The organism is Streptomyces sp. NBC_01334 (genome assembly GCF_035983595.1).
GTDB classification, from domain to species: Bacteria; Actinomycetota; Actinomycetes; order Streptomycetales; family Streptomycetaceae; genus Streptomyces; species Streptomyces coriariae.
On the sequence record NZ_CP130718.1, the window covers coordinates 570903 to 628573 of the forward strand.

General features: G+C 72.0%; 48 protein-coding genes and 1 pseudogene (2 of these 49 cut by a window edge). 22 read left to right on the forward strand and 27 right to left on the reverse strand.

Features of this window, described 5'->3' with window-relative positions; translation table 11 throughout:
- Both OG736_RS02630 and OG736_RS02635 read right to left on the reverse strand, forming a co-directional pair.
- Window positions 1-3219, reverse strand: partial view of a CHAT domain-containing protein gene (locus OG736_RS02630; protein WP_327180931.1) — the 5' portion only. 912 nt of this gene lie to the left of the window's left edge; the window shows 3219 of its 4131 coding nt (coding positions 1-3219); it begins with the start codon at window positions 3217-3219; the stop codon falls past the left edge of the window.
- A gap of 51 nt (window positions 3220-3270) precedes the next feature.
- Entirely contained in the window at window positions 3271-4086 is an 816-nt protein-coding gene (locus OG736_RS02635; protein WP_327180932.1) for a hypothetical protein, read from the reverse strand.
- A gap of 294 nt (window positions 4087-4380) precedes the next feature.
- Here OG736_RS02635 and OG736_RS02640 point away from each other — a divergent pair, with 294 nt between their 5' ends.
- On the forward strand, window positions 4381-5205 hold the full coding sequence (locus tag OG736_RS02640) for a class I SAM-dependent methyltransferase (RefSeq protein ID WP_327180933.1): 825 nt from the start codon (window positions 4381-4383) through the stop codon (window positions 5203-5205).
- An 84-nt stretch (window positions 5206-5289) separates the two neighbouring features.
- Here OG736_RS02640 and OG736_RS02645 read toward each other — a convergent pair whose 3' ends face one another.
- From OG736_RS02645 to OG736_RS02695, 11 genes are all read right to left on the reverse strand, one after another.
- On the reverse strand, window positions 5290-5520 hold the full coding sequence (locus OG736_RS02645; protein ID WP_327180934.1) for a hypothetical protein: 231 nt from the start codon (window positions 5518-5520) through the stop codon (window positions 5290-5292).
- Between the two features lie 125 nt (window positions 5521-5645).
- Window positions 5646-6335 carry a M24 family metallopeptidase gene (locus OG736_RS02650; RefSeq protein WP_327180935.1) on the reverse strand — a complete coding sequence of 230 codons (690 nt, stop codon included), beginning with the start codon at window positions 6333-6335 and terminating at the stop codon, window positions 5646-5648.
- A gap of 200 nt (window positions 6336-6535) precedes the next feature.
- On the reverse strand, window positions 6536-9373 hold the full coding sequence (locus tag OG736_RS02655; RefSeq protein ID WP_327180936.1) for a trypsin-like peptidase domain-containing protein: 2838 nt from the start codon (window positions 9371-9373) through the stop codon (window positions 6536-6538).
- Between the two features lie 15 nt (window positions 9374-9388).
- Window positions 9389-9715, reverse strand: a complete 327-nt coding sequence (locus OG736_RS02660; protein WP_171394933.1) for a trypco2 family protein — start codon at window positions 9713-9715, stop codon at window positions 9389-9391.
- Window positions 9716-10186: 471 nt separating this feature from the next.
- Complete coding sequence (locus OG736_RS02665; protein ID WP_327180937.1) at window positions 10187-10540, reverse strand: VOC family protein; 354 nt, start codon at window positions 10538-10540, stop codon at window positions 10187-10189.
- A 58-nt stretch (window positions 10541-10598) separates the two neighbouring features.
- The gene (locus tag OG736_RS02670) at window positions 10599-11234 is read right to left on the reverse strand and encodes a hypothetical protein (RefSeq protein ID WP_327180938.1); all 636 of its coding nucleotides are present in this window, start codon (window positions 11232-11234) and stop codon (window positions 10599-10601) included.
- Between the two features lie 113 nt (window positions 11235-11347).
- Window positions 11348-12586, reverse strand: coding sequence for an MFS transporter (locus OG736_RS02675; RefSeq protein WP_327180939.1), 1239 nt, complete (start codon window positions 12584-12586; stop codon window positions 11348-11350).
- A 128-nt stretch (window positions 12587-12714) separates the two neighbouring features.
- Window positions 12715-13920: an acyltransferase family protein gene (locus OG736_RS02680; protein ID WP_327180940.1), complete on the reverse strand. Its 1206-nt coding sequence runs from the start codon at window positions 13918-13920 to the stop codon at window positions 12715-12717.
- Window positions 13921-14019: 99 nt separating this feature from the next.
- Window positions 14020-15684 (reverse strand): FAD-binding oxidoreductase, encoded by a 1665-nt coding sequence (locus OG736_RS02685; RefSeq protein WP_327180941.1) that lies wholly within the window; start codon window positions 15682-15684, stop codon window positions 14020-14022.
- A gap of 92 nt (window positions 15685-15776) precedes the next feature.
- Window positions 15777-16535 (reverse strand): beta/alpha barrel domain-containing protein, encoded by a 759-nt coding sequence (locus OG736_RS02690; protein ID WP_327180942.1) that lies wholly within the window; start codon window positions 16533-16535, stop codon window positions 15777-15779.
- Between the two features lie 112 nt (window positions 16536-16647).
- Window positions 16648-17724, reverse strand: coding sequence for a VOC family protein (locus OG736_RS02695; protein ID WP_327180943.1), 1077 nt, complete (start codon window positions 17722-17724; stop codon window positions 16648-16650).
- A 423-nt stretch (window positions 17725-18147) separates the two neighbouring features.
- On the opposite strand from OG736_RS02695, the gene OG736_RS02700 reads away from it, so the two are divergent.
- From OG736_RS02700 to OG736_RS02725, 6 genes are all read left to right on the forward strand, one after another.
- Window positions 18148-18591 (forward strand): MarR family winged helix-turn-helix transcriptional regulator, encoded by a 444-nt coding sequence (locus tag OG736_RS02700; RefSeq protein ID WP_054245282.1) that lies wholly within the window; start codon window positions 18148-18150, stop codon window positions 18589-18591.
- A gap of 417 nt (window positions 18592-19008) precedes the next feature.
- Window positions 19009-20262 (forward strand): sedoheptulose 7-phosphate cyclase, encoded by a 1254-nt coding sequence (locus OG736_RS02705; protein WP_327180944.1) that lies wholly within the window; start codon window positions 19009-19011, stop codon window positions 20260-20262.
- On the forward strand, window positions 20259-21062 hold the full coding sequence (locus OG736_RS02710; RefSeq protein WP_327180945.1) for a cupin domain-containing protein: 804 nt from the start codon (window positions 20259-20261) through the stop codon (window positions 21060-21062). The genes OG736_RS02705 and OG736_RS02710 overlap by 4 nt, the downstream gene beginning before the upstream one ends.
- The gene (locus OG736_RS02715) at window positions 21059-21445 is read left to right on the forward strand and encodes a cupin domain-containing protein (protein ID WP_327180946.1); all 387 of its coding nucleotides are present in this window, start codon (window positions 21059-21061) and stop codon (window positions 21443-21445) included. Before OG736_RS02710 ends, OG736_RS02715 begins: the two co-directional genes overlap by 4 nt.
- Window positions 21446-21590: 145 nt before the next feature.
- Entirely contained in the window at window positions 21591-22508 is a 918-nt protein-coding gene (locus OG736_RS02720; protein ID WP_327180947.1) for an NADP-dependent oxidoreductase, read from the forward strand.
- 69 nt (window positions 22509-22577) lie between these two features.
- On the forward strand, window positions 22578-23075 hold the full coding sequence (locus OG736_RS02725) for a MarR family transcriptional regulator (protein WP_327180948.1): 498 nt from the start codon (window positions 22578-22580) through the stop codon (window positions 23073-23075).
- A gap of 39 nt (window positions 23076-23114) precedes the next feature.
- Here the strand turns inward: OG736_RS02725 and OG736_RS02730 are convergent, their stop codons facing one another.
- Complete coding sequence (locus OG736_RS02730; protein ID WP_327180949.1) at window positions 23115-23723, reverse strand: TetR/AcrR family transcriptional regulator; 609 nt, start codon at window positions 23721-23723, stop codon at window positions 23115-23117.
- A gap of 87 nt (window positions 23724-23810) precedes the next feature.
- Between OG736_RS02730 and OG736_RS02735 the strand changes: the two genes are divergently transcribed.
- The 3 genes from OG736_RS02735 (at window position 23811) to OG736_RS02745 (ending at window position 26046) form a co-directional block, all read left to right on the forward strand.
- Window positions 23811-24578 (forward strand): SDR family oxidoreductase, encoded by a 768-nt coding sequence (locus OG736_RS02735; RefSeq protein ID WP_327180950.1) that lies wholly within the window; start codon window positions 23811-23813, stop codon window positions 24576-24578.
- 101 nt (window positions 24579-24679) lie between these two features.
- Window positions 24680-25033 (forward strand): hypothetical protein, encoded by a 354-nt coding sequence (locus OG736_RS02740; RefSeq protein ID WP_327180951.1) that lies wholly within the window; start codon window positions 24680-24682, stop codon window positions 25031-25033.
- Between the two features lie 197 nt (window positions 25034-25230).
- Window positions 25231-26046 carry an aminoglycoside phosphotransferase family protein gene (locus OG736_RS02745; RefSeq protein ID WP_327180952.1) on the forward strand — a complete coding sequence of 272 codons (816 nt, stop codon included), beginning with the start codon at window positions 25231-25233 and terminating at the stop codon, window positions 26044-26046.
- A 112-nt stretch (window positions 26047-26158) separates the two neighbouring features.
- On the opposite strand, the gene OG736_RS02750 is transcribed toward OG736_RS02745, so the two are convergent.
- On the reverse strand, window positions 26159-26824 hold the full coding sequence (locus tag OG736_RS02750; RefSeq protein ID WP_327180953.1) for a DUF4097 family beta strand repeat-containing protein: 666 nt from the start codon (window positions 26822-26824) through the stop codon (window positions 26159-26161).
- A gap of 223 nt (window positions 26825-27047) precedes the next feature.
- Here OG736_RS02750 and OG736_RS02755 point away from each other — a divergent pair, with 223 nt between their 5' ends.
- Both OG736_RS02755 and OG736_RS02760 read left to right on the forward strand, forming a co-directional pair.
- On the forward strand, window positions 27048-27800 hold the full coding sequence (locus OG736_RS02755; RefSeq protein WP_327180954.1) for a helix-turn-helix domain-containing protein: 753 nt from the start codon (window positions 27048-27050) through the stop codon (window positions 27798-27800).
- A gap of 80 nt (window positions 27801-27880) precedes the next feature.
- Window positions 27881-28017 (forward strand): annotated as a pseudogene (locus tag OG736_RS02760) (IS630 family transposase); the annotation flags it as partial.
- Between the two features lie 54 nt (window positions 28018-28071).
- Here OG736_RS02760 and OG736_RS02765 read toward each other — a convergent pair.
- The 4 genes from OG736_RS02765 to OG736_RS02780 form a co-directional block, all read right to left on the reverse strand.
- Window positions 28072-28551 (reverse strand): hypothetical protein, encoded by a 480-nt coding sequence (locus OG736_RS02765; protein ID WP_327180955.1) that lies wholly within the window; start codon window positions 28549-28551, stop codon window positions 28072-28074.
- A 255-nt stretch (window positions 28552-28806) separates the two neighbouring features.
- The gene (locus OG736_RS02770) at window positions 28807-30996 is read right to left on the reverse strand and encodes a S9 family peptidase (RefSeq protein WP_327180956.1); all 2190 of its coding nucleotides are present in this window, start codon (window positions 30994-30996) and stop codon (window positions 28807-28809) included.
- Complete coding sequence (locus OG736_RS02775) at window positions 30969-32753, reverse strand: N-acetylglutaminylglutamine amidotransferase (protein ID WP_327180957.1); 1785 nt, start codon at window positions 32751-32753, stop codon at window positions 30969-30971. Before OG736_RS02775 ends, OG736_RS02770 begins: the two co-directional genes overlap by 28 nt.
- A 98-nt stretch (window positions 32754-32851) precedes the next feature.
- A complete protein-coding gene (locus OG736_RS02780; RefSeq protein WP_327180958.1) occupies window positions 32852-34039 on the reverse strand; it encodes a carboxylate-amine ligase in 1188 nt (395 codons plus the stop codon).
- 279 nt (window positions 34040-34318) lie between these two features.
- Here OG736_RS02780 and OG736_RS02785 point away from each other — a divergent pair, with 279 nt between their 5' ends.
- The 4 genes from OG736_RS02785 (at window position 34319) to OG736_RS02800 (ending at window position 40541) form a co-directional block, all read left to right on the forward strand.
- A complete protein-coding gene (locus tag OG736_RS02785; protein WP_327180959.1) occupies window positions 34319-36079 on the forward strand; it encodes an ABC-F family ATP-binding cassette domain-containing protein in 1761 nt (586 codons plus the stop codon).
- A gap of 196 nt (window positions 36080-36275) precedes the next feature.
- A complete protein-coding gene (locus OG736_RS02790) occupies window positions 36276-38432 on the forward strand; it encodes a DUF4139 domain-containing protein (protein WP_327180960.1) in 2157 nt (718 codons plus the stop codon).
- Window positions 38433-38440: 8 nt separating this feature from the next.
- Window positions 38441-40000, forward strand: a complete 1560-nt coding sequence (locus OG736_RS02795) for a mucoidy inhibitor MuiA family protein (RefSeq protein ID WP_327180961.1) — start codon at window positions 38441-38443, stop codon at window positions 39998-40000.
- 274 nt (window positions 40001-40274) lie between these two features.
- Window positions 40275-40541, forward strand: a complete 267-nt coding sequence (locus OG736_RS02800) for a hypothetical protein (protein WP_327180962.1) — start codon at window positions 40275-40277, stop codon at window positions 40539-40541.
- 60 nt (window positions 40542-40601) lie between these two features.
- Here OG736_RS02800 and lexA read toward each other — a convergent pair whose 3' ends face one another.
- The 4 genes from lexA to OG736_RS02820 form a co-directional block, all read right to left on the reverse strand.
- On the reverse strand, window positions 40602-41273 hold the full coding sequence (gene lexA, locus OG736_RS02805; RefSeq protein WP_327180963.1) for a transcriptional repressor LexA: 672 nt from the start codon (window positions 41271-41273) through the stop codon (window positions 40602-40604).
- Window positions 41274-41410: 137 nt separating this feature from the next.
- Window positions 41411-42469, reverse strand: coding sequence for a threonine aldolase family protein (locus OG736_RS02810; protein WP_327180964.1), 1059 nt, complete (start codon window positions 42467-42469; stop codon window positions 41411-41413).
- Window positions 42470-42540: 71 nt separating this feature from the next.
- Window positions 42541-43191: a TetR/AcrR family transcriptional regulator C-terminal domain-containing protein gene (locus tag OG736_RS02815; RefSeq protein WP_327180965.1), complete on the reverse strand. Its 651-nt coding sequence runs from the start codon at window positions 43189-43191 to the stop codon at window positions 42541-42543.
- Between the two features lie 109 nt (window positions 43192-43300).
- Complete coding sequence (locus tag OG736_RS02820) at window positions 43301-43654, reverse strand: ArsR/SmtB family transcription factor (protein WP_020127220.1); 354 nt, start codon at window positions 43652-43654, stop codon at window positions 43301-43303.
- 139 nt (window positions 43655-43793) lie between these two features.
- Here OG736_RS02820 and OG736_RS02825 point away from each other — a divergent pair, with 139 nt between their 5' ends.
- The gene (locus tag OG736_RS02825; protein WP_327180966.1) at window positions 43794-44771 is read left to right on the forward strand and encodes a quinone oxidoreductase family protein; all 978 of its coding nucleotides are present in this window, start codon (window positions 43794-43796) and stop codon (window positions 44769-44771) included.
- Between the two features lie 327 nt (window positions 44772-45098).
- Window positions 45099-46919 carry a serine/threonine-protein kinase gene (locus tag OG736_RS02830; RefSeq protein ID WP_327180967.1) on the forward strand — a complete coding sequence of 607 codons (1821 nt, stop codon included), beginning with the start codon at window positions 45099-45101 and terminating at the stop codon, window positions 46917-46919.
- 72 nt (window positions 46920-46991) lie between these two features.
- Here the strand turns inward: OG736_RS02830 and OG736_RS02835 are convergent, their stop codons facing one another.
- Window positions 46992-47414 carry a VOC family protein gene (locus OG736_RS02835; protein ID WP_327180968.1) on the reverse strand — a complete coding sequence of 141 codons (423 nt, stop codon included), beginning with the start codon at window positions 47412-47414 and terminating at the stop codon, window positions 46992-46994.
- 91 nt (window positions 47415-47505) lie between these two features.
- Here OG736_RS02835 and OG736_RS02840 point away from each other — a divergent pair, with 91 nt between their 5' ends.
- Window positions 47506-48504 carry a helix-turn-helix transcriptional regulator gene (locus OG736_RS02840; RefSeq protein WP_327180969.1) on the forward strand — a complete coding sequence of 333 codons (999 nt, stop codon included), beginning with the start codon at window positions 47506-47508 and terminating at the stop codon, window positions 48502-48504.
- Between the two features lie 76 nt (window positions 48505-48580).
- Window positions 48581-49756, forward strand: a complete 1176-nt coding sequence (locus OG736_RS02845; RefSeq protein WP_327180970.1) for a spore photoproduct lyase family protein — start codon at window positions 48581-48583, stop codon at window positions 49754-49756.
- A 46-nt stretch (window positions 49757-49802) separates the two neighbouring features.
- Here OG736_RS02845 and OG736_RS02850 read toward each other — a convergent pair whose 3' ends face one another.
- On the reverse strand, window positions 49803-50504 hold the full coding sequence (locus OG736_RS02850) for a TetR/AcrR family transcriptional regulator (protein ID WP_327180971.1): 702 nt from the start codon (window positions 50502-50504) through the stop codon (window positions 49803-49805).
- 152 nt (window positions 50505-50656) lie between these two features.
- Here OG736_RS02850 and OG736_RS02855 point away from each other — a divergent pair, with 152 nt between their 5' ends.
- Both OG736_RS02855 and OG736_RS02860 read left to right on the forward strand, forming a co-directional pair.
- Window positions 50657-52195 carry an APC family permease gene (locus OG736_RS02855; RefSeq protein WP_327180972.1) on the forward strand — a complete coding sequence of 513 codons (1539 nt, stop codon included), beginning with the start codon at window positions 50657-50659 and terminating at the stop codon, window positions 52193-52195.
- Between the two features lie 70 nt (window positions 52196-52265).
- The gene (locus tag OG736_RS02860) at window positions 52266-53933 is read left to right on the forward strand and encodes an amidohydrolase (protein WP_327180973.1); all 1668 of its coding nucleotides are present in this window, start codon (window positions 52266-52268) and stop codon (window positions 53931-53933) included.
- A 46-nt stretch (window positions 53934-53979) separates the two neighbouring features.
- Here OG736_RS02860 and OG736_RS02865 read toward each other — a convergent pair whose 3' ends face one another.
- Window positions 53980-54582 carry a sarcosine oxidase subunit gamma gene (locus OG736_RS02865; protein WP_327180974.1) on the reverse strand — a complete coding sequence of 201 codons (603 nt, stop codon included), beginning with the start codon at window positions 54580-54582 and terminating at the stop codon, window positions 53980-53982.
- Window positions 54575-57671: the 3' portion of a sarcosine oxidase subunit delta family protein gene (locus OG736_RS02870; RefSeq protein ID WP_327180975.1), read on the reverse strand. Its footprint extends 209 nt past the window's final position; only the last 3097 of its 3306 coding nucleotides appear in the window; its start codon lies beyond the right edge, outside the window; its stop codon occupies window positions 54575-54577. The genes OG736_RS02865 and OG736_RS02870 overlap by 8 nt, the downstream gene beginning before the upstream one ends.

Below are 57671 nucleotides of genomic sequence, written 5' to 3' on the forward strand. Positions count from 1 at the left end.
GGAGACGTTGCCCACGTCGCCGCTGTCACAGGCGAGCATGAGCACCTGACGAGGCATCGGGTACTCGTCCGGCGCGTCGATGAGCATGTGCGAGGTGAGGACACGCGGGGGCACGGTGGACGGGTCCTCGGCGTTCCCGGGCCTGAGCTGGACGCCCCGCCGCCCCGACGCGCTGTCCTCGGCGACATGGCAGACGAACACCGCGCTCGTCTCGGAGCCGAGACCGCGCAACCGCGCGGCGAAGTCCGGCAGGGACAGATCGGCGGTCGGTGCGATGGTCTCGACGCCCTCCGGGACCAGCCCGAGGAGCTGTCGGGCCGTCGGCAGCTGTTCCGCTTCGTCCGCCCAGGGCAGATCGCCTCCCGGCTCCACCACGACGAGGCCGAGCGGCGGAGCGTCGTCCAGCCGCGGGCGGTCGGCGAGTTGGGCGAGAAGTCCGGCCGGCGGCACGAGCACGGCGGTGCACCTCTCTACGAGCCGTACGTCGCGCTCACCGCCCGGGATGCCGACGGCCGGCCACGGCACATGGCCGAACTGCGCCGCGGGCGCGATGGCGAGCCGCAGCCCGCCGCGGCCTTCCAGGAGCGCGTGCGACAGCGGAGGCGGCAGCAGGGCGCCCAGCCGACGTCCGAGAGACGACTCGGCGTGGGCCGGGCCCACCAGGAGCGGGCTGCTCAGCACCCTGCCCTCCCATGCGAGAGCGTCCTCGCCCGGGTACATCCCGGGCAGTGCGTCCCTCAGGTCGGAGAGGGCCTGAGCCGGCTCCGTCCCTTCGGCCAGCGAGAGCGTTCCACCCGTCACGGGACCGCTCGACGGCACGAGGGACCAGAAGACGGTGTGCTCGTGGACCCAGGTGCTCCACCACCAGGTGCCCCTTCCCAGCGCGATCTCGGCCATGTCCTCCAGTGCGAAGACGCGGGGCGGCTGCTCCGTCCGGTACCAGTGAGCCTGTTCCAGCCGGGAGACGCCTCGCACCCGGATGAAGGGGGCGACGGTCCGGGACGCTTCGAAGGCACTGCCGTCCTTGTCCGGGCCGAGCTGGAGGCGGGCCGACTCGATGAGCTCGGCGAGGGTCTGCCAGTCCGCGCCGGCCGCCGCCTGTTGCATGGCCTGCTCGACGGTCCTGCCGAAGACCCCCCACCACTGGTGGCGTTCTTCCGTGCTGCGCAGCTCGTGCCGGGTGGCGTTGAGCACGGCCAGCGCCTCGATGCGGCTCTTCAGTGCGGCGAGCCGGTGCGTCGGATCCGTGGCCAGCCGGTCGGCCAGGGCGTTCAGATACGTCGCGGCTTCGATCGGCCGGTCGAGTCGCATCAGGAAGCCGGCCGCTCCGTCGCCCGCGCTCAGGGCGGAAACGGTGTCGCCGTCGGCCTCCCGCGATGCCCGGAGGTCCGCCAGGCTCGTGAGCGCACCACAGCGGACCACCTCGAGTGCCACCGTCCTGCCTCGACCGGCCAGACCGAAGTCCTTGTCCAGAGAGTCCGGTTCGGCCGTGCGGACGAGGACGAGCCCGGCGCCGGCCAGGTAGAAGGCGAGGCTGGGGCGGGTCGGCAGCGCTGACTCGGCGGCCAGGCGCAGCAAGGCGACGGCCGTCGTCAGGTTGCGGTGGGTGACGCGCTCGGGAACCTCCCGGGCGATCGTCTCGGTCAGTCCTTCGGCAGAGCCGCGGAGCAGCGCGATCCGGAATCCGGCGATGCGGATGTCCCGTCGTCTGCGCCGTGCCCACTCGTCCCGCGTGGGATCGAGCCCCCGGAGGGCGGCTTCGGCCGCGTCGGCGTTCCCGAGATCCAGTTCGGCGAGGCAGGTGATCAGAGCGGCCGGCCCGGTCGGTTCGCGGCCCGGCAAGGCGACGGCGCTCTTGGCGTCGCCCGGATGCCCGTGTTCCAGCATCGCCCAACCGCGCAGGAGGGCGGTCTCGGGGCGGTGACGGTCGTGCGTCACGGCATCGAGCCTGCGCAGTGCGGCCGCCGGACGCCCCATGCGAAGGAGCCGATGGGCCCTGAGGGCGGCGCGGCCTTCGGAGCGGAGCGCCCGGGACGCCGGCGGACGGTCCAGGGGGACGCGGGTCAGCGGAGGACGCCGACGCCAGGCTTCGGCCGCACGAGCGGTCAGCCCCAGGGCGACGGCCGCCGGCAGAACCCAGGAGATGTCTCCGGTGATGAAGGTGACCGTCGCGACCACGGCCGCGAGTCCGCTGAGTCCGCGTGCGACGAAGACCGCCGTCAGGACGTGGAGAGGCCATGGCGCGTCGGCCGCGGCGGCGAGGAGAGCCGCGGGAGCCGCGGCGAGTGCCAGGACGAGGGCGTGCTCCTGGTACCGGCGTCGCACCGCGTAACTCTCGGCGACCGCTTGGCTGGTGGCCGTCCGCCGCCCGGTTCCTCGTATCTCCCGGCCCTCCATGCAGAGGTGGCGCGCCTCGCCCGCCTCCCCCCAGTGGGCGATCGAGGGCAGGGCCAGGTGGAGGACGGTGAGGACCACGGCGGCGTCGTCCAGGCCGGCGGCGGCGGCTGCCACGGCGAGACATCCGTGCCACGGCCAGCGCAGGGGCAGTTCGCCCACGGGCAGGTCGTCGGCCAGGTCCAGCGGCCTTCGGCGCACGTCCACGGAGGACGGGACGGCCGCGAAGGCGACTAGCCAGGCGAGCCATCCGTCGTGCTGGACGACGGCGAGGACCAGCAGGGCGACGAAAGCGGCGCCGCGTGCCGTGTACAGGCCGGCCAGGGCCAGCCGTCGGCGTCGTCTGCCCTTCGGCGTGGGCCCCCAGGCGAGGCCTTCCGTCGGCTGCAGGACACCGCCGGCGGCCGACTGACCGCGTTCCCTCGCCAGCAGATACTGGTTGAGGACCTCCGACGGGTTCTCCAGATGGCCGAGTCCGAAGGCCTCACTGACGACGTCGACATCCCTGGGCTGCGAGCCCTCCCGCGCCGTGAGCACGAGTGCGACGGCGATCAGCCCCACGCCGACGTGTTCGAAGCCGTAGAGGCGAGCGGCGGTGCGTGCCACGGCGAAGACGTCGGCCAGCTCGGCGGACGTGTCCGGCCGCGACCGGAGCAGGGAGTCGATGCGTTGCTGCGGCAGCGCGATCCGCACCCGGGTCCACTCCGTGGTGGCCACCATGTCCAGGGCGGCCACCATCCGTTCCCGTTCCGGCAGCCGCACCGGCAAGTTGTCGATCACCGTCAGCAGGCGACGGGCGTTTTCGTCCAGGGATGGCTCCGCCATGGCTCCTCGCCGGTGCAGGAAGGATGGGGGTCGGGGAGGCGCGGTGGGTCGTCAGACCGGGGAGACGCTGTCCTGCGCGAAGTCCTCCCAGGAGAGCGGGGCCAACTTCCATGTGTCCGTTGCGGTGTTGCCCGTGCCGGCGCCCGGGCCGCGGATTCTGAGCCGCGGCCGTGCGCTCAGTCCTCTGCGCAGAGCGCTGAGTTCGAAGAGCGGGGTGAGCCCGCCGTCGAGGGTGACCGCTTCGGCGGCGAGGGCGGAGCCGGTCGACGTGCCGAGGCCGGCGCCGACCGACGCCAGGGGCAGGGACATCGGGGCCAGGTCGACGGACGCCTGGAACTCGACGCGCGTACCCCCGCTGCTGGACACCAGGATCACCGCGGGGCCGGTCTTGACCAGCTTCGTCACGATGACGTACTCACGGCGCCAGACGCCGGCCTCGCGCAGGTCGGCGACGCCGCGCTGAAGGGCCAGGTGGTCGCCGACCACTTCTTCCGTGCAGCCGACCGCGCGCAGGTATGTGGCGTGCGCCTTGTGGAAGGTCACGGTGATCGTCAACTGCGGTGCCAGCCCGAGGACTTCGGGGGTCCCCACCTCGCCGGTGACGGCGACGTCGACATCCCCGGCGGAGGAGTAGCTGTGGGCCATGGGAACGCCCGGACCGACCGTCTCGAAGGCGACGCCGAGCTCCGCGAGCGAGGTCATCCGATGGAACCGGCGTCCCCGCAGCACTCCGACGTCCCCCAGCGACACCGGGCTGTTGGGCATCCAGACGGCGAAGTAGCCGAGCCCGTCGTAGATCTCTTTCGTGTACCGCTCATGGATGGCCGTCGTCATCGCGCCCCCGCCCTCGCCCAGCCGATGAATCATCGTAGCCTTTCGATCACATGCCGTCACCGAACTCGTGAAGGTCGCCCGCCACGGGGTACGGCGCGCCCTCCCTGCGGCCGATTGGCTCAGGCACGGGCGCGCCTCGGTTGTAGGGACTGCCTTCTGTAGAAGATCGGTGGGGTGGCGGCCTCGGGACGGGTCGCCCGGCACCGCCCCCACCCTGTGAAGAGGTCCGGCCATGAAACTGTTCGACGACCCGCTGTGCCGGCCGCCCGCCGACCGGGCACCGGCACGTGTCTCGGTCCGCACCCTCGGCCTCACGCCGATCGCGACGTGAGCGGCGCCGCGCGCGGGGACGCGCCGGGCGGCGGCCGCTACGGCGAGGCCGTCTTCCGCCCCGAACAGGCGGGCGAGGGCGAGCGCATCGACTTCGGCGCCCTCACCTACGACGACACCACCATGGCGCGGCTGCGGGCCCTCGGGGTCGGCCCGGGGTGGCACTGCCTCGACGTCGGGGCCGGCACGGGCACGGTCTCCCGCCGACTGCTGGAGGAGGCCGGGGTGGCGAGTGTGCTCGCCGTGGACCGCGACGTACGTTTCCTCAGCGCGCGACCCGTGCCGGGGCTCGACGTGCTGGAGGCCGACATCAGCACGCCGGACGCCCTCCCCGGCGTGTTCTCGCTCGTCCACGCCCGCTTCGTGCTGATGCACCTGCCCGAGCGCGACCGCCTGATCACCGCGTTGGCCGAACTCGTCGCGCCCGGCGGCGTCCTGGTGCTCAGCGACGCGGTCGACCTGACGAGCGAACGGACGCCCGGCACGCCGTACAGCGCGGTGATGCGGGCGATGTGGCAAGGCCTGCGGGCCACCATCGGCACCGACGTCTCCTGGGTGCCGTCGTACCCTCACCTGCTGCGTGGGGCGGGGCTCGACTCCGTCGGCGCCGAGATCCATGTGCCGCCGCTGCTGCCGGGCAGCCCCATCAGCCGCTTCTGGGCGGACACCTGGGAGCGGAGCCGAGCGGCGATGCTCGCCACCGGCCTCGTCGACGACGCTGCCGTCGACGAGGCGGTCCGCTACTTGGACTCCGCCGAATGCGCCGCGCTGTCGGCCGGCATGCTCACCGTCTGGGGGTGGAAACCCGAGGGGGGTCCGTGACGACCCGCCCCCGAACTCTCGCGGACGCGTACTCCGTCAGCCGTGCGCGCGGCTCGACGGCCCGATGCCGCTGGAGCCGAAGGTTCAGGAGGAGTCGTCGGAGTCGGTTGAGAGCGCCTTGCCTGCGGCTCCCGACCGGGTGACGCCGCCGACCGCCACGCACATACCGAAGACACGGTCGTAGCCGGTCCAGCCGTTGACGTGGCCACGGCTGTTGCTGATCTGCGCCCGCTTCCTAGCGGGGTCCAGGGCCGACACCAAGTGCAGGCAGACCGTCCCGGCGACACGGGCCAGGACGATGTCCCCCTTCATCACCCCACCGATCGTTCCACCTCGGCCGGGTCGGGTCAGGACGGAGGCCACCGCCGGGTGAAGTCGACGAACGTGGCAGGAGGTCCGGTGACCACAGCACCGCCCTCGCCCCGTCCGTTCGCGGTCGGTCAGAGGGTGAGCAGTTCCTCGTAGAAGCCGCCGAAGCCGTGTGCGCGATCGACGAGGTGGATCTCGAGGATCCAGTGACAGTGACGGTCGGCCTTGTCGGTGCGCCGCAGCGGGGTGTCGTTGGCGGGGGTGATGTACGAATCCGTGTCCGCGCCGTCGATCTTCTCGTGCGGGAACTCCCCCACCAGGTGCCCGGCGTGCCAGCCGCCCAGTTCCCACCCGAAGCCGGCGGCCAGCCGCTCGACCTCGGCGTACAGCGCCTTCCCCGTGATGTCCGGCTCGCGCTCGAAGAACCGCTTGCCCGCCTCGAAGACCTTCGGCAGGTCGTCCCGGAGCCGCCGCTTCACCGGGTCGTCCCCGAGGACGAAGGTGCGGCCGAAGTCGGCCTCGTACTCCTCGAAGATCGGCCCGAAGTCGGCGAACACGATGTCGTCCGCGCCGATCACCCGGTCCGGCGGGTTCTCCTTGTACGGCGCCAGCGTGTTCGGGCCGGAGCGGACGATCCGCTTGTGCCAGTGCCGGGTGGTGCCGAAGAGCTCGTTCGCCAGGTCACGGACACGGTCGCTGACCGCCCGCTCGCCCTGGCCGGGTGCCACCAAGCCGCGCTTGTCGATCTCCGCGAAGAGCCGCGCGGCCTTCGCCTGCGCGTCCAGCAGTCGTCCCGCGCGCGTGGTCTCGTCGTCCGCCATGGAGCCGACCGTAGGAGCAGGGATCGATCTTCGGCAACCGGAAATTCTTCGACGAGGGACTCCATGCCGACGCACGCCGCCCGGAATCGGCGGCCGGGGTGAAGGCGAGAACACTGCTGCGGCGTTCACTCCGGTCTGCCACACGCATCTGGAACTGCCACCCCAGAAGAGAACCGACGAGTGTTCCGGCCACTGCGGGTCTATCGCAAACGCTGGGACCTTGACTTCCTCAGCGAGCGCGTCAGCACCGTATGCAGTGCTTTGCGGTTCCGTGTCTCAGGACGCGTAGCCGTGACTCCGCTGTCGAAGCTGCTCAGCCCATGAGCATCCTTCCCTCGGTTGCTCGGTGTAAATGGCGATCGAGCCGTGTGCCACTTTCTTGTACGGCTCGCGGCGACACCGGCTCTCGGCGGTTGCTTCGAAGGCCCGAACCACAGATGAGCTGCGAGGGTGAGGTTGTACAGTCCGACGCTGGTCAGGACGGACCACATCAGCCAGGCTGGCAGGAACCCAGGTGGCGGATGGCTGTGGCTCACGTGCGTCCCGCTGACAACGAGGAGCAGAACAGCGAGGAGCGGTGCCGATACCGTCAGTGGGTTGACGCTGAAGCGAGAGCGTGTATAGAGGGCGGCTACGGTGAGGTGAGTCCCCGGAGTCGCCGGGACGAGCAGCCAGATCCATTGCTCTGCTGGAGCGGCTTCCAGAGCCGCGACCAGCGTGACAATCACCGTGATCGCGAGATGCAGGGTGGCTGTGACGGCAACGACGGCTCGGCGAGCCGGTCCGGCCTTCAGGTTGATCTCGACGGCCGCTCGCGGGACCTCCAGGAGTTGATCGTGGGGCGCTCCCTGCGAGTTGCTGTCCGACAGAGCATCACCGCCGGCGAGCAGGACATCTATTTGTACGGCCAACTCATCCTCGGCTTCGACGGCAAATCGTCGGGCGCGGGCGAGAATGTCCAGGCCCCAGGTACGGGTCTCCTGATCACTGCGGGAGGGCGCGACGGTTTGGAGAAGGGCTTCGTGCAGGAGGCGCAGCCACAGGCGGGCATGATCCGGTTTCAGCGCAGTGACGGCCTTCAGGGCCGGATCGAGGAGTCGTTCGGGCGCGGCGGCCACAGCGCGGTGGGCGCTGGCTGTGGTGTGGGGTTGCTCGGTGGCGGTGCGGGCGATGGCCTGCAGAGCGTGATGGTGCTGTTCGGCGATGAGGGCCTCATGGGTGAGGAAGTCCTCGACGAAGGTATGGCCGCTGTCGCTCTCGACTTCGCCGAGGAGGACGGCGGCGAGTGGTTCGCCGATAGCGCCCCAGTGGCTGTGATCAGTGGCGGGGTAGGCGGTGGCCAGGACGTTCACCCATGAGGCGAGTAGGCGTTTGTCGGGCGGGGCCGCGGCGCCGAAGCCGTGGTGGTGGGCGTCGAAGGCCGCTGTGACGACTGCTCGGGCCTGGGCGATGTCGCCGGCACCGGCGAGGTACTGGGCTGTGACCAGGCTGCGGATCAGCGGGGCGTCGAACGTTTGAGGAGGCAGCAGTGCTTCGGCGACCCTGCGCAGGTAGTCCTCCTCGGTGGCGAGGAGCACTTGCAGCGGGTGGTCGCGGCGCACGGCTTCGGGGTTGACACAGGTGAGCACGTCCGCCAACGCGCTGATATGACGGTAAATCACGGGGGTGGTGTGGCTGCTGGATGAGGTGTCATCGCCGAACACGCATGGGATGTCGGCGGCTCCGATCTGCTTCCATGTGCTGTCGCCGTGGCCGGCTTGCTGTAGCTGGCGAATGCGTTCCACGAAGGATGATTTCGCCGTCTCATAAACGTCTGTCGGGTTCTCAACGTCCCATACGTCGTGAGGTCGAACAGAAAAGGACTGCTCGACGAAGCCTGCGTGCAAGATGCGCAGTTCTCGCCGCAACTGTGGCCACCAACTGGCGTGTCTGCGGGCCAGCAGCAGAATGCGGATCGCCGGGCCTCCCTCGCGGGATTCGGCGACGGCACGGGCCAGGTCGAGGATCTGTGAGCGGCGGGTCTCAGCGAAGTCGACGGCGATCAGCAGGGGGCGGTGGGCGGAGGCCAGCATCCGATAATCAGTGTGGCGGGGGTGCTCGGCAAGGAATCCGCCGGCCCATGGCTGCGCCGGAGGCGTCTTGGGTTGCGCTTGGGGCGGGTGGGCGAGGCGTTTGAGAATTTCGGTCACCAGGCGGGATTTACCGGTGCCGCCCAGCCCGGTGACAGCGGCGACGTCCAGTCCGTCGCGGCTGTGGCACCACCGTTCGATCCTGCTGATCAGGTGGGTCATACCTGTCAGTGAGACGACCTGGGCGCGGGGATCCAGCAGGTAGGTGGAGGACAGCCGCGGCTCAGGCGCGCCAGCCAGTAGCGGTTGCAGGTCGGCGGGCAGTAGTTGGGGACGCATCCCCGTGTGCTCGGCAACCGCCCGGACGAAGCCGTCGTCGGAGAGCAGGTTCACGACAGGGATCGCCAGCAGCAATCCCTGGAGCCGTGTGGGCACCGATGCGATGACACCGACGAGTACTCCCTCGCAAAACAGGCCGGCCCCGGACATGCCCTGCCAGTCGGCGACGTCGGCGGGTAGGGCACGACCGATCTCCAATGCGTACCTCTGTGAGCGCGCCCCAGTGCCGGGTGTGACGTAGCCGTCGACGGTCTTGGCGTCGTCGATGTACGCCCCAGCGGTACCTGCTCTGCGGCGCATGGACCGAGGAAAGCCGGTCGTGGTGCAGCGAGGCCGGTGCGCCGGGTCGGTTCCGACGAGTTCGCCGAACCGCACCACCGGCACCGCCTCACCGAAGGTGCGGTGTTCGATCCGCAGCAGGGTGATGTCGCCGGACGGCTGGTCCCAAATGGTGAGGGCTTCAGCGAAATCGCCACCTTCCAGGTCCCGCACCTGAATACGCCCTGTGCCGGGCTGGGCGACGTGTCGCGCGGTCAGCACCAGCCCTGGCGCAATCAGGCAGCCGGACCCGTACGACTGCGCTGTACGGTTGACGACCTCAACGGCGCGTGATCTGGCTGCCCATGTCATCCCGAGCCTCTCTGACTACTCCGCTTCCTCGATCTGGCCGCCACGATCTGTGCCCCGGCTGCCGATCAGCAGGTCGTTGCCGTCGCTGGGGGCCACAGCCAAGGTGATCGTCATCCGGTGCGATGCTGTATGAGCCCTCTCGCCACGAGCGTCGGCGGACACGACGAACGCCTTCACGCCTCCTCCGGCAGAGGTCGTACGGCGAATCTCAACGGCCAAGTCAAGCACGACATCCTTGACGGTGAAACGAAACGGCAGGCCGTCGCCATCCTGCTGCGCTTGCGCCAGTCCCGCCCTCACCGCGCTGATCGCCTCAGACAGTTCGGCCCCATCCCATTCCATGCGTCCCCCACGTCGCTGCGGCAGTAGGGACAGTCTGCCTACCCCTGGGCCCAAGGGAGAAGAGACCAGACATCATCCGGCGCACTGCCGCGTCGCGGCGTTTCGACAAGACCCAACGCCGACATCTCCTTCCGGGCCCGCCCGAGAGCTGGAGCCCCCTGCGGCCGAGCCCGTCACCCCGACCATCCGCACCTCCGCCCAAGGCCGTCGTCGTCCACGACGGCCGCCAGCTCAGCGGGTCCGGCCCGGGCACCATGCCACAGCCTGCACGCGCAGGAACAACTCCTCCGGCCCCAGTGACGCAGAGACTGCCTCGAGCATGCGGTGCCACTTCGCCATGTCCTCGGGCAGCGGCCACGACAGGTCACGCACGTCATGGCCCGGGCGGAGTACGGCTTTGCCGCCGACCTCCGCCTGGTCGTGCCGGGCTTGTACGGCTACGAGAGCGTCACCGCCCGTGTGAAGTCGCGGTCAGGCGGGCTGCCACAGCTCGATCCGGTTGCCCTCGGGATCGGTGACCCAGCCGAAACGACCGACGCCCTCCATGTCCTGCGTTTCTTCGGTCACGTCCGCTCCCCCGGCACGCAATTGCGCGAGCATCGCGTCCAGGTCGCGGACCCGGAAGTTGAGCATGGTCTGCTGGGTGCGGGATCCGAAGTAGTCGGTCCCGGACTCGAACGTCGCGAACACCGCAGGCCCGGATTCCTGACGCCACAGACCGTTCTCGTCGGCGTCCAGGCCCAGGCAGTCGCGATACCAGTCGCTCAGGGCCGCCGGGTCGGTCGCCCGCAGGAAGTACCCACCGATTCCAAGCACACGTTCCATGCCGCCATCTTGCCAGGACGGCGATCGGGCGGGACGGCACCACACCACCGCCCTCTTCTCACCCCCCTGTTACCGGTGCGGGCAGGTCCAGAGCGCGGCCGAGGGCGGAGGTGACCGCGGTGGCGTGATCGGGCAGGTGCCGGGCGGCCCAGGCGGCGGCCAGGCGGAGAAAGTCGACCATGTCGCGCTCCGCGTCGGCGAGCAGGCGGCGCAGGTCGGTGACGGGGAGCTCGATCAGCGGGCTGTTGTCGTGCTCGGCGTCGACGGTCAGTCGGACGGCTCCGCCATGGCGTTCGGCGAGTGGAGAGGGGTCGTGGCCGAAGGAGGCCCAGCCGTCGCCGTCGACGACCTCGAACCAGTCGCGCCACTCCTCCAGCCCGTTGCAGCAGCCCGGCAGCAGGGCGATGCCGGTGGCGGTGTCCGTGATCCGCAGGCCGCCGGACGCGAGGAGGTCGTCCATGGTCAGGAGTCCGTGCAGGAAGCCGCCGAGTGGGTCGGCGGGTCGCGGTGGGCGATCGTCGTCCTCCGGGTCGATGTTGTTGCAGTCGGCGATGCGCATCACCGCTGTGCCGACCTCGGCAGGATCGAGTGCGCCGCTGAGCGGCAGGACGCCGTACGGCCGGGATGCGGCGACTGGCCAGAGGGTGAAGCCGTCGGAAGCGTGGATCTCCAGGACGGGCTGTATGACGATCACCCCGGGAAGTCTGGGGTACACCTGATCGCCCCGCACTGCGATTACCGCGGAGCGTCGTCTGCTGCCTCGGGTCCCGCCGGCTGTCCGTCCGGCACCTTGCAGGCCTTCGGCAGTCAGCCGGTCGTCTCGCCGACGGTGGCGACCTCGGCGGTCCGGCCGGCCGACGGGCCCTCGGGGGTGGTGGCCGCGGGGCTGTTCCGACGGCCGGGGCGGGCGGCCGCGAGCAGTACGGCCGCCGCTGTCAGTGTCGCCCCGGCCGCGGCCACCGACGGCAGTGAGTGGCCGTGGGCCAGCAGGAAGCCTCCGAGCCAGCTCCCGAGCGCGATCCCCACGCAGAAGGCCGAGTTGTTGATGGTCAGGGCCATCGTCGGCGACGTCGTGCCGGCGGTCGTCACGGTTTGGGTGTTGAGCGCCGGAATCGTGCCGAAGTAGGCGGCTCCGAGGAGGCAGAACAGGACGGCGACGGCCCATCGGCTGCCGGGCAGCAGAGCGAGCAGCAGCAGGCTTGCCGTGGACGCGCCCAGGGTGACGAGCACCGCCGCGTGCGGGGAGCGGTCGGCCGCCCGGCCGCCCACCGTGTTGCCGACGATGCCGCCCGCGCCGTAGAGCAGAAGCAGCACGGTGACGGCCTGCGGGCCGAACCCCGCGGCCTGCGTGAGGTAGGGCGACGCATAGGTGTAGAGGGCGAACACCCCTCCGGTGCCCAGCATGATGACCAGGGCGACGAGCAGCAGGGGGCCGGGGAGGAGGAACCGGGGCCGCGCGACGCCGGGCGCTGACCGCCGGTCGTCGGGCGTCACCGGTGGGGCCTCGGGCACTGCGCGCCGCACGAGCAGGAGGGTGGCTGCCAGGCTCAGCGCGGCGAGCGCCCAGAAGGTCGCGCGCCAGCCGAAGAGGTTGCCGATCAGAGTGCCGGCCGGGACGCCGACGACGCTGGACAGACCGATACCCAGGGTGATCCTGGCCCCCCACGCGGCCCGCCGGTCGGCGGGCGCCATGTCCCGTGCCGCCGCCACGAAGGCGGCGATCAGGGTGGAGTGGGCCAGTGCGCTCACCACCCGCCCGACGACCAGCCACCGGAAGTCCGGGGCGAGTGCGGCCAGCACGTTGCCGAGGATGAACACGGCCATCATGCCCGGCATGAGCAGCGCTCGGCGGAGCCGGCCGGTGACCGCCGTGAGCAACGGGCCGACGATCACCACCGCGACGGCGTACACGCTGATCAGCATGCCGACGGAGGTGAGCGAGACGCCGACGTCGTGCCCGATGGCCGGCAGGATGCCGGCGATGACGCTCTCGGCGGTACCGATGCAGAAGGTGCAGAGCATCATCGCGAGGACGGGAAGCGGCATGGGATCTCCTTGGTGGCCGTCACCGCGCGGACGCGGCGCGACCGCCGTTCCGGCACGGGAGCGATCGCTTCCGTGCCGGACGGGGACGACGCGCCGCGCATCGACGTGTGCGACGGGAACGTGAGGTCTCAGGTGGTGCCGATGGTGACGGGCCGGTCGCTGTCGTCCCGCGGGGAACGGACGGCAGCCGGCGCCGCGGGTGCCCGGGCCGCCCGCGTTCGGCGCGCCCACGCCCGCACCGCGGGTCGCTCGACGCCGACGTACAGCAGCCAGGCCAGCAGCAGGCTGACCGCGGCGACGAGCGCGGCCACGCCGATCGCGGCGGCGAGCGAATCCGTCTCCCGGAAGCCGAGCCGTTCCTGGGTGAAGGACAGCAGGACCTGGTGGATCAGGTAGAAGGCGAAGGACACCTCGCCCAGCCACACCCACACCCGTCCGGCGACCGCCGTGCCCCGCCCCGATGCGTCACGTGCCGCCGCGGCGGCGATGAGCAGCGCGAACGGGATCACGACCACCGCGTTCAGCGAGAAGAGGAACGGGACCCGCAGGCTCAGCGCGTACGCCGCCACGGTGAGCGCCAGCGCGGGCAGCACGCCGAGGCCGATCCACCGGCGGGACAGCACGATCCGGGCCATCAGGATGCCGAGCAGGAAGTCCAGCACCCGCAGCGGCGGGAAGATGTAGACAAGCCACATCTGGGTGATCGAGTGGCCGTACAGCGGGGAGTTGGCGTGGCTCGGCCCGAACGTCTCACCGGTGGGGACCAGTTGGACGAGCAGCGGCAGCAGCACGATCGCCGTGGCGGTCCCGGCCGCCCACCACCACAGCCGCTCGGCACGGATCCGCCGCACCGCGCGGTGCAGCAGCGGGAACAGCAGGTAGAAGACCAGCTCGCAGGAGAGCGACCAGCTGGGGTTGTTGATGCTGAAGAAGACGTCGTCCTTCGGTATCCACGCCTGGAGCAGCAGGAAGTTGGGGACGCCGCGCCCCCAGGTCGCCGAGGCGTAGGCGTACATGGCGAGGGCGAAGAAGAAGGTGACGACATGGTTGGGGTAGACCTTGGCCAGTCGCCGCCCCCAGAAGGCTCGGGTGGTGTCGTTGTCCCGCGCCGACCAGGCCAGGACGAAGCCGCTGAGGATGAAGAAGAAGGTGACGCCCGCCCAGCCGCCGTTCTTCAGCGCGGAGGCGAACGGTCCGTGGCCCGGGTCAGGGGTGGAGTAGGCGTCGAGCAGCGACAGATGGAACAGGAAGACCAGGAACGCGGCGAAGAACCGCATCCCGGTCAGCGAGGGGAGCCGGGACGAGCGCCCGGGCACGGCGGAGTCAACGGACACGACGATCACCTCGAGGTGTGTGGGCGGAAGGGTGGCAGGGCGGGGGCGGGTGCCAGGGGCGCCGGCGGGCGGCCTGGTGGCGCCCGCCGGCCGTCGTGATCAGGCGGGCCGGATCGACTGGGCGTGCCGGAACAGTCCGGTGGGGTCCCAGGCGGCCTTGACCTTCTGGAGCCGTCGGTAGCCGTTCTTGTAGTAGAGGTCGTGCCACGGCACGCCGGAGGTGTTCCATCGGGGGTCACCGAGGTCGACGTCGGCGTAGTTGACGAAGCAGCCGTCGTTGGTCTCGTTCGGCACCGGCACACCGCCGGTCGCGGCGAACATGTCGCGGTAGCACTCCCGGACCCAGGCGATGTTGGCGTCGTCGTCCGCCGCGTCGTTCCACAGGGAGACGACCTGGTACTTGAGAACGGAGTCCCGCTGCGGCACGGCCGTGTCGGCGGACGCGACACGGTTCACCGCGCCCCCGTACGACGCGATCATGAGCAGCGCGCTCGGGTTGTGGAAGTCGTCGCGGGTCAGGTGGTGGTGGGCCGCGGCGATCTGGACGTCCGTGTAGGTGCGCCGCGCGTAGACGGACTTGCCCTTGAACCTGACGGTGGGGTCGGGGCCGGTGAAGCCGGGCCACTGGGTGGCGTGCAGCCAGGGCACCCGCCGGTACTGGCGGACCTGGGGCCGGATGCCGAGACCGGCGCCGACCTCGGATATGTAGTTCTGGAGCAGGCGCTCGGCGCCGGGGGCGCCTGCGTCGACCAGCGAGTCGAGGACCACCGCTCCGTTCGACTTGTGGAACGGCTTGAGCTGGCTGAACAGCGCGGTGTACGGGGAGTCGGGGGCGCTGTTGTGGGTGTGCCATTCGCCGTGGTTCCACATCAGCCGGCTGAAGCGGGCCTCGGTCAGCTGCTCCCAGGGCCAGGCCACCTCGCTCAGCCACACCTCGCGCGGCGGGGTGGGCAACTGTGCGCTCGGATCGTCGCCCCTGGCGTCGTGGGAGCGCAGCCAGTAGCGGGTCACCACGCCGAAGTTGCCGCCGCCGCCGCCCGTGTGGGCCCACCACAGCTCGCGGTGGGGGTCGTCGGGCTCGCGCGTGGCGGTGACGGCGCGGGCGGTGCCGTCCGCCTGCACGACCACGATCTCGATGCCGTAGAGGTGGTCGACCGCGAGCCCGTCCCGTCGGCTCATGGAGCCGTAGCCCCCGCCCTGGATGTGCCCGCCCGCCGCGACGGTGGGGCAGTTGCCGGCCGGGAGGTAGACGCCCCAGCCCTTGTAGAGGCGGTCGTAGACCCGGCCGAGGGCGGCGCCGGGCTGCACGGAGAACGCCCGGCGGTGTTCGTCGTAGGAGATGTCGTCCATGCGGGACAGGTCGAGGACGACCGCGATCCCCTGGTGGGTGGTGAAGTCCTCGTAGCAGTGGCCGCCGCTGCGTACGGCCAGCCGTCGGCCGGAGTCGACCGCCTGCTGTACGGCCCGTACGACGTCGCCGGTGGAGGTGGCCAGGACGATCTGGTCGGGACTGCCGACCCAGCGCTGGTTGGTGCCGCGTCGAAGGTCCGCGTAACGCCGGTCCGAGGGACTCACGGTGACGGCGGGCACGGCCGCGGGAGCTGCGACGCGGGCCGTCGCGGACGCGGTGGCGGGGCTGATTCCGGCGGCGGTGGCGGCGAGGGCGCCGCCCGCGACGGCCGTACCGGACAGGAAGGTCCGCCGGTGCACGGGCTTGCGCACGGTGGTCGGCGGGCCGACGGGCGAGGACATGGGTGAAGACATGGGTGAGTCCTTGGAATGGTGGGACAACGTGTGAGCGGAGGGCGCGCCCGATCGCCGCGCCGGAGCGCGGGGCGGGGCACGTTCCGGTGGTGTCAGCCGGTCGTCGGAGCCTGGGCGCCGGCGAGTGCGTCGAGGCGGATGCCGAACCAGTCGAGGATGCCGACGACGCGGCGGGCCTCCACGAGGTCGAGCGCGGTGGGGCCGGTGACGGCGCGGCGCTCCACGAACGTCCGCAGGGCAGTGGGCGAGAGCGCCACGGCCGTCCCGGGGAACAGACACTGCTCGGCGTACTCGGCGCCCCGGTCGGGGCCGGCACAGGGCGCGGTGGACCACAGCAGGTACGGCGCCGGGATGCCGCGCGCCGATGCATGGGCCCAGCCCGGGGAACGCAGTTCGCGCCGCAGCATGTCGTACAGGAGGTGGGCTCCGGCGACTCCGGCGCGGAACCGCATGGCCTTGGCCTCGCAGCCGCCGATCCGGTCGAGGCCGGCGTTGACCAGGGCGTCGACGGCCGGGATCGAGTACTCGACGGCGACCGAGACGGGGCGGTCCTGTGGGCCGGGGTCGGGTGCGGCCGAGGCCTCTGACAGCAGTCGGCGCATCAGACGTCGGAACTCGGCGGGCCCGTGGACGGGACCCGCGACGACCGTGCCGTTCGTGGTCAGGCGGCCGGCCGGCACGTCCTCGGCGACCGGCGGCAGCACGTCACGGACCGTCTGCGCGGCTTCGGCCCGGGACCGGGCGACCGCCTCCGGAAGCGTGCGCCGGCAGTCGAGCCAGAGTGTCACGTCGGCCGCCGCCCTGGGCAGCGGCCCGGGCGGACGGGTGGGTAACCTGACGAGCGATCCCATGCGGATTCCCCCTGGATGGTCGAAAGTTGTAGAGGTGTGCGGCTGTGCCGGTGTGCTGGGCCGGCGCGCCGGACAGGGCCCGGCCCGATGCCGAGCAGGAAAACGCCTTCGGTCAGGGGCGGTCGTGCCAGCGCAGGCCACCGGGTGTCGCGCGGCGCGCCGAGGTCAGCGCCTCGTACGGCAGGGCACCGTCCGGCATGTTGATGATCTCCATCTGGATGCCGATCGGGGTGCTGAAGTAGAGCCAGCGGTCGCCGGCGATCGGACCCTGGGTGATCGTCTCCGGCTCGCCCATCAGCGTCACGCCCTCCTGCTCGCGCAGATGGGCGGCGGCCGCGTCCACGTCGTCGACGTAGAAGGCCAGATGATGGCCGCCGACGTCGCTGTTGCGCGGGGGCCTCGACCGCAGCGCGCCGGTTCCGCTCTGGATCAGTTCGCAGTTGGCGGTGGGGCCGGTGCGCAGTAGTGTCCTGCGGGAGTGCTCGGTACCGGGCGGCCAGTGCCCGTCCGACCGGTCCGCCGGGTGCTGCGGGCTCTCCACCGGTTCCGCTCCGAGGACGTCCGTGAAGAAGGCGGTGGCGGCGGCGAGATCGGCGACGGTGTAACTCACGTGCTCCACGCCCAGCAGGCCCAGCGAACGCTCGACGGCGTTGGCGTCGGCGTGCAGGGTCGCGGCGGGGACGAAGCCACGGTCGTCCCGTCGGCCCGGACCGCGCAGCGAGAGCAGCATGCCCCACGGGGTCAGAAACCACCGACGGGTCCCGGCGCGGGCGTCCGACGGGCCGAGGCGGACGGTGGCCGACCGGCGCAGATGCTCCTCCGCCGTGTCCAGGTCCGCGACCATCAGGGCCAGGTGATGACCGCCCACGTCGTTCGGGCCGGGCGGCGAGGTGATCTGGCCCGGCGCGGTGTACTCGAACAGCTCCAGATTGCTGTAGGGGCCGAGCCGGACCAGGGCGACCTGGGCCCGCGCCCGTGCGTGCACGCCCAGTTTCCGGGTCATCCAGTCGCCGGCGGGGTCTTCGACCGGCCCCTCCCGGTAGCAGAGTTCACCCCCCAGCACGCCGGTGAAGAAGGCGATGGCCTCGTCGAGGTCCGGGACGGTGAAGGCGTAGTGGTCCACGGCCCGCGCGGTGGGCAGACCGGCGAGCACCGGTGTGGACGAGGCCGCCGTGGATACGTTGAGCACGATTCCCCCTAGGACGAGTGCGCTCGGTGCTGGGCACCGCGCGGCACACGAATGCTCGGACTCCGGCACCTGCTCGTGACCAGGTGCCGGACCGATGGCGACAGTAGGGGAATGTCATTGCGTGCGCAAGGAACATCTCTCCGAACGCCCGGTGGGCGATATTCGATTCACCCCGCCCGACCTGCGCCGATGCAGATCGAAGGCGATCTGCCGAATGGTCACCGAGTCATGGAGCCACGCGTCTCCATGTGCGGACATCAAAAAGCCTGCGTACGCGAGGGTTTCCTTGGCTGCCGCCTCCTCGTACTCTGGGTACGGCTCGGCTGTCATGGGACTTGGCGTGCCTCCCCTCCCCCGCACGGCGCCCGGAAGGGTTCTTCGGCGGCGGGAAGATCCTTCGAGCATCCTGAAGAAGGCGACATCATGCGAACGCGCAAGGAAGACAGTGTCGAGCTATGGAGTCAGCTGTCGGTTCTCGTCGCGGAAGTCGGTACCGCACTGGACAGACGACTCTCCGAGGACTTCGAGCTGGGTCTCACCGACTTCCTCTCCCTGCGCGCACTGAGCAACGGTGACCCGGCGGGCATCCGCATGAACGAACTCGCCCAGCTCCTCGGCCTCAACCAGTCGTCGGCCACCCGTGCCGTCCAGCGTCTGGAGGGCCGCGGGCTGGTCGAGAGGGGTGCCCACGCGACGGACCGCAGAGGCGTGGTCGTGCGGGTCACGGAGGCCGGCCGGACCATGGTCGCGGACATAGGCAATCTCTTCCGCCGCGAGGTCGGCATGGCACTGGAAGTCGCGTCCATGGACAGCAGGACCAGTTCGGTCGTCGCCAGGCTGCGCTACGCCCCGACCCGCGACCGCTGAGCCGTCCGGGCCCATCGCGCCCCCTGCCGAACACCGGCAGGGGGCTTTTCGCTGCCCGGCCGTCCGGCCTGCGCGGCCCTGAGCGCCTGATTTCTTGCGACAGCAAGCATCGGATGCATGGTTCCGGCCATCCCGAACGACTTCCCGTCCTGGAAAACCCCAGGTAATTGCCATTTCGTCATGACTCGACAGGCCCCTCCTGGCCGGATACCAACCGAGCGGGCCCGAGTAATCCTTGCGTGCGCAATGAACTCTGTGTCAGGGTCGGTGACGGCGACGGGGGGCAGGCCACGGTGCAGTGGCCGGATCCCGCGCAGGCGGCCCGGAGGGCTTCGCCGCGCGGATACCAGAACAGACTGCCCCGACCAGATTCGCGACGAACCCGAACCGAGACTCTTCGTCGGAGGCGGAAGCCTGATGCAGCACGAAACGCAGACCACACGGAACAACGACGGTCTCTTCGCGGTGGGAAGCCCGGTCACCCACTGGTCGGTGAAGACCAGCAACCCGGTCCAGTACGAGATACGCGCCTGCGAGAACCTGCTCGACCCCGAGAACTCCACCATCCTCGAGGACGCCCCGGGCACCGGACGGCGTCGCTTCGTCGTCACCGACCGCGTGGTCGACTCCCTCTACGGTGAGCGCATCCGCGCCTACTTCGAGCACCACGGTGTCGAGCACCAGGTGCTGGTCCTGGACGACGGCGAGACACACAAGTCGGTCGGCGCCGTACTGAAGGTCACCGAGGCCCTCGACGCGTTCGGCGTCGACCGCCGACGTGAACCCGTCATCGCCTTCGGCGGTGGCGTCCTCATGGACATCGTCGGCTTCGCCGCCAGCCTGTACCGTCGCTCCACGCCGTTCATCCGCATCCCCACCACCCTGATCGGCCTGGTGGACGCGGGAGTCGGCGCCAAGACCGGCGTCAACCACAACGGGCACAAGAACCGGCTCGGCACCTACTTCCCGGCGGACCGCACGCTGCTCGACCGCTCGTTCCTGGCCACGCTCGACGAACGGCACATCAGCAACGGCCTGGCCGAGATCCTCAAGATCGCCCTGATCAAGGACGCCCGCCTGTTCGACCTGCTGGAGCAGCACGGCGCCGACGTCCTGCACACCAAACTGCAGAGCGCGGCGGCCAGCGGCCCCACCCCGGCCGACGTCCCGGTGGACCAGCGCCTCGCGGCCCGCGGGCTGCACCTCGACCCCGCGACCGAGGTGGTCGAGCGGGCCATCCAGGGCATGTTGGAGGAACTCCAGCCCAACCTCTGGGAGAAGGTGCTGGAACGGGTCGTCGACTACGGCCACACCTTCAGCCCGACCATCGAGATGCACGCCCTGCCCGCCCTGCTGCACGGCGAGGCCGTGGCCATCGACATGGCTCTGACCACCGTGATGGCCGAGCACCGCGGACTCGTCAGCACCTACCAGCGGGACCGCATCCTCGACGTGATGGCACGGCTCGGCCTGCCGGCCTGGCACCCGCTGTGCACACCCGAGCGGCTCGGCGAGGCTCTGCGGGACACCGTCCGGCACCGTGACGGAAAGCAGCGGCTGCCACTGCCCGTCGGCATCGGCAGCGCGGTCTTCGTCAACGACGTCACCGAGGCCGAACTCGGGGCGGCCGCCGACGCCCTCGCGGGGCTGGTCGCGGGAGTGTCCCGGTGACGACCGCCCCCACCACCCGCCCCGGGGAGGCCGACGTGCGGGCGGCCGGGCAGCCCGACTCCCGCCCGCACGCCTTCCGTTCGATCGGGACCGTTGCGGGTGCCGCGACGGTGCACGGTGTGCACGGCGCCGCCGGGCGCACGCACTGGAAGTGCTTCGCCGGCCGCCGTCAGCTCGACTCCCCCACCGAGGCCGTCGAGTGGGCCTCCATCCCTCCGGGCGGACTGAGCGGTGAACACCGCCACACCCGTACCGAGGAGATCTACCTGATCCTGCAAGGAGACGGGGAGTTCCTGTTCAACGGCGTCCCCCAGCGTGTCGGACCCGGCTCACTGGCCCTGACCGCTCCCGGAAACGTGCACGGGCTGCGCAACACGGGGGACACCGACCTCGACTGGTGGGTCATCGAGACCCTCTCACCGGGCACCGACGCGGTTCTGTCCGGAGCCGATCTCACGCTGGGAGTTCCCGCCATGGGCGACGCAGTGATCCACGACCTCTTCAAGGAGCGCACCGTCCCCACCGACGGTGTCTTCACCGGCCCCCTGCGCCAGGTCGAGGCCGTCGACCTCGACGCCGGGCAGCGCACCTCCTTGGGCAGGGCCGACGCGGAACTGGCGGTGTTCGTGCACAGCGGCGAGGGCCGGGCCACGGCCGCCGACGGCACCGCGGCGGACCTCTCGGCGGACACCTGCGTCACCCTGGGCGCGGACACGCTCACCCGCTTCGAGGCGCGCACTCCGCTGCGGCTGCTGATCGTCACGCTGGCCCTGCCCCGGCTGTCCGCGGAGGCGTCGTGATCATCACCACGACAGGTGAGGCGGTGCGCACGACCACGGGCACCGGCGCGGGGGCCGACTGGACGTCCCTGGTGCGCCGGGGGATGTTGCACAGTGAGTGCGAGTCGGTGGAGCACTGGCTGCTCGCGCCCGCCGCCGTTCTGGCGGCGACCCCGCGGCACGGGGTGGAGGAGGCCGTCCTGGTGCTCGAGGGCGAGCTCTCCCTGCGCGCAACGTCCGGCGAACACCGCGTGAGGGCAGGGCAGTTGGTGCTCCTCCCGCACGGCTGCGCGGCGCACCTCACGGCGGGACGCGACCCGGTACGGCTGATCACCGTGCGGACGCTGGCCACCGCCGTCACCGATCGGTTGCCGCCACGCGTCCCCGAGCTGCTCCCGTCCTGACCGGCTCCACCCTCTCCCTCCCCCTCTCCGTCGGTCCTCGCGGCCCCGATCCGGTGGCACTCCGGACGGGGCCGCTTCGGTCCGGTCGGTGACCCGGCCGGACCCCGGACCTGCGAACCCTTCGAACCTCGAGAAAGCGAGCACCATGCGTGCGGTAGTCCTCACGACGTACGGCGGTCCCGAGCAGCTGGAGGTCTCCGACCTCCCCGAGCCTGCCGTCCCGGACCCGGACGGCGTACTCATCCGTACCGCTGCGGCCGCCGTCAATCCCGTCGACCTCCAGACCCGCGCCGGTCTGCACAGCGCACACGGCGCGTTCCACCCGCCGATGGTCCTCGGCTGGGACGTGGCGGGCACGGTCACCGCGGTGGGCGACCGGGTCAGCGGTATCGGCGTGGGCGACCGGGTCGTGTCGATGTCTGCCCAGATGGCCACCGGTCGTGGGACCTACGCCGAGATCGTCGCCCTGCCCGCCGGCATCGTGGCCCCCGCACCCGTCTCCGTCCCGCTGACCGCCGCCGCGGGACTGCCGCTGGCCGGCCTCACCGCCTGGCAGGCACTCGACGCCCTCGCCCTGCCCGAGGGCGCCACACTGCTGGTCACCGGTGCCGTCGGCTCGGTCGGCGGGCTCACGGTGCAGCTCGCCCGGCTGCGTGGACTGACCGTGGTGGCCCATGTCCGGTCCGTCGAGGACATCGAACAGGCCCGTGCACTGGGCGCGGCCCGCGTGATCGTGGGAGAGGACGCGTCGACGCTTCCGTCCGGCGACGTCGACGGTCTGCTGGAGACGGCGGGTCTGCGGCGGGCCGTCGCCGCGGTACGGGACGGCGGACGCGTGGTCTCCGTCGTGCCCACCCGGGTCCCGGAAGCGGAACGGGGTGTCGAGGTGACCGTCTCGTACGTGGAACAGGACGGTGAGGGTCTTGCCGCGCTCGGCGCCCTCGTGGACCGGGGAGAACTGGAGGTGCGCTCCGCGAAGGAGCTGGGCTTCGAGGAGGCGGGTGAAGCACACCGTCTCCTCGAAGCCGGCGGCGTCCGGGGCAAGCTCCTGCTGCTGCCCTGACCGGGATGCTCGGCGGCTCCCGCCGGGAGGGGCGAGGACACGGGACCCGGAACCGAGGAAGACGAAGCCGTGAGTGAGCCGCACGACAGCGACGGCCGTGAGACCGCCACGGAGGACGTCGCCCGGCTGTGGGAACGGGTCGCGACCATGTTCTCGTGGCTGGAGGGACAGCTGGACCGCACCCTGACGCGACGTCACGGTGTGGGTCTGACCTCGCTGATGGCGCTCGGGGTGCTGGCGTGCGAACACCCCGGATCGGTGACGGTCGGAGACGTCGCCCGGCGGCTGAGCGTCAGCGCTTCGGCGGCGAGCCGGTCACTGGCTCAGCTGGAGAGCTCGGGCTGGGCGACCAGAGTGGCCTGGCCCTGTGACCGCAGGATCAGCCGGATGGCTGCCACCGAGGCGGGTCGGCGCCTGTGGACCCGGGCCGGCCGGACACTCGACCGCGAACTCGACCTCTCCTTCAGGACGCTGAGGTTCGACGAGCGGTACGCGCATGTGGTGGCCCGCCTGTGCCGGGCCGAGGACGACGGGCCCGGCCGGCCGCACAGCCACGAACCGCCCTGACCGGCCGCCGCGTGCAGGACGGGGTCGCCGCAGGGCGTCTCAGGAGGCCGGCTCCGGCCAGACGGCCATGGCGAACTCGGCCACCTGCTGGAGCTCCGCGGTGCTGGCGCCGTCCCGGGCCTGCTGGGACATGCCCTGGACGACCGCGGCGAAGTACACGGCCAGAGCCCGCGTGTCCGTTCCCTCGGGGAGCGCGCCGTCGGCTCTGGCCGTGTTCAGTCGCCCCTCGAAGGACCGCACATTCGCCACCCGGCGCTCGCGCAGATCCTCCTTGATGTCGGCCGTCTGGGTGGAGTAGTTGGTCGCCGCGGTGATCACCAGACACCCCGCGGGGTGGTGCGGGTCCGTGTAGGACACGGCCGCCGCCTCCAGCATGCCGGCGAACCCCGTGCGTGTGTCGCTCGCGTCGTCGAGCGCCTTGTTCATGAACGCGCCGAACGTGTCGCCGTAGCGGTCGACGACCTCGACGAAGAGCGTGCGCTTGTCCCCGAACGCCGCGTACAGGCTCGGTGGCGAGATCCCCATGGCGGCGGTCAGGTCGGAGACTGACGTGCCCTCGTAGCCGTGCTGCCAGAAGAGCAACGTGGCCTGGACGAGTGCCGCGTCCCGGTCGAAACTCCGCGGTCGCCCGCGCTTCGTCGTCGTCATGAAGGAATTTTACAACGATCGCTATGGAATTCGTGCTACAGTCAAAACGTAGTCTTCGCTACATAAATCCGAGGCAGAGAGAAGGTCATGGGAACACTGACGGGCAAGAAGGCGTTGGTGACGGGCGGCAGCCGCGGGATCGGTCGCGCGATCGCCGAGCGGCTCGGGCGGGACGGGGCGCTCGTGGCCGTCCATTACGGACGTAACCAGGAGGCCGCCGAGGAAGTGGTCGCCGGCATTCGCGCGCAAGGGGGCGCAGCGTTCGCGGTCCACGCCGAACTGGGTGTCCCCGGGGATGTGGAGACCCTCTGGGCGGCCTACGACCGCCAGGCCCTGGAGCACTCCGACGGCGCCGACCTCGACATCCTCGTCAACAACGCGGGCATCACACCGCGCGGCGAGATCGAGGAGACCACCGTCGAGGCGTTCGACGAGGCCGTCGCGGTCAACATGCGCGCGCCCTTCTTCCTCGCGCAGCAGGGGCTCAAGCGCCTGCGCAACGGCGGCCGGATCGTCAACGTCTCCTCCGGGGCGACCCGGATAGCGCTCACCGACATCATCGCCTACGCCATGACCAAGGGGGCCATCGAAGCGTTCACCCTGACCCTCGCCAAGTCGCTCGGCGGTCGTGGCATCACGGTCAACTCGGTGGCCCCCGGCATCATCGACACCGACATCAACGCCTCCTGGCTGCGGGGAAACGAGGCCGCCGAGAAGTCAGCCGCCGAACTCTCCGCCCTCGGCCGCGTGGGACGCCCCGAGGACGTCGCCGACGTGGTCGCCTTCCTCGCCTCCGACGACGGGCGTTGGGTGACCGGCCAGGTCGTCGACGCCACCGGCGGTTCCCAGCTCTGACCCGGTGACCGGCTCACCCGGCCGGCATCGGAGCCATGCACGGGTGTCAACGGGGACACCGCGACATCGCGCACGACAGACACTCTGCACAGGGAGGCCCCATGCATGTCGTCATCGCCTGGTGGGACGGGACACGCGGTGCCGCGTCCGGCACCGCCCGGACGGTCAGGTCCCGAGAGGCCGGCTTCGGTCCGGGGACCGCGGTCTCGCTCGCCGGCGAATACCCCGGACTGCGGGACGGTCAGTGGATCGACGACCCCGTGGCGGGCTGGGAGGGGCTGGCGCTGATCTGGGACTGCGCGGACAGCGCCGATCTCTTTCTCCCGGTGATCTCCGAGCTGACCTTCGGCTGCGCCCCTTCGCACCGGTGGGCCTTCGAACTGGACGACGCGCCGAGCGCACCCGCAGACCCCGGCATGCGCCCGGCCGAACTGGAGCTGCTGCTGCGCGTCTGAACGCCTGAATGCCGCGGTCCCCCGCCTTCCGCGCCCCCGGGCCACCCCCGCCCCGGGGGCGCGGAGCTGTTCACGGCCGAGAGCTGCGCCGGGCCGAGCTCCCTCATGTACCCGAAGCGGCAAGGCCGGGTGGGGAGTTGACCTGTTCGGCCCGGTCGGGGTCGGCCGGGACGAAGCCTGGCGGTAGCGTGATCGGCATGACCGCTGAGAGCGAGGCGACAGACGGCGAAGCGCTGGTCGGCGGCATGGCGAACGCGGGGGCGGTCTTCCGTCGCGGTGCCCTGGTGGATCGCCCGGCGCCACGCACCGCGCGGGCCCTCCACGCGCACCTCGTCGCGCTCGCGGAGCACGGCTTCGACGCGGCTCCGACCCCGGTCCGTCTCACTGAGGACGGCCGCGAGCAGCTGACCTACATCCCCGGCGATGTCGCCCTGCCGCCGTTTCCTCCCTGGGCGATGACAGAGACCGCACTGAGGTCGGTGGGAGGTCTGCTGCGGCGCCTGCACGAGGCCGGCGCGGCCGTCGCGGTCGACGCTCGCGCGGACTGGCCGCGGGCGCTGGCCGACCCGGAGGGAGGAACGATGCTGTGCCACAACGATGTGTGCCCGGAGAACGTCGTCTTCCGCGACGGCCGTGCCGCGGCGCTGATCGATTTCGATCTGGCCGCCCCGGGCCGACCGGTGTGGGACGTCGCCATGACCGCCCGTTACTGGGTACCGATGCTCGATCCCGCGTCCGCGGCGGCCTTCCACCCCACCGGGCTGGATGCCCTGACCCGACTCCGCATCCTCGCCGACAGCTACGGCCTCTCTCCGCAGGAGCGCGCCGAACTGCCCGAAGTCGTCGAGCAGGCCACCGCTTCCTGCCGGGCTTTCGTCGCCGACCGCGTGGCGGACGGTGATCCCGGCTACCTCCAGGCGCTGTCCGAGCGTGGAGGTTGGCACCGTTGGGACCGCATTGAGGAGTGGCTCGTGACGCACCGCGAGACTTTCACGGCCGCCCTGCTGGACTGACCGGCCCGGAGACATCCATCCCCGTCCCCCTCAGATACCGGCCCGGATCTGGGCCTTGCCACTTGCGCAGCCCGTTCGCCGCGATGGCCGGGTCGGTCATGACGAATGCTCCTCAGAGGCTGCGGGCGACGATGTCGCCGTAGGCGGTGGTCGCGTGGATGTTCAGGCCGGCGGTGCCTTCGGTGTTCTTGAGCGCGTTGTCGATCCGGCCGTAGCCGGTGCCGGCGTCCAGGGAGGCGGAGACTCCGCGGGCGGCACCGACCGACACCTCGCCGGCGTCGGTCCGCAGCACGACCGTGCCGCGCACGGCCTCGGCGATCCGGATGTCGCCCTTCTTGGTGCTGATCTCCGCAGGGCCGTCGAGTCGGCCGACCGCGACGTCACCGGCGAGCAGGGTGAGGCGGGCGCTCGCGGCCTCGTCGAGCTTGATCACGCCGTGCGAGCCCTCGATGACGACGTCGCCGAGCCGTCCGACGCCCCGGAACTCGGCGCTGGCCGCCTTCGCCTCGACCCTGGAATCGGCGGGCAGTTGGATGGTCACCTCGATGGCTCCGGAGTTGCCGAGGATCCGGTTCTGCGCCGAACCCTCGATCCGTAGGACGCCGCCGCCGTATTCGACCCGGGCCTGCTCCGCGGCCTTCACGTCGTGGCCGTTCGAGGCGTCCGCGGGCAGGACCTCGACGGTGGTGTCGGCCCGGTCGGCGGCGATGAACCGGATGCGTCCCGCGGGGATGTCGAGGACGGCGGCGATCGGGGCGGGGGTCTCGTACTTGTGCATCGTGCTCTCCTTGGGTCCGTTGTTTCCGACACCGGAAAAGCTACGTTGCATTCACTGATCTATCAACGTACTCGTTGCACTGGATCAACATCATTGCAGTTCAGAGCCAATAAATCGTTGCAATGGTTTGGGATTCAATGCAACGACAGTAGATCCGTTCGTTGCAATGGATGGAGAGTGAACGCTATGCTGACGGCACCACGGCGCACGAAAGGAGATCGCCATGCCGGGAGGCAGACTCACCCAGCAGGAACGCCAGCAGATCTCGCTGGGACTGGCCGACGGCCTCGCCTACGCGGAGATCGCCAGACGCCTCGATCGTCCGACCTCGACGATCACACGTGAGGTGATGCGGAACGGCGGCCCCACCGCCTACCGCGCCGACCTGGCCCACCACGCGACCGAACGCCGCACCCACCGTCGAAGGCAGGCCGCTCCCCGGGGGGCGGCGCCCGCGCCGGCCCCCGGACGCGACGCCGAGGCAGTGCGTGAGTACGAGGAGATGTTCACCACCCTCCTCATGGGACAGGGCCTGCCCAAGATGATGTCCCGGGTGCTGACCTGCCTCTACACCACCGACGCGGGCAGCCTCACCGCGTCCGAGCTCGTCCAGCGCCTCGAGGTCAGCCCGGCGTCCGTCTCCAAGGCGGTCGCGTTCCTCGAGAGCCAGGGCCTCATCGGCCGGGAACGGGACGAACGCCGCCGCGAGCGCTACCTCGTCGACGACGACGTCTTCTATCAGTCGACGATCGCCAGCGCCCGGTCCAGCGCCCTGCTCGCCGAGGCCGCTCGGCAGGGCGTCGGGGTCCTCGGCTCCGACACCCCGGCCGCCGCCCGCCTCGAGAACATCGCCCGCTTCGTCGACTTCGTCGCCGAGGGGATAACCCGTGCCGCGGAGCAGGCCCGCGAGGTCCTCCACACGAAAGCCAAAACACCCTCGGACGGTACTGCCGAGCCGAGTTCGGAGCGCGGCTAGTGCTGTGACCGCGTGGGTTCGCCGGTTTGGTGGCCGTGGCGGTTGGATGTGTGGGGACGTCCGATCCGACCGCTGGAGGCGTGCCGGCAGAGCCCGTTCGGGTGCGCCGACTGACCGATCAGGAGGGGCAGCGGCTGCGGCAGACCGTGCGCCGGGGCAGCACCAGCACGGTGCGCCACCGGCGCGCAATGATGCTGAGAGGCATCCGCTGGGGCGGACGTCTCCTCAGGACCGCAGCCTGACAGCCTGTTTCCGAGCCTCCGGCCGGTGGTCATTCGATCCCGAGGGGTCCGATGCCCAGATCCTCACGCATGCGGCGGCGCATCTCAGCCATGGCCGTGCGGCGCTGTTGGATGAAGGCCGTGTCCTCGGCGGAGCCGACGGCCACCCCGCGGGCATAGGCGTCGCGCATCCGACGCAGGCTGTGAAACGCATCGTTCCCGGCCTCGACAACGAGCGGCGGACCCACGAGCCAGAGCCGCTCGCTCGCCGTGTGCAATCCGGTCCCACGGAAAGCTTCGCGCACCGCCGCATCACGCGCTGACTCGGACATGTGATCGCCCAGGGCGACAGCCCGTATCTCCTCCCCCGCGTCTTTGAGGGCGGAGGCGTACTCGGTGTACACGGCGCGTCGCAGTTCCAGAGCGTGTCGTGCTTCCTCGCGCCGCCACCTGTTGCGATCGGCGGTCAGGGTGGCGGCGATGCCGATAGCGGCACCTGTCAGCGTGGAGAGCAGCGGCATCCAGTCCATGTGCCGCATGCTGTCCCAACCACCGCTGTGACACCAGCGGCTCTCACTTTCCGCATGGTGATCACGGGCCCCTTGCCGGGTGCCAGGCCGACGGGCCGCACGGGTGGCTGCCGGCGCTCGGACCACGACGGGCATGCCCGTGATCGTCGACCTGCCCGTGGACAGCCGCTCTCCTCTGGACGCAACGCCGTACGGGACCTCCTTCACCGACCGGTAGGGCAACCACCGGGATCCCAGGGCTGCCAGCCGGGCGGTTCAGCCGGTCAGGTGGCGTTCCAGCCAGTCCGCGGCGGCTCGGCGGAACAGCCGCCGGTTGTCCGCGCGCAGGAAGTCGTGCCCCTCGTCCCTCAGGGTGAGCAGCTCGGCCGGGATGCCCCGGTCGCGCGCCGCCCGTACGAACTGCTCGGACTCCCCCGGCGGCACGTTGGTGTCGTGTTCGCCGTGGACGGCGAGCAGGGGGACGCGCAGCGCGTCGATGCGGGTCATCGGCGAGAGCTCCCGCAGCAGTTCGCGGTCGCGCTCCGGGTGGCCGTACTTGTGGGCCGCCGACTCGGCGAGCCAGGGCTCCGTACCGGCGAAGAAGGTCGCGAAGTCCGACATGCCGCAGACGGCGACGCCGGTGCGGAACAGATCCGGGTGCCGTACGAGGGAGGCGAACGTCAGGTACCCGCCGTACGAGCGCCCCATGACCGCCAGTCGGGTCGGGTCGGCGGGCCCCGCGGGCACCGCGTGGGCCGCGCAGTCCGCGACGTCGTCCAGCGCGGCGAAGCGTCCGGCGCCCAGGTCCGCGTCGACGAACGATCTGCCGTGCCCCGAGGAGCCTCGGACGTCGGGGGCGAAGACGTCCAGCCCACGCCCGGTCAACTCGTGGTAGAGCGGGCTGAAGACCGGGCGTTCGTGCTCCTCCGGACCGCCGTGCAGGTGGATCACGCAGGGCGCCGGGTCACCCGGAGCGCGGCCCGGCGCCCGGTAGTACCAGCCGCTCAGGGGCAGCCCGTCCCGCGCCGTGAGCCGCAGGAGGACGGGGCGTACGGGCCGGCGGCCCGGCGCGGTGGCGTCCTCGTCACGGGAGGACCAGGGTGTGCGCATCAGGGACACGCCATCGGCGGCCCACCACACCCCGGGCCGACGCTGGGATCCGGACAGCGCCGGCAGCAGTCCGCGCGGGCCGGCCGCCTCGACGCGGGTGACGACCTCGTGCGGCAGGGGGACGGCCGTCGTCGGCAGCGGGCCGTAGGGGGCCCGCCGCGTCGGGAGGGGTTCGACGAGTTCGAGCCGGCTCTCGCCCCGCTCGTTCCAGGACAGTGCGGCGGTGCGGCCGTCGTGGGAGAACGCCAGGAGGTCGAGGTCGCTCTCCGGCCGTTCCGCCATGACGGACGTGCCGTGCGGTCGGCCGTCGGTGCCGAGGGCGACGGCGAGGAGTGCCGCGTACTCGCGGTCGGCGTCGCTGCGCAGCCACAGCGTCCGCCGGTCGGGTGAGAACCGTCCGATCCACGGATCGCCGTCGGCGACCGGCACGGTGCACGTCGTGGCCGAGTCGGCCGTGCGCCGGACGACGGCCTCCCGCCGTCCTCGCGGCCCCCGGCGCAGCAGCACGAGACCACCGTCGCGGCTGATGTCGCACACCCGCAGGGTCGCGGCGTGCGTCTCCGTGGCGAGGAGGACGGGGGACGCCAGACCGTCGGGATCGATCAGGTAGGCCGACAGACCGCCGTCGGGACGGACCGACGGCACCGGGGGCTCCGGGGCGTCGACCGCCGTGACGGTCTGACCGGGACCCGGTGCGGTGTCGTACGGAGTTCCGCCCAGGAGCGTCGCCCGGCCGCCCCGGTCGGCCCAGTTGGCCGGCAGGGCGGCGTCGGCACGGGTCGGTCCCGCACCGTTCTGTGGCGTGCCGGCGCCCGGCGCGGCGAGCGTGACGGCGACGGCCGAACCGTCGTGCGCCCAGCAGCCCAGGTGGGCGGTATGGCCCGGGTCGGCCCCGGCCAGCACGCGGCGGCCGGTGCCGTCGGGACGTACGCACAGCACCCTGGTGTGCTCGCCACCGCCCGGTGCGGTGGTGTAGGCGATCCAGCGGCCGTCCGGTGACCAGGACACCTCCTTGACCGGGTCCGGCAAGGAGTCGAGGAGGTGCACCTCGTCCCCGTCGACGGGCCCGGCCCACAGTTGGGGGACGCCGCCCCGGTCGCAGATGAAGGCCGCCTCGGAGCCGTCGGAGTTGGCGGAGGGATACCAGCAGCCGTGGGAGCGCAGCCGCGTCACGGCGTCCCGCGGACCGCTCGCCTCGGGGAGGGGGACCGGCGCCGGGGCCGGGGCGGCTGCGAAGGCGGGGCCACTCGCGTCCGCCGTCCGCGTGTCGGGGGGCGGCGGGGCGACCGGGTCGCCGCCAGGGGCCGCCGTCGCGCTCAGCCCGCCACTCACGTGATGCCGTGCGTCTGAAGCCATGTCTCCAACAACGCTACCTGCCACAGGGCGTTCGCTCCCCGTTTGGTGCGGTGCTCGTCGGGCGCCTCGAGGAGCTGGGACACGTACGACTCCTGGAAGAGGCCGCGCCGCCTCGCCTCGGGTGCCTCGAGCGCTTCGCGTACCCGCTTCAGGACGGGGCCCGCCATGTGCTTGATCGCCGGGACCGGGAAATAGCCCTTGGGACGGTCGACGATGTCCCGGGGCAGGAGCTGACGGCCGGCCGCCTTCAGCACGCCCTTGCCGCCGTCGGCCAGCTTGAGTTCCGGCGGGCAGGCCGCGGCCAGCTCGACCAGTTCGTGGTCGAGGAACGGCACTCGGGCCTCCAGACCCCAGGCCATGGTCATGTTGTCGACCCGCTTGACCGGGTCGTCGACGAGCATCACGTGCGTGTCCAGGCGCAGGGCCGCGTCCAGGGCAGTCTCGGCTCCGGGGACCGCCATGTGGTCCCGGACGAAACGGCCCGAGACGTCGTCGCCGGGCAGCATGCCGGGCTCCAGGATCCGGGTGAGGTCGGCGTGCGGCCGGTCGAAGTACGTGTCGGCGTACCGCTCGGCCGCGTCCGCGCGGGCGGCCTCGGCGAGCCGCGGGTACCAGTGGTATCCGGCGAGCACCTCGTCGGCGCCCTGCCCGCTCTGCACGACCTTCACCTCCTTGGACACCTGCTCGGACAGCAGATAGAAGGCGACCACGTCGTGGCTGGTCATCGGCTCGCTCATGGCCGCGACGGCACCGTCCAGGGCCGTCGACACCCGGTCGGAGGGAACCATCAGCCGACGGTGGTCGGTGCCGAACTCCCGGGCCACCAGGTCCGAGTACCGGAACTCGTCGCCCTCCTCCCCGCCCTCCGACTCGAATCCCACGCTGAACGTCATCAGGTCCCGCTGTCCCGCCTGCGCCAGCAGCGCGACGATCAGGCTGGAGTCCAGGCCGCCGGAGAGCAGGACGCCGACCTGGACGTCGGAGACCATACGTCGGCGTACGGCTGTACCCAGCGCCTCCAGCATCGCGTCCCGCCAGTCGTGCGCGCCCATCGCCGCGTACTCGGCCCGGCGCGTGTACGACGGCTGCCAGTAGCAGTGGTCGTGATGGGTGCCGTCCGGTTCGACGACCCGCACGGTGGCCGGCGGGAGCTTGCGCACACCGCCGAGGACGGTGCGCGGGGCGGCGACCGTGGCGTGCCAGCTCAGGTACTGGTGGACGGCGACCGGATCGAGTGAGGTGTCCACGCCGCCGGCGGCGAGAAGCGCGGGCAGGGAGGACGCGAACCGCAGCCGCCCCGGCGTCCGTGCCAGGTACAGGGGCTTGATCCCCAGCCGGTCGCGCCCCAGCACCACGCGTCCGGACCGGTGCTCCACGAGGGCGAAGGCGAACATGCCGTAGAAGCGCTCCACGCAGGCGGTGCCCCACTGCCGGTAGGCCTTCAGCACCACCTCGGTGTCGGATGTCGTCGTGAACCGGTGTCCCAGGTTCCGCAGCTCTTCGCGCAGCTCCCGGTAGTTGTACACACAGCCGTTGAAGACTCCGGTGAGCCCGGCGCGGGAGTCGGTCATCGGCTGCGCCGCGAGGTCCGACAGGTCGATGATCTTCAGTCGCCGATGTCCCAGCGCCACCGCGCCTCTCGTCCAGATTCCCCGGCCGTCGGGACCACGGGCGGCCAGCCGCTCGCTCATGCGCTCGACGGCCGCGAGATCGGGTCGGTGACCGTCGAAGCGGATCTCCCCGCTCAGACCGCACATGATGTGCCGCCTCCGTTTCGTTCGGCGTGGGCCGACCGCCGGTACGTGGGTACCGGACGGTCGGCGCAGGGGAAGGGTTCGTCCGTGACCATGGCGACTCACCTGCGGGTCAGCGGCCGGGCGAACCGGTGGGAGGGGTCTGTCACCCCGGTGGCGGGCGGCAGGTTCCCGCGCCGGGTGGCCGCCGCCCTGCCGGGAGCGCGTTCGCCGCGGGTCTCGGCGATCAGCATGTCGACACAGGCCAGCAGATCCTCTTCCTCCGCGACACGGCGCATGCGGCGCGCCGCACTGCCGTCGGCGAGTGCCTCCTCCGCCAGTGAGCGGACGGTCTCCCAGTCGCCTGCCGCCTCCAGGGCGGGGCGCAGCCGGGCGAGCAGGGTGCGCACGACCTGCCCGGCGGGCGCCTCCTGGTGGGTCCCGGGATCCACCAGGCCGCCTTCGAGCCCGGATCGTGCCGCCCGCCAGGAGGCGCCGCGCAGCCACTCGTGCCGGCCTTCGCAGCCGGGGGCACCGCCCGTCCCGAGCCGCTCGCAGGCCTCGACGACCAGGGCGCGGAACAGTCCGGCGACGAGCACGACGGTCTCCGCGCGCGGACAGGAATCGCAGATGCGCAGTTCCAGCGTCTGAAGGTGCGAGGAGGGGCGTACGTCGTAATAGATCATCCCCGCGTCGCTGATGATCCCGGACCCGACGAGGTCGCGCACCGTGGCGTCGTACTCGTCCGCGCTCGCGAAGCAGCCGACCGGGCCCGCGGTGGGCCAGCGCTGCCAGAGCATGGTGCGCCAGCTCGCGTACCCGGTGTCGGCTCCCTGCCAGAACGGCGAACCGGCGGAGAGCGCGAGCAGCACGGGCAGCCAGGGAGAGACCGCGCACATCACCCGCACCGCCGTGTCACGGTCGGGGACGTCCACATGGACCTGGGCACCGCAGATGAGCTGCTCGTCGGCGACCGTGCGGTAGTCCTCGACCATGCGGCGGTAGCGCGCTCCGGCGGTGGGGTGCGCGGCTGCCGCCGGCGCGAGTGGCGCCGCGCCGACGGCCACCGCCGCGAGGCCCAGCGAAGAGGCGGCCGCGTCCAGCTGCCGTCTCGTCGCGGCGAGGTCGGCGTACAGATCGTCGAGGGACGTGTGCACCTCGCTGTTCGACTCCAGGGTGGACTGGTGCAGCTCGGTGGTGAAGGTACGCCTCGGGAGGCGTCGCAGGAGCGAATTGGCGCGCGGCACGAGCAGCCCGCTCTCCACCTCCAGGACGTGGAACTCCTCCTCCACTCCGATACGAACGCTCACGGTCACTCCTCGGGGTGATGCGGAGCGGCTGTTCGCCGCAGGCGAAGGGTCCCTCACCGGCGCGCACTGCGGCAGGTGAGGGACTTCGAGTCACCAGAACGCCGATTTATAAGCACACATTGCATAGGTGACGCCAGCAAATCGTGGGCGAGGGTGCACACGGCGCGCGACACCTGGGAGCCGGCCGCACCCGACATCTCCGACTGTGCCGTCGCGAAGGTTTGTCGAAGCCCGGTCCGCCCAACCTCCTTGACGAGACGGACCGTCTCGTCTAGCTTTATGTGCATCGGTCGACAGCTGATGCTCCTGCTGCTCGCCACCCCTTCCTGTCCGCCCGGCAAAGGACTGCTCTTGCACTGTGCTCCCGTCGACCCCACCGTCACCGCCTCTCCTCTCGCCACGTCCCAGATCGCTCTTGCCGAGGTGACCAAGCGCTACGGCGACCGCCGGGTGCTCGACCGCGTGTCTCTCAACGTCCGGCCGGGCGAAAGGGTCGGGATCGTCGGGGACAACGGCTCCGGGAAGTCCACGCTCCTGCGGCTGCTGGCAGGGCAGGAGCCGGTCGACGACGGCCGCCTGACCGTCGTCGCACCGGGCGGGATCGGCCACCTGCGCCAGACTCTCGATCTGCCCGGTTCGGCGCGCGTGGGCGATGCCGTGGATCACGTACTGGGCGAACTGCGCGCCCTCGAACACCGTATTCGGGTCGCCGAGGCCACACTGGACACGGCCGGCCCCGCGGAGTTCGAGCGCTACGCCGCGCTGGTGGCCGAGTTCGACGCGCGGGACGGCCACGGAGCAGATCGCCGGGTCGAGGTGAACCTGCGCCGGTTGGGCGAGCACGCGCCTCTGGACCGGGAGCGGGTGCTGAGCACCCTCTCCGGAGGACAGCGCTCCCGGCTCGCACTCGCCGCGACCCTGGCCTCGGCTCCCGAACTGCTGCTGCTCGACGAGCCGACCAACGACCTGGACGACGAGGCCGTGGCCTGGCTCGAAGGACGTCTGCGCCGTCATCGGGGCACGGTCGTCGTGGCCACGCACGATCGGGCGTTCCTGGAAGCCGTCACCGGCACCGTCCTGGAAGTGGATCACGACCGGCGCACGGTACGGCGCTACGGCAATGGATACGCCGGCTTCCTCGCCGCCAAGGCGGCGGCCCGCGCCAGGTGGGCGTGGGATCACGAACAATGGCGCAACGAGGTCGCCCGGCAGGAACACCTCGCCGACTCCGGTATCGGGCTGCTGGCCGGGATCCCCCACAAGGGGCCGAGGGCGTTCAGCGGTGCCGGCGCCTTTCGAGCGCGCTCGCGGGCACACGGCGCGCAGAGCCGCATCCGCAACGCACGCGAGCGGTTGCAACGGCTCACGGAGCACCCCGTGCCGCCACCTCCGCAGCCACTGCGGTTCACCGGCCGCGTCGAAGCAACACCGACCGCCGAGGACACCTCGACGGCAGCGCACCTGGAAGGCGTCCTGGTCACCGGGCGGTTGCACGTTCCGTCCCTGGAACTCGCCCCGGGTGACCGACTCCTCGTCACCGGCCCCAACGGCGCCGGCAAGAGCACCCTTCTCCAGCTGCTGGCAGGGGAACTGACGCCTGACGCCGGGATCGTGCGCCGACCGCGCCGGGTCGGCTTCCTCCGTCAGCAGAGCGCGCCCGACGACGCCTTCGACGCCCGCACGCTGCTCGCGGCATTCGCTGCCGACAGGGCGGGTCGGCCCGACGAGCACGCCGACGCACTCCTCGCGCTGGGCCTGTTCCACGCCGCCGACCTCACCGTTGCCGTACGGAACCTGTCCGTCGGCCAGCGTCGCAAGCTCGAGCTGGCCCGGCTCGTGACGGCCGGCCCACTCGATCTGCTCCTGCTCGACGAGCCGACGAACCACTTGGCTCCCGCCCTGGTGGAAGAGATCGAGGCCGCCCTGGCCCGCTACACCGGCACACTGGTCGTGGTGACGCACGACCGGCTCCTGCGCGAACGCTTCCACGGGCCCCGCCTGGAACTGCCCATGGCCGCCGAGGAGAAGGACCGGCGCTGACGGCCTCCGGGCACCCACCCGTCAGCGCCGAACAGCCGCTCAGAGGCGGGCCGTTCGGCCGCTCAAGGGCGAGACGTACGTGACCTGCCGGGAGTTCACCGCGCTCTGAGGCGGCGGTATTCCAGCCCGTTCGACCAGGTCCGTCGCCGGTCCGCGTAGGCTTCGCTCAGCACGGACGCGGCGGGGGGCGAGGCACATGACAGCTCGGACGGCACAGAGGTGGGGGTCGACCCTCGATTCGGTGGTGGTGTACGCCCAGGGGGCGGTCTGCCGCCGCCTGGCCTCGGGCAGCGTGCCACCGGACGGCCGGGTGCGGGTGACGGGACTGCCCCGCTCGCTGGACCCCGGGTCCCTGCGGGCCCGTGCCACCGGCACCACCGGGGTACGTGTCACGGAGGCCCGGGTGGAGGTCGAGGCCGAGCCACTCGCCGCGACCGCCCCCGAATCACTGCGGCGCGAGGTGGAGCGGCTGCTCGACGAGCGCGCGGCGGCACAGGGGCGCCGGGACCGGCAACTGAGCCTGATCGAGGAGGTCAAGGGGCTGCGGCCGGTTCCGCCCGCCCGCAGGCGCGATGACCCGCACCGCCGCACCCCGGTCGACGCGTGGCTGGAGCTCGCCGAGTTCGTCGACGAGCGGCTGGCCGGGCTGCACACCCGCCTCGTCGAGCTGGAGGAGGCGCTGGGCCACGCCGACCACGCGCTCTCCGTCGCCGCCGACCGGCTCGCCCGCGCCTCCACCGACGCACCGGCGAGGCACGTGGAGACCACCGTCTCTGCGGTTCTGACCCTCGACGGCACCGGTGACGCGGAGGTGGAGCTGGAGTACGGCGTGCCCGGCGCGGTCTGGGTGCCGACCTACCGCCTCACCTACCGTCAGGACGACAGCAGCGGCCGTCTGGTGCTGCGCGCCTCGGTCGCCCAGCGCACCGGCGAGGACTGGACCGGTGTGCGCATCGCGCTGGCCACCGCCGACCTACGGCGCCGTACCGACCTGCCCAGGCTCCGCTCCCTCCGGATCGGACGCCGTCAGGCCGCACCTCTGCCTTCCGGCTGGCGTGAGCCTCCGACGGGCCTGGCCGACCTGTTCGCCGGGTACGACGTGGCACCCCATCGGCCGGCCAGGACCGTCACTCCCCTCACTCCCGGGGGCGGCCCGTTCGCGGTGGCCGCGGCGGCCGGCTCCGCACCCGGTCCGGTTCCGCCCATGCCGCCGGCACCGCAGGGGTACGGCGAGTCACTCGCCGCGGCCCCGCCCGCCTACGGCGCACCGCCCCCTGTGCCTCCGCCGGGCAGCGCAGGCAGCGCATACCCCCAGTCCTTCGGCGGCGGGTCGAACGAGGCCGCGCAGGCGGTCCCGTCGCGACCGGGCGGCAGGCCGCGGGCCCGCAGCATGCCCCTCGCGGCGCCCGCCGCCATGGCTCCCCCGGCTGCCCCCGCCCGGGCGGCAGCGCCACCCCCCGCACCCGCGGCCCCTGGCGGCGGCGCGGCGCCGCAGCCCGCCGCGCCGGTGGCCGGTCCGCCCCGGCCGAGCGGCGCCGAACTCGACTACACCGCCCTCGTGTTGTCCGGCCCCGACGAACAGGGCGGCCGCCGGGGCCGGCTGTTTCCGGACTCCCCCTTCGACCCGGTGGCGGCCGAGCACCGCCGCCGCGCCGAGGCGGTGACCGCACTGCCGCTGCCCGGACACGCCGTGCGGCCTCGCGAGTCGGCCGGCTCCTTCGACCACCGCTTCGACGCCGTGGCCCGCGCCGACATCCCCTCGGACGGCACCTGGCACACCGTCACCGTCGGCGAGATCCCGGTCGGTCTGCGCACCGAATACCTCTGTGTGCCGTCCGTGGAACAGACCGTCTACGCGACGCTGGTGCTCTCCAACTCCACCGACCAGGCGCTGCTGGCCGGCCCGGTGGAGGTCACCGCCGGTGACGACTTCCTGCTCACCACCGCCCTGCCCACGCTCGCCCCGGGCGGTGAATGCCGGGTGGGGCTCGGTCCGGCCCAGGGCGTCCGGGTCACCCGCCGTACGAACCTGCACGAGTCGACCTCGGGGCTGCGCGGCAGCACCACCGTGCTCGACCACCGCGTCCACGTGGAGCTGGCCAACCAGCTCGGCGAGCCCGTCACGGTCGAGGTCCGCGAGCGGGTCCCGGTCACCTCCGACGCGGACATCCGGATCGAGGAACGAGCCGACTGGACGGCGCCCCGGGACGGCGCGGGCCCGGAGCAGCACGCACCCGGCACCCGCGTCTGGCGGGTGGACCTGCCCGCCGGCGCCACCACCGCCCTCGACGGCGGCTACGAGATCCGTATCGCGTCCGCCAAGACGCTGGCCGGCGGCAACCGCAGGAGCTGACACACCCCATGTCCATGGCACCGGAGCCGATTCCCCTCCCCGTCACCGCCGTCACCTGTCTGGAGGACCGCGCCCACGTCGAGCGCACCACCGTGCTCGACCTGGAGGCGGGAGTCCAAAGGCTGCGTCTCGGGCCGGTCAGCGCACTGGCCGTCGACCGTACGCTCCACGCCGAGCTGACCGCCGAACACCCGGCGACCGTGCTCGACGTGCGGATCGTCCGCGACTGGAGGCCGCGCGGGCCGCGGCCCGCCGACGACGACTCCCCCCTGCGCCACCGCGCGCACACGCTCGAAGAGGAGCTGCTCGCCCTCGGGCGTCGGCGCGACCGGCTGCACGCCCGCGTCGACGCGCTGGGCCGTCTCGCCGCCGATCTGCTGCGGGAGATCGGCGAAGGCGCCGGCTCCGGAGAGTCCGAAGGGCTCCGCTGGACCCGCGAACTGGACCGGGTGGACGAGGAACGCGACTCCTACGGCGAGCAACTGCGCACGGCGGAAGCCCGGTTGGCGGTACTCGGTTCCGAACTCGCCGAGGCCCGGCAGGTCATGGACCTCGCCGAGGAGCAACCCACCGAACTGGTCGGCCACATCGAACTGACCCTCGAGGCCACGGCCGCCGGACCGGCCGACCTGCGCGTCGGCCACCTCACCCCGTGTGCGCTGTGGCGGCCCGCCTACCGGGCGGTACTCGACGGCGACTCCCTCACGCTGGAGACCGACGCGATGGTCTGGCAGCGCACCGGCGAGGACTGGTCCGACGTACGGCTGACGCTGTCGACGGCACGCTCCGCACAGTCCACCGAGCCACCCCGGCTGGACGAGGACCGGCTGACGCTCCAGGACCGCACCTCCGCGGAGCGCCGCACCGTCGACGTCGAGCTGCGCGAGGAGGAGATCGCGGACCTCGGTCCGGCTCCGGTGCTCGGCCTGCCGGGAGTGGACGACGGCGACGAGGTACGGGTGCTGAACTCCCCCGCGCCGGTCTCCGTGCCCGCGGACGGCCGCGCCCACCGTGTGCCGCTCTCCTCCTTCGCCACGACCGCGAGCATCGAGTACGCCTGCACGCCAGAGCTGTCCCCGCTGGTCACGCAGGTGGCGCGGTTCGACAACCGGTCCGGCCACGCACTGCTCGCCGGACCCGTCGACCTGATCCGCGGCAGCGGATTCACCGGCCGCGGCACCCTGGACTTCACCGCTCCGCACGCCCCCGTCGAACTCGCCTACGGCAGCCGCGACGACCATCGGGTCGTCCGGCACACCGAGGAGACCCGCGACACCGCCACGCTCACCCAGCGAACCGTGGTCACCCGCACCGTCCGCCTCCACGTGTCCCGGTTCTCCTCCCCCGGCGAACACGGCGAACGGGTCATCGTCCTGCGTGAACGGATCCCGGTCTCCGAGGTCTCGGCGGTGGAGGTACGGCTGCGCAAAGAGGCCTGCTCTCCCGCCCCCGACACGGTCGACGCCGATGGCATCGCCTGCTGGAGCCTGGCCCTGCCACCCGGCGGCCGACGCACCGTCACCCTGGTCTACGAGCTCTCGGCGAGCGCGAAGGTCGCCGGGCTGTAGGGCGCCGCCCCGCGTGGACACGACGCGCTGGACGCCGTCTCCGGGGACTCGAACGCCTCGCGCCCACCGATCGGTATGAACATGCGTATGCACGCTCACCGTTCCGTATGAACAGCGGACCCGCTCGCGTCGAACCGCAGGATCCGCGAGGTCCGCGAGGTCCGCACCCAGTAGCGTCGGTGCTCATCCGGTGCCTGTTGTGGGACGTCGGGCGGCCCGACCGCGCCCGGTCTCTGGAACCGGTCGTCATCCCCGGGACCGGCCTGTCGGAGGAGTGGAGACGGGCACCTCGGACCCGGGCCCTCCCCCGGCGGAGATCTGCTGGCGGGCGGCTGACGGACGTCGTGCTCCGGAGGACGGCCGGTCCCCCGACGGATCCCTGCTGGCCACAGGCGACTTCAACGGCAAGGTCATCCTCTGGGACACGACCGGTCCGGAACGGGTGGTCCGCCGGGCCTGCGCCCGACTGGCCGACGCGGGACTGTCACCGTCGGACTGGAAGCGCTACGCGAACGGGACGGAGTATCTCAAGAGTTGCTGACAAGGCCGCCCGACGGCGCGCAGCCACCCGTCCGGTCCGCGCGCGGACGGAACGCCCGCCCTAGAGCAGGCGCAGGACGCCGACGACCTTGCCGAGGATCTGCGCCTCGTCGCCGCGGATCGGCGCGTAGGCCGGGTTGCGGGGCATGAGCCACACCTGCCCGTCCTGGCGACGCAGCACCTTGACGGTGGCCTCGTCGCCCAGGAGCGCGGCGACGACGTCCCCGTGATCGGCGCTGTCCTGGCGCCGTACGGTCACGATGTCGCCGTCGCAGATCGCCGCGTCGATCATGGAGTCGCCGGCGACCGTCAGGGCGAACAGGTCGCCGTCGCCCACGACTTGGCGGGGCAGGGCGTAGACGTCCTCGACCATCTCCTCGGCGAGCAGCGGCGCGCCCGCCGCGATCCGGCCGACGAGCGGTACGTCCACCCGCGTCTCGCTCCTGCCGCCCAGGTCGGGCGCCCACGAGGGCCGGACCCGGTAGGCGCGGGGACGTTGCGGATCCCGGTAGAGCACGCCCTTGCGCTCGAGGGCCATCAACTGATGGGCGACCGAGGACGTGCTGGCGAGGTCCACGGCCTGGCCGATCTCCCGCATCGACGGCGGGTAGCCCTGCCGTTGGACCGACTCCGTGATGTAGCGGACGATGGCCGACTGGCGGTTCGTCAGCTCTCCTTCGGCGGTCCGGGGCCCCGGGGGACGCCCCCGGCGGGCGGACGCGGTGTTCTCCATCCGGGGCACCTCCGTGCAAGATCGTTCGGAATGACCCTAACCTGCCATCCCTCATAAATGGAACACCTTATCGAATCCGGCCGGCTCGGGGGTCCGTGATCCCGGTCTCGGTGCCGCCTTCCCGAAGCTTCGGCCGGTCAGACGGCGTGGCGACCGACATCCCGGAGAAGGTGGTCGACGTCCTGCGGCGTGGTGGCGAAGGAGGTGACGAAGCGTACGACACCCGGCTCCCAGCGGTCGTGGTAGAAGGCGTAGCCGTCGGCCAGGAGCCCCTCGGTGACCTGTCGGGGCAGACGGCAGAAGACGATGTTGGCGTCGGCGGTGCCGAGCAGGCCGACCTCGGGTATCGCTTTCAGTCCCTCCTGGAGTCGGACGGCCATGGCGCCCGCGTGGGTCGCGTTGCGCAGCCACAGGTCGTCGGTGAGGTAGGCGTCGAGCTGGGCGGCGTGGAAGCGCATCTTGGAGGCGAGCTGACCGGCGCGCTTGGCCCGGAACGCCAGTTCGGCGGTGAGGGAGCGGTCGAAGACGACGATCGCGTCGGCGGTCATCGTGCCGTTCTTGGTGGCGCCGAAGGACAGCAGGTCGACGCCCGCCCGCCAGGTCAGCTCCGCGGGGGTACAGCCGAGCGAGGCGACGGCTCCGGCGAACCGGGCGCCGTCCATGTGCAGCCGCAGCCCCGCCTCCCCGGCGATCGAACCGAGGGTGCGGATCTCGTCGAGGGTGTAGACCGCTCCGGTCTCCGTGGCCTGGGTGACGCTCACCACCGAGGGCTCGACGCTGTGCACGTCCCCCGCCTTGTGCCGTGCGGCCGCGCGCAGTTCACCGGGGTCGATCTTGGCGTCGTCGCCGCCGAGCGGCACCAGCTTGGCGCCCGCCGTGTAGAACTCGGGCGCCCCGCACTCGTCGTTGTTGATGTGGCTGTCGCGGTGGCACAGGACGCTCCCCCAGGGCGGCGTCAACGCGGCCAGACTCAGCGCGTTCGCGGCGGACCCCGTGGAGACCGGCAGCACGTCGACCTCACGCTCGAAGAGGTCGCTCAGACGACGCCGGACCGCGGCCGTGGTGTCGTCGGCCCCGTAGGGCATGGCCGGGCCCGCGGCCGCCCGGGCCACGGCCTCGATGATCTCCGGGGAGGCGCCGGCGGCGTTGTCGCTGCTGAACACGCGCGCGACGGGGGCGGGGGCGGTGGTGCTCATGGTGGAAGTCCTCGCTGTGCGTTGACGGCTCGAAGCGGCAGGGGCGGCGCCCCGTGCGGGGGAACGGGGTGTCACGGGGCGGACCGGCGCGGGTCCGCCGCACGGATGAGCTGGTCCAGGGCGCCGTGGTAGACCTCGTGGTCGGTCACGGCGGTGACGATCGCGGCCAGGTTGCCGGTCAGCGCCGGGTACTCACCGGGGTCGAGTGCGGCCAGCGCGGTGCGGGTCGCCGCCTGGGCGGACCTCGGGTCCCGGTGGTCGACGAAGCTCGCGCTGCCGAGGGTGAGCAGGTACATGCGCCGGTACGCGACGATCGCCTCCTCGGCGGTCATCCCGGCGGCAAGACTGTGGGCGAGCTGCGGCTCCACCAGGCGGGCCAGCAGGTTCGGGCCGAGCCAGGGCCGCGCCCCGCGCAGGGCGAGCAGTCCCGGATGGGTCGCCAGCAGTCGGTACAGCGCGGTGAAGCGGGCCCGGGTGGCAGCCGCCCAGTCGGCGTCCGGGCCGACCTCCGGCAGTCGGGCGGCCAGGTGGTCGGTGCACAGGTCCAGCAGTCCGGCCAGGTCGGTGCAGCGACGCTGAAGGGAGGCGAGGGAGATCTCCAGGCGGGTGGCCAGCGCCCGGAAGGTCAGTGCCTCCGGGCCGCCCTCGTCGATCAGGAGCAGGGCGGTCTCGGCGATACGGTCCGGCGTCGCGCGGTCCAGCGCAGGAGAGTGACGGGGCATACGAGTCATCGTACGGTACGGCGTATCGAGCGGGCCCGGCCAAGGCGGTGCACCGCCTCGCCAACGGGAGGCGACCCGACGGCAGGCACCGGCGCACGGGGCCCGCCGATCACTCGGCGGCGACGGCCCCGTCGTCACGCAGCAGCAGGGCGAGCAGCCCGGGAAAACGCTCCTCGAACTCCTCGCGGCGCAGTCGATTGACCCGCTTCGGGCCCTCGTCGCGCTGTTCGACCAGGCCCGCGCCGCGCAGGACCGAGAAGTGGTGACTGAGCGCGGCCTTGCCGACGGGCACGTCGAAGCTGCCGCAGCTACGCGTCCAGTCGGCGGAGCCCGCCAGGTCGCGGATCAGCTTGATGCGCACCGGGTCGGAGACCGCCGACAGCGCCGTGAGCACGGACACCTCCCTGGGATCCGTGTGCACCGGCGCCGCGCGGTGACCACCGCCCGCAGCCTCGTTCGACATGCCTCTCCCGCCTCAACGCCTGCCCCGACGGGACACCTCGCGGAGCGTCCCGGCGGGTTGCCGAGTGTTCGACGCATATCTTACAGTCCGAGTGTTCGCTTTCCGTTGAACACTCATCGAAGGGTGCGGTGATCCCGTCATGCGCGCAGTCGAGTTCCAGGAGTACGGCGCCCCCGAGGTGCTGCAGGTCGTCCGGGCCGAGACCCCCGCACCCGGGCCGGGCCAGGTCAGCATCGACGCCGCCTACGTCGGCGTGAACTTCGCCGATCTCAAGGCGCGCGCCGAGGGATACCGGGTGCAGTCACTGCCGTTCCGGCCCGGCCTGGAAGTGTCCGGACGGGTCCGGGCCGTCGGCGACGGCGTGCAGGGGCTGCGGCCGGGGCAGGAGGTCGCCGCACTGGTCGGCGGTGGCGGCTACGCGGAGGTGGTCGTCGCCGACGCCGTCACCGTCCTCCCGCTCCCCGAGGGCCTGGACCTGCGTACCGCCGCCACTCTGCCCACCGTGGTGCCCACCGCGTACGCCCTGCTCCACGAGGTCGGGCGGCTGCGGGCAGGGGAGACCGTGCTGGTGCAGGGCGCGGCCGGCGGCATCGGCACGGTGGCCGGTCAGCTGGCCCGGGCGGCGGGCGCCGGCGCCGTGTACGGCGTGGTGTCGTCCGCGGCGAAGGCCGAGCACGCGCTCAAGCACGGCTACGACGAGGTGTTCGTCGGTGACGCCTTCGCCGCCGACGTCCGCCGCGCCACCGGTGGCAAGGGGGTCGACCTGGTGCTCGACCCGGTGGGCGGTGAGACCCTGCGCCGCGGACTCGACGCGCTCGCCGTCTTCGGACGTCTGGTGTCCTTCGGCAACGCGAGTGGCGCCGAACCGTGGCACGTCGGGCAGCCCGACCTGTACGCGCAGGGCCGTTCGGTCGGCGGGTTCTCCATCCTGGGGCTCGCCCAGTCCGCACCCGAGGCGCTGCGCGCCCTCGCCGAGCGCGCCTTCCGTACGGTCTCCGACGGCACCGTGAGCCTCCCGGTCACCGCGGAGTTCCCGCTGGCGGACGCGGCCGAGGCGCACCGGCTGATGGGCGGGCGCACATCGACGGGGAAGCTGCTGCTGCGGACGGCCGACTGAGGGCGGTCGCGGCGCTCACCCGCCCGACGGCCACCGGTCACGACGTGCACCACTCCCCCGCCGACCAGGATGCCCACGCCCGTGAGGAACGACGCCACGCGCGGGCGTGAGGCGCGAAGGAAGACGCGCAGGAGTCGCACATCTGTACTGATAAGTTCCGAATATCCCCTGGCCGGTTTTTCGCCAGTAGGGTGAGCGGGCGGTCGGGCGAAAGACACACCGCCACCGGGGAGTTCCGGATGTGCCGCCCTTTCGTCTGCCGCTGTTCCGGAACTTCGGGCGGCCGGCCTGTTGTCGCGCCGCCCTGTGTCACCAGGGGGGCAGGCCATGCGGGTGCTCGCGGACAGATACGAACTGGTCGAGGCCGTCGGACGCGGCGGAATGGGGGAGGTATGGCGCGCAACCGACCGGGAGCTCGGCCGCACCGTCGCGGTGAAGGTGTTGCCGCCGGAACTCACCCGGCACGAGGAGTTCCGCGTCCGGTTCCGCCGCGAGGCGCGCACCGTGGCCTCGCTCAACCACCGGAACATCGCCGTGCTGCACGACGTCGGCGAGGACACCACCGATGACGGGACGACTCCGTTCCTGGTCATGGAGTTCATCGAGGGGCGCACGCTGACCGCCGCCCTGACCGACGGCGCGTTCACGGTCGTCAGGGCGCTGGCGGTCGCCAGGGACATCGCCGACGCCCTCGCCCACAGCCACGCCCAGGGCTTGATCCACCGCGACATCAAACCGTCCAACGTCATGCTGACGTCCGAAGGCGGCATCAAGGTCCTGGACTTCGGGATCGCGAAGGTCGTCGCGGAGACCACCACCCGCCTCACCGCGACGGGCATGACGGTGGGCACCCCCGCCTACCTCTCCCCCGAGCAACTCACGGGCCGGCCGGTGGACGGCCGCTCCGACCAGTACTCCACGGGCTGCCTGCTCTACGAACTGCTCACCGGGCGCCCCCCGTTCCGCGGCGACTCCCCCTTCGCGGTGATGCACCAGCACATCAGCCAGGAGCCGGTCGCGCCCTCCCGGCTGCGCCCGCAGATCCCGGCCCTGGTGGACGACCTCGTGCTCCGGACCCTGGCGAAGGACCGTGAGCAGCGGCTCGGCAGCGCGGCGGAGCTGCGGGACACGTTGACGGCGACCCTGACCGCGCTCAGCGCCCCGGCGGCCACGCCCGGGCCGCGGACCGCCGCCCCGGCCCCGGGCGCGCCGCCCGCGCCCGCCGTGCCGCCCGCCCGCACGAAGGCGGACACCGAGGCGGGTCCCGGGCACACGGCGCTGGCCCGACAGGAGACCCGTACCGCGCTGACGCCGCCCCGGCCCGCCGTCCCGCCTCCCGGTGGTCCGGTCGACCCGGTCGTGCCCGGCGCCGCGGACGGTGACGCCCCGACGCCGTACACCGCGCCGACGAACGGCGGCAGCCCGTCGTCCTCGCCCGGCGGGCGGCGGTTCACCGTCACCACCGGCAGGATCGTCGCCCTGCTGGGCATCGTCGTCTCCGGCGTCGTCACCATCGGCTGCCAGGACGCCTACGCGGACGCGTCCGACGAGCTCGTCGGTGTGTGGGTGGCCGCCGTCGTGCTCGGGCTCGCCCTGTTCCGCTGGTTTCCCGTCACCTCGACCCTGTTGTGGTGGGGAGCCGGGGCCCTGGTCATGGCGAGCGTCGCGGTCGGCGGCGGGGTCGACGACTACGACTACACCTCGGTCACCGAGAGCGACTTCGGCACCCTCTACTACTACGACTCCTCCTACGGCGCGTACTACGAGCTGCCGGCCGACTCCTCCGGCTACCGGCTCTTCGAGGACGACTACAGCGGCGGGTACGATCCCGCGCAGGCCGACGTCAGCCACGACTACACCGCGCACGACAACATCGAGATCCTCGCCGTTCCGGCGCTCGCCCTCGCCACGCTGTGTCTCGTCCGCGCGTTGAGCCGGCGACGTCCCTCGCCCCTCGCCGCGGCCGCCGGCCTGACCCTGGGCGGTCTGGGAGTCGGCTGGCTGGCCCTCGGTTCGGACGAGCAGGCCGGGGTGTTCTCGGTGGGCTGGGGCGTGATCGTCATCATCGGCGTCGTCCAGGAGATCCGGGCCCGCAGGAACGCCCCGCCTCCTGTCCGCCGCCGTCTGCGGTTCGTCACGGCCGACTAGCGGGCCGCGGCCGCGTGCGGGGCTCGGGGAACCGCGTCCCGCGCAGCGGCCTCTCGCTGCCGAGGCGCCGTCTCACGGGGTCGGTGTCACCCGGTCGCCCAGGGCGAACTTCGCGATCGCCGCCGGGGTGACCGGGGTGAAGAAGTTGACGAGGTTGCCGTCCGGGTCGCGGAACAGCAGCGATCGGTTGCCCCAGGGCATGGTGGTGGGCTCGTTGACGAAGTCGGTCACGAAGCCGGTCAGGTTGCCGTGCACGCGGTCCACGTCGTCGACGAGGAACTCGAGGATCACGCTGTGGTTGTCGGCGGGGCGGGACGAGCCCGGCGCGAACAGCGGGACCGTAGGGGCACCGGCGATGGCGAGGGTGGCGCTGGGCGTCCTGAGTTCGGCGAAGTCCTCGGTGAACCACGTCGCCGGCGCCCCGGTGGCCCTCTCGTAGAACTCGACGAGGCGTGCGACGTCCCCGGTGATGATCCGGATCGAGACGAAGTCCATGGTGCTCTCCTTGGTTCTGAAGCCGTTGCGCCTCGCACGCTAGAACGAATAGTGGACAGAATCGGTCCACTATTCGCGCTAGGGTCGAAACATGTCCCGACCCACCGGCCGCGTCCTCACCCTTCTGGAACTGCTCCAGTCGGGCGGTACCCGGACCATGCGCGAACTCGCCGACCGGCTCGGCGTGGACGGACGCACCGTGCGGCGGTACGTGGACCAGCTGATCGACCTCGACGTCCCCGTCGAGTCGGTGCGCGGCCGCTACGGCGGCTACCGCCTCGCCCCCGGCTACCGCCTGCCTCCGCTCATGCTCAGCGACGACGAGGCGATCGCCGTACTGCTCGGCCTGGTCGCCGGCCGCCGAGCGGGGCTGACGACGGCGACAGCCACCGCGAGCGAGACGGCGGCGGCCAAGATCCGGCGTGTGCTGCCGGACCGCCTGGCCCACCGGCTCGACACCGTCCTGGCGTCCCTCGCCTTCACGGAACCTCCCGGCGAGTTCGCCACCCCCGACGCCGGGGTGCTGCTCACCCTCGCGGACGCGGTACGTCACGGCCGACCGGTCTCGGTCAGGTACACCGACCGCGGCGGCCGGCGCAGCGATCGCACGCTGCACCCGTACGGGGTGGTGGCCCATGAAGGCCGGTGGTACGTCACCGGCACGGACCCCGGGATCGGGGAGGAACGGACCCTCCGACTCGACCGCCTCACCGACGCGCGGACCCTGCCCGGGTCGTTCGAGGCACCCGCCGGACCGGACCCGGCGCAGCGTGTCCTGTCCGGGTTCGCCACTGCGGCGTACCGGCACGAGGTGACCCTGCGGATCCACGGGACGGTCGAGCAGATCCGCGCCCGGCTTCCCGCGAGCGTCGCGCGCGTGACGGATCCGGCCTCCGCGGCGGACACGGATCCGGCGGCCGAGCGCTGGCTGCTCGTCGAACTGCGGGCCGAGCGACTCGACTGGCTGCCTCCGGTACTCGCCTCCCTCGACCGGCCGTTCACCATCGAGCGCCCCGACGAACTGCGCGACCTCGTGATCGCGCTCGCGGACCGCCTCGCGACCCACGCCCGAGGGGCGGCGTCGCGCTGACGTGCGCCGTAAGCTGGGCGGTGCGGATTCGTCCGTGTGATCCGCTCAGTCCCGCTCCAGCCGAACCGGAACGTGCATGCACTCCCCGTCCGCCGACCCGGACGACGGCTCCGACGCCCTGTTCGGGCTCGACGCCATCGGCCCCGAGCCCCCTCCGAGCACCGGCCGGCAGTCCTTCCGTGACTCCGACGCCGCGCGGCGACTGCTGCCCGTACGGGAGATCCACGCCGAACCCGCGGCAGCCGCCTCCCCGCGCGGCCGACAGATCATCGCCCGGTTTCCCCGGGCGCGGCTGGTCGAGGTCGAGTCCCACTGGGGCATCCCGGGGCTGCACGGCAACGAGGGCAACGTCGGGCGCTGGGTGCGGGTCAAGGGCGAGACGCTCGTCCTCGGGGAGCGGAAGTCGCCGACGACGCGTCCCAACGGCCGGTCCGCGGACTGGATCGCACCGGGCGCCTCCAACGGCTGCGCGATGGCCTGCGCCTACTGCTACGTGCCGCGCCGCAAGGGGTACGCCAACCCGGTCACCGTCTTCACCAACATCGACCGGATCATCGCCCACATCGGCCGGCACATCGCCCGGCAGGGCCGGAAGCCCGAGCCCAACCAGTGCGACCCCGAGGCCTGGGTGTACGACATCGGAGAGAACGGCGACTGCTCGGTGGACGCGCTGATCTGCGACAACACCGCGGACCTCGTGCACGCGTTCCGGCTGTGGCCGACGGCCAAGGCGTCCTTCGCGACCAAGTTCGTCAACCCGGACCTGCTGGCGTTGGACCCGCGCGGCCGGACCCGCATCCGTTTCTCGGTGATGCCCCCGGAGGACTCCCGGCTGCTGGACGTGCGCACCTCACCGGTCGCCGAGCGGATCGCCGCCGCCGCGGACTTCCTGGACGCCGGGTACGAGGTGCACTTCAACCTCTCGCCCGTCGTCGTCCGCCCCGGTTGGGAGGAGGCCTGGACGGAACTCCTCGATCATCTCGACGACGTCCTGCCCGACCGGGTGAAGCGGCAGGCCGCCGCCGAGGTGATCATGCTGACGCACAACCGGGAGCTGCACGAGGTCAACCTGGGCTGGCACCCCCGGGCCGAGGACGCCCTGTGGCGACCGGACCTGCAAGAGACCAAACGCTCCGAGAACGGCGCACTGAACGTCCGCTACGCGAGTCCCGTCAAGGGGCGGGCGGTGGACCGACTTCGTGCGCTGATCGCCTCGCGAGCCCCCTGGCTGCGCGTGCGCTACGCGTTCTGAGACGAGAGGGGCGGCACCTCCCGGAAGGTGTCGCCCCTCGCACACGTCAACGCGGCCGGCTCCCCGGGGCGCGGACCCTCAGCGCCTCCAGCAGAAGGTCGATCGCCTCCTCGAAGGAGCTCTCCCCCATGGCGTGCAGCTCTCGGCGCACCGTGGTCAGCGCGGGGTACGAGGCGGGGTCCAGACCTTGGTACACCTCGCTCCACGCCCGGTCGTCGCTCTCACGCTGCTGCCGCGGGAGCGCCTGGCACGCGGCGTCCATGGCCGCGTGGCCGAGCACGGTGTCGATGAACGTCAGATACAGGCGCGTCGCGTCGGCCGGTCCGAAACCCGCGGAGAGCAGGAGACCGATCCCGGTCTCCACGGCCCGGATCTCGTTGGGCCGCCGGGTCACCCGGTACGAGGCGAAGGCGGCCGCACGGGGGTGCGCGAGGTAACCGGCGCGGACCCGCAGGGCCATCTCACGCAGTGCGGCCACCCAGTCGTCGCCGGGGACGAAGCCCGCCATGGCGTCGCCGATGATCCGGTCGGCGATGGCGAGCACCAGGTCGTCGGTGCCGTGGAAGTAGCGGTAGAGGGCGCTGGGGTCACAGCCGAGGGCGGTGCCGAGCCGGCGCACACTGAGCGCCTCGGGACCGTGCTCGCCGATCAGCCGCAGCGCGGTCTCCACGATCAGCTCCTCCGACAGCAGCACCCCCGAGCGCGTGGGGCGACGGCGGCTGCGCTCCTGCGGGACACGGGTGGTCATAACGGGTGCTCCTGCCGGTCGGGGCCGCGTAGCAGCAGTGAAGGGGGCCCGCACCCTTATGTCAACAGGATTGACGCAAGACTCGCGCGAGGTGTTCCATCACAGTCCCGCGCGGCTCTTCCCTCGTCCTCCCTCCCCGCGAGGAGCCCTTCATGCCCCTGTCCCCCCGGCCGTCGACCCCGCCCGCTCCGCCGTCACCCGTCCCGTCCGGTGGACCCGGCACCGGACTGCGCCGCTCCCTCGGCGTCGTCGACGGGGTCGCCATCGCGGCCTCCAGCACCGCCGCCACCACCAGCATCGCCATCGGCATGGGCACGATCGCCACCATCGTGGGCCTCCAGGCCCCGGCGCTGCTGCTCCTCGCCTTCCTGCCCGTGCTCGGTATCGCCACCGCCTACGCCCGTCTCAACCGCTCCGAACCCAACTGCGGCAACGGCTACACCTGGGTCGGCCGGACCCTCGGCCCCTGGCCGGGATTCCTGACCGGCTGGGTCACCGTCGTCGGCTCGGTGATCTTCTGCGCCTACACCAGCGCGGTCATGGGCTCGGTCGTCCTGATCTTCGCCGACAAGGCAGGACTGCACACCCTGGCGGGCATCACCCTCGATCCGGCGTCCACCGGTGTCAGTACGGCCGTCGGGCTGGTGCTGCTGCTCGGCCTGACCGCCCTCGCCGTCACGGGCACCCGCGCCACCACCCGCTTCCAGTTCGTGCTGCTGGTCTTCGAGTACGCCGTACTGCTGGGGTTCTGCGGCTGGGCCCTGATCACCGGCGGGCAGTCCTTCTCCCTCTCCTGGTTCAACCCCTTCGAGATCGCCGACGGCACCGCCTTCGCCCAGGGCATGGTCCTCGCGGTGTTCTTCTTCTGGGGCTGGGACGCGGCCTTCAGCGTCACCGAGGAGACCAGGAAGCCGGGCGACGCGGCCCGCGGCGGTCTGATCGCCCTGTTCGCGATGCTCGGCCTGTTCCTCTTCGCCTCGGTCGCCTTCCAGCGGGAGATGAGTCTGACCGAACTCATCGAGAACGGTCCGCAGGCCCTGCCGTACCTCGCGCGGAAGCTGGCCGCCGAGCCCTGGGCCACCCTGCCCGTGGTCGCCCTGATGTTCTCCGCGGCGGCCTCCGTGCAGTCGACGCTCATTCCCACGGCGCGCGGACTGCTCGCGATGGGCCGGGACCGCACCATGGGCCCGGTGTGGACCCGGGTGCACCCGCGGTACGGCACGCCCGCCGCCGGAACGGTCGTGGTGCTGGCCATCGCCTCCGCGATCGCCCTGCTGGCCGTCGCCATGCCGCGGCTGAGCGACATGCTGCTGGCCGCCGTCAACGCCATCGGTCTGCTCGTCGCCCTCTACTACGGACTCACCGCGCTCGCGTGCGCCGTCCGCTTCCGCTCCGCCGGACGCGAAGGGCCGCGCACGGCGGTGTCCGCCGTGGGGGTGCCCGCCGTGTCCGGTCTGGTGCTGCTGGGCCTCGGCGGCTATCTCGGCTACTCGTACCTGACCATGAGCGACCACTTCGAACTCAGCCCCGACAACGGCTGGTTCATGTTCTCCCTGCCCGCCGTCATCGTCCTCGCCGGCCTCGGCATGGCCGCGGTCGCCAAGTACGTCCGCCGTTCGCCGTACTTCACCACCGGACGCGGCACCGACGCCGAGACCATCGTCCTGCCCATGGACCGCACGGCCGTCTGAGTCCTCACCCGCTCCCGGCCGCACGCTCCGCTGTCCTTCCGCCCCCATCCCCTCCACGGAGTCCACACCCATGTCGCAGTCCCAGGTCACGGGTCCCGCCGAACTCGTGTTCACCGGCGGGCCCGTCCACACCGTCGATCCCGCCCGCAGCCGCGCCACCGCCGTGGCCGTGCGCGGCGGGCGGATCACCGCCGTCGGCCACGACGAGGTACACGCGCTGATCGGCCCGGGTACCGAGGTCGTCGACCTCACCGGCAGGCTGCTGCTGCCCGGCTTCCAGGACGCCCACGTGCACCCGCAGGGCGCGGGTCTGGAACTCGGCCTGTGTCACCTCGCCGACACGGTCGACCCCGCCGGGTACCTGCGGCGGATCCGGACGTACGCCGACCGGCACCCGGACGCCGAATGGATCACCGGCGGCGGCTGGTCCCTGGAGGCCTTCCCCGGCGGCTCCCCCACCGCCGCGGCCCTCGACGCCGTCGTCCCCGACCGGCCGGTCTTCCTGCCCAACCGCGACCACCACGGCGCCTGGGTCAACACCCGGGCTCTGGAGCGGGCCGGTATCGACGCCCGCACCCCCGACCCCGCCGACGGCCGCATCGAACGCGACGCGGACGGAAACCCGACCGGCATGCTCCAGGAGGGAGCCGTCCACCTGGTGGGCCGGCTGGTGCCCGACCCCACCCCCGAGGAACAGCTGGCCGCCCTGCTGCGCGCCCAGGCCGTGCTGCACTCGCACGGTGTCACCGCCTGGCAGGACGCCATCGTCGGCGCCTACGCCAACATGACGGACCCGGCCCCCTCCTACCGCACGGCCCTGGACCGGGGGCTGCTCACCGCCCGCGTCGTCGGCGCGCTCTGGTGGGACCGCGAACGCGGGGCCGAGCAGATCCCCGAACTCGTCGCGCGCAGGCAGGAGTTGAGCGAAGGCCGGTTCCGCGCCGGCGCGGTGAAGATCATGCAGGACGGCATCGCCGAGAACCACACCGCGGCCATGCTCGACCCGTACCTCACCGGTTGCGGCTGCGCCTCGGACACCAGCGGCATCAGCTTCGTGGAACCCGGCGACCTGAGGAAGTACGTCACCGAACTCGACGGACTCGGCTTCCAGGTCCACTTCCACGCCCTCGGCGACCGCGCCGTGCGGGAGGCGCTCGACGCCGTCGAGGCCGCCCGGACCGCCAACGGCACCCGGGACACCCGCCATCACCTGGCGCACCTCCAGGTCGTCCACCCCCACGACGTACGACGGTTCCGGGCACTCGGCGCCACCGCCAACCTCCAGATGCTGTGGGCCGCCCACGAACCGCAGATGGACGACCTCACGCTGCCGTTCCTGGGCGCCGAACGCGGCGCCCGGCAGTACCCCTTCGGTGACCTGCTGCGTGCGGGCGCGACGCTCGCCGCGGGCAGCGACTGGCCGGTGAGCAGCCCCGACCCGCTCCAGGCCATCCACGTCGCCGTCAACCGCGTCTCGCCGGACGCCCCCGAGGGCACCCCGAGGTTCCTTCCCGGACAACGCCTCGACCTCGGCGCCGCCCTCGCCGCGTACACGGCGGGCAGCGCATATGTGAACCACCTCGACGACCTCACCGGCAGCATCACCGTCGGCAAGGCCGCCGACCTGGTCGTCCTCGACCGGGACCCGTTCACCGGCCCGCCCGAGGAGATCGCGGCCACCCGGGTCCTCCAGACCTTCGTGGAGGGAGAACGCGTCCACGCGGCGCCCGACGCCTGACGCCTGACGCCCGGCCAGGCACCCGTACGCGTTCACCCGTACGCGTTCAGCTGTATTCCACGGCCGCGTCCAGCAGCCAGTTCGTCAGGTGATCGGCGAAGGAGGAGCGCACCAGCACCCAGAAGCCCGCTCTGGGCTCGTCGCGGGCGACCAGGACGACCTGGGTGCGGGCCAGCGTCGTCTGGGCACACCGGCCGGGGCCGAAGGCGCGCGGGTGCAGATCCAACCGGCAGCCGTGGGACAGCAGGTCGCGGGCGCGCGGTCCGCCGACCAGGACGGTGGTGCGCTGGGCGGAGACGTCGGTGACGGAGACGGGCGTGTCCCCCGCCGCCGAGCGGATCCGGCTCTCCAGATCCCGCTGGGTACCGGGCAGGCCCACCACCAGCCACTCGTCGGGGCCGAGCCACACCGCGCGCAGGTCCCCTCCCCGCACGACGGTGTCGGGTTCCAGGGGCAGCTGCAGCCCCAGGGCCAGTCCGACGGCGTCCGCCGCCGGGCTCTTGGCGTCGAGGCGGACGTTCAGCTGGGCCAGGAAGGGGACTTCGGCCAGGCGGATCGCGCCCCCGGACGCGCGCGTCGCGGCGGCGAGGCGGTCGGCGGCATGCGCCAGAGGGCTGCGCTGACGTGCGGTCGAAGCGGTGTCAGCCATCGCGGCGGGCTCCCTCGGGGTCGTAGAGGACGGGGCTTGCGACCGTCACCGGAACCAGCCGGTCGCCCACGGGCGCGTAGAGACGTTCACCGATACGGTCCCGGCCGCCCTTGACCAGGGCGAGCGCGAAGGTACGGCCGAGGGCGGCGCTGCGGTAGCTGGAGGTGACGTGGCCGAGCATCGGGACGGGCGGCGCGGGCAGCACACTGTCGGCGACCAGGTGGGTGCCCTCGGGCAGGAAGGTCCCCGGGTCCTCGGGGAGCAGGCCCACCAGGTGCTTGCGGTCGGTACGGACGGTGTCGGCGCGGGCGTACGAGCGCTTGCCGATGAAGTCGGGCTTCTTCTTCGACACCGCCCAGCCCATCCCGAGGTCCTGGGGGGTGACGGTGCCGTCGCTGTCCTGGCCGATGATCGGGTAGCCCTTCTCGGCCCGCAGGACGTGCATGGTCTCCGTGCCGTAGGGCGTGATCCCGTACGGGGCGCCCGCCTCGTACAGCGCCTCCCACAGGGCGAGGGCCTCCCACGGCGACACGTTGATCTCGTAGGCGAGTTCACCGGAGAAGCTGATCCGGCACACCCTGGCGTCGATGCCCGCGACCGTCGTGTCCCGCCATGCCATGAACGGGAAGTCGTCGTTGGCGACGGCCAGCCGGGGTGCGAGCGAGCCGAGCACCTCGCGGGAACGCGGGCCGACCAGGGCGACGGTGGCCCACTGTTCGGTGACCGAGGTGCAGTGGACGCGGAGTTCGGGCCACTCGGTCTGGAGCCACTCCTCCATCCAGTCCAGTACGGCGGCCGCATTGCCCGTGGTGGTGGTGACCAGGAAGCGGTCCTGGTCGAGGCGGATGACCGTTCCGTCGTCGAAGATCATGCCGTCCAGGCGGCACATGACGCCGTAGCGGATCATGCCGACCTTCAGGGTGCTCATCATGTTGGTGTAGAGCCGGTCGAGGAAGACGGCGGCGTCCGGGCCCTGTACGTCGATCTTGCCGAGCGTGGAGGCGTCCATGAAGGCGACGCTCTCCCGGGCGGCCGCGCACTCGCGCAGCACGGCCGACTGCATGTCCTCGCCGTCGCGCGGGTAGTACCAGGGCCGCTTCCACTGGCCGACGTTCTCGAAGAGGGCGCCGTGCGCGACGTGCCAGGCGTGGACGGCGGTCGTGCGGATCGGGTCGGACAGCGCGCCGCGGTCGCGGCCGGCGAGGGCGGCGAAGGAGACGGGGACGTAAGGCGGCCGGAACGTGGGCAGGCCCAGCGCCGAGATGTCCACGCCGAGGAGTTCGGCGACGATCCCGCTCGCCAGCGCCCCGCCCGTCTTGCCCTGGTCGTTGGCGGTGCCGGCCGTGGTGTAGCGCTTGGTGTGCTCCACCGAGCGCAGGCCCGCCCCGGTCGCCCGCGCCAGGTCGTCGAGCGTGACATCGCGTTGGAGGTCGACGAACCGGGGCGCTCCGGTGGAGGTGGGAACGGCGAACACCTGCATGGGCGGGGTGTGCGGTGCGGCTGCGACGGCCGGGAGGGCGGGCGCGTCGGCGGGGTGGCCCTCCGCCTCTACCGCGCGGGCGCCGGCCGCCGCGCCCTGCGCGAGGGTTGCGGCGAGATCGAAGACCCCGTTCGCACTGCCCACGACCTCCACGGCCTGACGGCAGCTGTCGGGAACGAACGTGCCGAGCACGTCGTCGTGGCGGAGCTTGCCGCCCGCCTGGCTGAACAGATGCGCGACGGGGTTCCAGCCACCGGAGACCAGGAGCAGGTCGACGGTGAACTCCCGCCGTCCCGGCTCGACTTGCTGTCCCGACGCCGCTTGCTGTTCGGGCGCCACCTGCTCTTCCGCGGACTCGCCGTACGGGGCGACCGTGACGGCGGTGAGGCGGGTCCCGCCCCGGGTGTCCGTGACCGCGTGTCCGGCCAGTACCACGAGCCCGGCGGACCGGGCGCGCTCGGCCCACTCCCCCGGCTCGGACCGGGTGTCGACGATCGCCGCGACGTCCACTCCCGCCGCCGCCAGGTCGAGCGCGGCAGCGTAGGCGCTGTCGTTGGTGGTGAACACCACCGCTTGCCGGCCGGGCAGGACCGAGTACCGGTGGAGGTACGTCCGGGCCGAGGCGGCCAGCATCACACCGGGGCGGTCGTTGTCGCCGAACGCCAGCGAGCGCTCGTGGGCGCCGGTCGCGAGGACCACGCGCCGGGCGCGGATCCGCCAGACACGCTCGCGGGAGACCTGCTCCGGGGCCTCGGCGCCGAGGTGGTTGGTGCGGCGCTCGACAGCGAGAAGGTGGTTGTCGTCGTAGTGGCCGAAGACGGTGGTGCGCGGCAGGACGCGTACCTCGGGGGCGGCTTCGAGCCGTGCGCGCGTCGCCTCCACCCAGTCGAGGTGGCCGCCGGTGCCGAGCAGGCTGCCGCCGGGTTCCGGCTGGTCGTCGGCGAGGATGACGCGGGCGCCGCTCCGTGCTGCCGCCGCCGCGGCCGCGAGGCCGGCCGGGCCCGCGCCGACGACCAGCAGGTCGCAGTGGGCGTGTACGGCGTCGTAGCGGGCGGGGTCCGGTTCGGTGGCCAGGCGGCCCTGACCGGGGAGGCTGGTCGCGACGAGGCCGTCGTGCAGCTCGACCGTCGTCGCGGGGAGCATCGGCTCGGGGAAGGGTTCCTCGATCTGGATGACGGCGTTGGGTTCCTCCACGCCGGCGGAGAAGATGCCGCGGGGGCGGCCGAGTTTGATGCTGGTCGCTGTCGCGATGACGCCGTTGGCGAGGAGGGCGGAGGCGAGGGTGTCGCCTCGGTAGCCCTGGTACTCGGTGCCGTCGAAGGTGAAGGTGAGGGGTCGGTCGCGGTGGATTCGGCCACCGGTGGCCAGGCGGTGCGGTTGGCTCTCGAGCCGTGGCGGGGGCGCCGCCCCCGGACCCCCGTTCGGCCCTGACGGGACCTCGTCCTCGATCGCCGGACCGGCTGAGCCGGCGGCCGGGCGCGGTGGGACGGCCGGGCCGGGCTGCGAAGGGGCCGGACAGGCTGCGTCAGCGAGCCCGGGCTGCAGGGCGGTCGGGCGCTCCTCGCCGGCCCGGTACACCGCCAGGACCTCGTTCGTCGAGGTGTCGCGC

Coding starts and splice junctions, on each gene's coding strand:
- OG736_RS02850 (WP_327180971.1), bottom strand. CDS start 50,504: ATGACCACCCGTGTCCCGCAGGAGCGCAGCCGCCGTCGCCCCACGCGC.
- OG736_RS02700 (WP_054245282.1), top strand. CDS start 18,148: ATGCGAACGCGCAAGGAAGACAGTGTCGAGCTATGGAGTCAGCTGTCG.
- OG736_RS02650 (WP_327180935.1), bottom strand. CDS start 6,335: ATGGCGGACGACGAGACCACGCGCGCGGGACGACTGCTGGACGCGCAG.
- OG736_RS02845 (WP_327180970.1), top strand. CDS start 48,581: ATGCACTCCCCGTCCGCCGACCCGGACGACGGCTCCGACGCCCTGTTC.
- OG736_RS02740 (WP_327180951.1), top strand. CDS start 24,680: ATGCATGTCGTCATCGCCTGGTGGGACGGGACACGCGGTGCCGCGTCC.
- OG736_RS02755 (WP_327180954.1), top strand. CDS start 27,048: ATGCCGGGAGGCAGACTCACCCAGCAGGAACGCCAGCAGATCTCGCTG.
- OG736_RS02790 (WP_327180960.1), top strand. CDS start 36,276: ATGACAGCTCGGACGGCACAGAGGTGGGGGTCGACCCTCGATTCGGTG.
- OG736_RS02840 (WP_327180969.1), top strand. CDS start 47,506: ATGTCCCGACCCACCGGCCGCGTCCTCACCCTTCTGGAACTGCTCCAG.
- OG736_RS02855 (WP_327180972.1), top strand. CDS start 50,657: ATGCCCCTGTCCCCCCGGCCGTCGACCCCGCCCGCTCCGCCGTCACCC.
- OG736_RS02690 (WP_327180942.1), bottom strand. CDS start 16,535: ATGGGATCGCTCGTCAGGTTACCCACCCGTCCGCCCGGGCCGCTGCCC.
- OG736_RS02835 (WP_327180968.1), bottom strand. CDS start 47,414: ATGGACTTCGTCTCGATCCGGATCATCACCGGGGACGTCGCACGCCTC.
- OG736_RS02660 (WP_171394933.1), bottom strand. CDS start 9,715: ATGGAATGGGATGGGGCCGAACTGTCTGAGGCGATCAGCGCGGTGAGG.
- OG736_RS02750 (WP_327180953.1), bottom strand. CDS start 26,824: ATGCACAAGTACGAGACCCCCGCCCCGATCGCCGCCGTCCTCGACATC.
- OG736_RS02765 (WP_327180955.1), bottom strand. CDS start 28,551: ATGGACTGGATGCCGCTGCTCTCCACGCTGACAGGTGCCGCTATCGGC.
- OG736_RS02635 (WP_327180932.1), bottom strand. CDS start 4,086: ATGATTCATCGGCTGGGCGAGGGCGGGGGCGCGATGACGACGGCCATC.
- OG736_RS02735 (WP_327180950.1), top strand. CDS start 23,811: ATGGGAACACTGACGGGCAAGAAGGCGTTGGTGACGGGCGGCAGCCGC.
- OG736_RS02705 (WP_327180944.1), top strand. CDS start 19,009: ATGCAGCACGAAACGCAGACCACACGGAACAACGACGGTCTCTTCGCG.
- OG736_RS02775 (WP_327180957.1), bottom strand. CDS start 32,753: ATGTGCGGTCTGAGCGGGGAGATCCGCTTCGACGGTCACCGACCCGAT.
- OG736_RS02665 (WP_327180937.1), bottom strand. CDS start 10,540: ATGGAACGTGTGCTTGGAATCGGTGGGTACTTCCTGCGGGCGACCGAC.
- OG736_RS02860 (WP_327180973.1), top strand. CDS start 52,266: ATGTCGCAGTCCCAGGTCACGGGTCCCGCCGAACTCGTGTTCACCGGC.
- OG736_RS02825 (WP_327180966.1), top strand. CDS start 43,794: ATGCGCGCAGTCGAGTTCCAGGAGTACGGCGCCCCCGAGGTGCTGCAG.
- OG736_RS02745 (WP_327180952.1), top strand. CDS start 25,231: ATGACCGCTGAGAGCGAGGCGACAGACGGCGAAGCGCTGGTCGGCGGC.
- OG736_RS02655 (WP_327180936.1), bottom strand. CDS start 9,373: ATGACATGGGCAGCCAGATCACGCGCCGTTGAGGTCGTCAACCGTACA.
- OG736_RS02830 (WP_327180967.1), top strand. CDS start 45,099: ATGCGGGTGCTCGCGGACAGATACGAACTGGTCGAGGCCGTCGGACGC.
- OG736_RS02820 (WP_020127220.1), bottom strand. CDS start 43,654: ATGTCGAACGAGGCTGCGGGCGGTGGTCACCGCGCGGCGCCGGTGCAC.
- OG736_RS02815 (WP_327180965.1), bottom strand. CDS start 43,191: ATGCCCCGTCACTCTCCTGCGCTGGACCGCGCGACGCCGGACCGTATC.
- OG736_RS02795 (WP_327180961.1), top strand. CDS start 38,441: ATGTCCATGGCACCGGAGCCGATTCCCCTCCCCGTCACCGCCGTCACC.
- OG736_RS02685 (WP_327180941.1), bottom strand. CDS start 15,684: ATGTCTTCACCCATGTCCTCGCCCGTCGGCCCGCCGACCACCGTGCGC.
- OG736_RS02785 (WP_327180959.1), top strand. CDS start 34,319: ATGTGCATCGGTCGACAGCTGATGCTCCTGCTGCTCGCCACCCCTTCC.
- OG736_RS02770 (WP_327180956.1), bottom strand. CDS start 30,996: ATGGCTTCAGACGCACGGCATCACGTGAGTGGCGGGCTGAGCGCGACG.
- OG736_RS02865 (WP_327180974.1), bottom strand. CDS start 54,582: ATGGCTGACACCGCTTCGACCGCACGTCAGCGCAGCCCTCTGGCGCAT.
- OG736_RS02730 (WP_327180949.1), bottom strand. CDS start 23,723: ATGACGACGACGAAGCGCGGGCGACCGCGGAGTTTCGACCGGGACGCG.
- lexA (WP_327180963.1), bottom strand. CDS start 41,273: ATGGAGAACACCGCGTCCGCCCGCCGGGGGCGTCCCCCGGGGCCCCGG.
- OG736_RS02720 (WP_327180947.1), top strand. CDS start 21,591: ATGCGTGCGGTAGTCCTCACGACGTACGGCGGTCCCGAGCAGCTGGAG.
- OG736_RS02810 (WP_327180964.1), bottom strand. CDS start 42,469: ATGAGCACCACCGCCCCCGCCCCCGTCGCGCGCGTGTTCAGCAGCGAC.
- OG736_RS02675 (WP_327180939.1), bottom strand. CDS start 12,586: ATGCCGCTTCCCGTCCTCGCGATGATGCTCTGCACCTTCTGCATCGGT.